The sequence below is a fragment of the Mycobacterium sp. D16Q13 genome (genome assembly GCF_002013375.1).
Taxonomy (GTDB): domain Bacteria; phylum Actinomycetota; class Actinomycetes; order Mycobacteriales; family Mycobacteriaceae; genus Mycobacterium.
The window spans coordinates 1-55,495 of record NZ_MAEW01000026.1 but is presented as its reverse complement, the minus strand read 5'-3'; the positions used below and the strand labels follow the sequence as shown (position 1 = coordinate 55,495).

Annotated in this window: 64 protein-coding genes and 2 pseudogenes (1 of these 66 cut by a window edge); 26 read left to right on the top strand and 40 right to left on the bottom strand. The window is 63.2% G+C overall.

What is annotated here, in order from left to right; all coding sequences use genetic code 11:
- The 4 genes from katG to B4400_RS23195 all read right to left on the bottom strand — a co-directional run.
- Window positions 1-401, bottom strand: partial view of a catalase/peroxidase HPI gene (gene katG / locus B4400_RS23210; protein WP_078312993.1) — the beginning only. 1,816 nt of this gene lie to the left of the window's left edge; only the first 401 of its 2,217 coding nucleotides appear in the window; it begins with the start codon at window positions 399-401; its stop codon lies off the left edge, out of view.
- A 36-nt stretch (window positions 402-437) separates the two neighbouring features.
- A complete protein-coding gene (locus tag B4400_RS23205; protein ID WP_078313003.1) occupies window positions 438-896 on the bottom strand; it encodes a Fur family transcriptional regulator in 459 nt (152 codons plus the stop codon).
- Between the two features lie 152 nt (window positions 897-1,048).
- Entirely contained in the window at window positions 1,049-1,456 is a 408-nt protein-coding gene (locus tag B4400_RS23200) for a MarR family winged helix-turn-helix transcriptional regulator (RefSeq protein ID WP_078313002.1), read from the bottom strand.
- Between the two features lie 174 nt (window positions 1,457-1,630).
- Entirely contained in the window at window positions 1,631-2,296 is a 666-nt protein-coding gene (locus B4400_RS23195) for a GNAT family N-acetyltransferase (protein ID WP_078312992.1), read from the bottom strand.
- 243 nt (window positions 2,297-2,539) lie between these two features.
- On the opposite strand from B4400_RS23195, the gene ripD reads away from it, so the two are divergent.
- On the top strand, window positions 2,540-3,100 hold the full coding sequence (ripD, locus tag B4400_RS23185; RefSeq protein WP_057967767.1) for an NlpC/P60 family peptidoglycan-binding protein RipD: 561 nt from the start codon (window positions 2,540-2,542) through the stop codon (window positions 3,098-3,100).
- Window positions 3,101-3,124: 24 nt separating this feature from the next.
- Here the strand turns inward: ripD and B4400_RS23180 are convergent, their stop codons facing one another.
- Window positions 3,125-3,571 carry an SRPBCC family protein gene (locus tag B4400_RS23180; protein WP_078312991.1) on the bottom strand — a complete coding sequence of 149 codons (447 nt, stop codon included), beginning with the start codon at window positions 3,569-3,571 and terminating at the stop codon, window positions 3,125-3,127.
- A 109-nt stretch (window positions 3,572-3,680) separates the two neighbouring features.
- Between B4400_RS23180 and B4400_RS23175 the strand changes: the two genes are divergently transcribed.
- Window positions 3,681-4,355, top strand: a complete 675-nt coding sequence (locus tag B4400_RS23175) for a (2Fe-2S)-binding protein (protein WP_078312990.1) — start codon at window positions 3,681-3,683, stop codon at window positions 4,353-4,355.
- Between the two features lie 17 nt (window positions 4,356-4,372).
- On the opposite strand, the gene B4400_RS23170 is transcribed toward B4400_RS23175, so the two are convergent.
- Complete coding sequence (locus B4400_RS23170; protein ID WP_078312989.1) at window positions 4,373-5,854, bottom strand: flavin-containing monooxygenase; 1,482 nt, start codon at window positions 5,852-5,854, stop codon at window positions 4,373-4,375.
- Between the two features lie 131 nt (window positions 5,855-5,985).
- Here B4400_RS23170 and B4400_RS23165 point away from each other — a divergent pair, with 131 nt between their 5' ends.
- Genes B4400_RS23165 through B4400_RS23155 form a run of 3 tightly spaced genes read left to right on the top strand, consistent with a single transcriptional unit; the run spans window position 5,986 to window position 6,897 of the window.
- Window positions 5,986-6,342 carry a hypothetical protein gene (locus tag B4400_RS23165; protein WP_139361797.1) on the top strand — a complete coding sequence of 119 codons (357 nt, stop codon included), beginning with the start codon at window positions 5,986-5,988 and terminating at the stop codon, window positions 6,340-6,342.
- 44 nt (window positions 6,343-6,386) lie between these two features.
- Window positions 6,387-6,620, top strand: coding sequence for a hypothetical protein (locus B4400_RS23160; RefSeq protein WP_078312987.1), 234 nt, complete (start codon window positions 6,387-6,389; stop codon window positions 6,618-6,620).
- 25 nt (window positions 6,621-6,645) lie between these two features.
- Window positions 6,646-6,897 (top strand): hypothetical protein, encoded by a 252-nt coding sequence (locus tag B4400_RS23155; protein WP_078312986.1) that lies wholly within the window; start codon window positions 6,646-6,648, stop codon window positions 6,895-6,897.
- A 4-nt stretch (window positions 6,898-6,901) separates the two neighbouring features.
- Here the strand turns inward: B4400_RS23155 and B4400_RS23150 are convergent, their stop codons facing one another.
- Complete coding sequence (locus tag B4400_RS23150) at window positions 6,902-7,558, bottom strand: maleylpyruvate isomerase N-terminal domain-containing protein (protein WP_078312985.1); 657 nt, start codon at window positions 7,556-7,558, stop codon at window positions 6,902-6,904.
- Between the two features lie 99 nt (window positions 7,559-7,657).
- Between B4400_RS23150 and B4400_RS23145 the strand changes: the two genes are divergently transcribed.
- The 3 genes from B4400_RS23145 (at window position 7,658) to B4400_RS23135 (ending at window position 10,902) form a co-directional block, all read left to right on the top strand.
- Window positions 7,658-8,140, top strand: coding sequence for a hypothetical protein (locus tag B4400_RS23145; protein WP_078312984.1), 483 nt, complete (start codon window positions 7,658-7,660; stop codon window positions 8,138-8,140).
- 147 nt (window positions 8,141-8,287) lie between these two features.
- Window positions 8,288-9,535, top strand: coding sequence for an MFS transporter (locus B4400_RS23140; protein WP_078313001.1), 1,248 nt, complete (start codon window positions 8,288-8,290; stop codon window positions 9,533-9,535).
- On the top strand, window positions 9,532-10,902 hold the full coding sequence (locus tag B4400_RS23135) for an LLM class flavin-dependent oxidoreductase (RefSeq protein WP_078312983.1): 1,371 nt from the start codon (window positions 9,532-9,534) through the stop codon (window positions 10,900-10,902). Before B4400_RS23140 ends, B4400_RS23135 begins: the two co-directional genes overlap by 4 nt.
- Here B4400_RS23135 and B4400_RS23130 read toward each other — a convergent pair.
- The 5 genes from B4400_RS23130 to B4400_RS23105 all read right to left on the bottom strand — a co-directional run bounded on the left by B4400_RS23130 (window position 10,891) and on the right by B4400_RS23105 (window position 19,962).
- Window positions 10,891-11,181 carry a hypothetical protein gene (locus B4400_RS23130; RefSeq protein WP_078312982.1) on the bottom strand — a complete coding sequence of 97 codons (291 nt, stop codon included), beginning with the start codon at window positions 11,179-11,181 and terminating at the stop codon, window positions 10,891-10,893. The genes B4400_RS23135 and B4400_RS23130 overlap by 12 nt on opposite strands.
- Window positions 11,182-11,347: 166 nt before the next feature.
- Window positions 11,348-12,184, bottom strand: coding sequence for a ChuX/HutX family heme-like substrate-binding protein (locus B4400_RS23125; RefSeq protein WP_078312981.1), 837 nt, complete (start codon window positions 12,182-12,184; stop codon window positions 11,348-11,350).
- Entirely contained in the window at window positions 12,174-13,916 is a 1,743-nt protein-coding gene (locus B4400_RS23120) for a diflavin oxidoreductase (RefSeq protein ID WP_078312980.1), read from the bottom strand. Before B4400_RS23120 ends, B4400_RS23125 begins: the two co-directional genes overlap by 11 nt.
- Before the next feature lie 7 nt (window positions 13,917-13,923).
- Complete coding sequence (locus B4400_RS23115; protein ID WP_078312979.1) at window positions 13,924-19,341, bottom strand: glutamate synthase-related protein; 5,418 nt, start codon at window positions 19,339-19,341, stop codon at window positions 13,924-13,926.
- A 288-nt stretch (window positions 19,342-19,629) separates the two neighbouring features.
- Entirely contained in the window at window positions 19,630-19,962 is a 333-nt protein-coding gene (locus B4400_RS23105) for a hemophore-related protein (protein ID WP_078292398.1), read from the bottom strand.
- Window positions 19,963-20,249: 287 nt separating this feature from the next.
- On the opposite strand from B4400_RS23105, the gene B4400_RS23100 reads away from it, so the two are divergent.
- Together B4400_RS23100 and B4400_RS23095 are read left to right on the top strand one after the other, a co-directional pair.
- Complete coding sequence (locus B4400_RS23100; RefSeq protein ID WP_078312978.1) at window positions 20,250-21,131, top strand: universal stress protein; 882 nt, start codon at window positions 20,250-20,252, stop codon at window positions 21,129-21,131.
- Window positions 21,132-21,197: 66 nt separating this feature from the next.
- Window positions 21,198-21,704 carry a DUF1802 family protein gene (locus B4400_RS23095; RefSeq protein WP_286151415.1) on the top strand — a complete coding sequence of 169 codons (507 nt, stop codon included), beginning with the start codon at window positions 21,198-21,200 and terminating at the stop codon, window positions 21,702-21,704.
- Here the strand turns inward: B4400_RS23095 and B4400_RS23090 are convergent.
- Window positions 21,674-22,459, bottom strand: a complete 786-nt coding sequence (locus B4400_RS23090; RefSeq protein ID WP_078312976.1) for a hypothetical protein — start codon at window positions 22,457-22,459, stop codon at window positions 21,674-21,676. The two genes, B4400_RS23095 and B4400_RS23090, sit on opposite strands and share 31 nt — an antisense overlap.
- A gap of 125 nt (window positions 22,460-22,584) precedes the next feature.
- Here B4400_RS23090 and B4400_RS23085 point away from each other — a divergent pair, with 125 nt between their 5' ends.
- Entirely contained in the window at window positions 22,585-24,201 is a 1,617-nt protein-coding gene (locus B4400_RS23085; RefSeq protein ID WP_078312975.1) for a diflavin oxidoreductase, read from the top strand.
- 4 nt (window positions 24,202-24,205) lie between these two features.
- Here the strand turns inward: B4400_RS23085 and B4400_RS23080 are convergent, their stop codons facing one another.
- The gene (locus B4400_RS23080; RefSeq protein ID WP_078312999.1) at window positions 24,206-24,571 is read right to left on the bottom strand and encodes an RNA-binding S4 domain-containing protein; all 366 of its coding nucleotides are present in this window, start codon (window positions 24,569-24,571) and stop codon (window positions 24,206-24,208) included.
- 91 nt (window positions 24,572-24,662) lie between these two features.
- Between B4400_RS23080 and B4400_RS23075 the strand changes: the two genes are divergently transcribed.
- Window positions 24,663-25,280 carry a hypothetical protein gene (locus tag B4400_RS23075; protein ID WP_139360371.1) on the top strand — a complete coding sequence of 206 codons (618 nt, stop codon included), beginning with the start codon at window positions 24,663-24,665 and terminating at the stop codon, window positions 25,278-25,280.
- Window positions 25,281-25,288: 8 nt separating this feature from the next.
- Here the strand turns inward: B4400_RS23075 and B4400_RS23070 are convergent, their stop codons facing one another.
- The 3 genes from B4400_RS23070 to B4400_RS23055 form a co-directional block, all read right to left on the bottom strand.
- Window positions 25,289-26,095 (bottom strand): aminoglycoside 6-adenylyltransferase, encoded by an 807-nt coding sequence (locus tag B4400_RS23070; protein WP_139361540.1) that lies wholly within the window; start codon window positions 26,093-26,095, stop codon window positions 25,289-25,291.
- A gap of 85 nt (window positions 26,096-26,180) precedes the next feature.
- A complete protein-coding gene (locus B4400_RS23065; protein ID WP_078312998.1) occupies window positions 26,181-26,450 on the bottom strand; it encodes a hypothetical protein in 270 nt (89 codons plus the stop codon).
- A 212-nt stretch (window positions 26,451-26,662) separates the two neighbouring features.
- Window positions 26,663-27,289, bottom strand: coding sequence for a TetR/AcrR family transcriptional regulator (locus tag B4400_RS23055; protein WP_139360373.1), 627 nt, complete (start codon window positions 27,287-27,289; stop codon window positions 26,663-26,665).
- Between the two features lie 125 nt (window positions 27,290-27,414).
- Here B4400_RS23055 and B4400_RS23050 point away from each other — a divergent pair, with 125 nt between their 5' ends.
- Both B4400_RS23050 and B4400_RS23045 read left to right on the top strand, forming a co-directional pair.
- Window positions 27,415-28,644 (top strand): acyl-CoA dehydrogenase family protein, encoded by a 1,230-nt coding sequence (locus B4400_RS23050; protein WP_078312971.1) that lies wholly within the window; start codon window positions 27,415-27,417, stop codon window positions 28,642-28,644.
- A 21-nt stretch (window positions 28,645-28,665) separates the two neighbouring features.
- Complete coding sequence (locus B4400_RS23045; protein WP_078312970.1) at window positions 28,666-29,808, top strand: acyl-CoA dehydrogenase family protein; 1,143 nt, start codon at window positions 28,666-28,668, stop codon at window positions 29,806-29,808.
- 2 nt (window positions 29,809-29,810) lie between these two features.
- On the opposite strand, the gene B4400_RS23040 is transcribed toward B4400_RS23045, so the two are convergent.
- The 3 genes from B4400_RS23040 to B4400_RS23030 all read right to left on the bottom strand — a co-directional run bounded on the left by B4400_RS23040 (window position 29,811) and on the right by B4400_RS23030 (window position 33,102).
- Entirely contained in the window at window positions 29,811-30,428 is a 618-nt protein-coding gene (locus B4400_RS23040) for a DUF1345 domain-containing protein (RefSeq protein WP_078312969.1), read from the bottom strand.
- A gap of 203 nt (window positions 30,429-30,631) precedes the next feature.
- Window positions 30,632-32,044, bottom strand: a complete 1,413-nt coding sequence (locus B4400_RS23035; protein WP_078312968.1) for an Hsp70 family protein — start codon at window positions 32,042-32,044, stop codon at window positions 30,632-30,634.
- Between the two features lie 56 nt (window positions 32,045-32,100).
- On the bottom strand, window positions 32,101-33,102 hold the full coding sequence (locus tag B4400_RS23030; RefSeq protein WP_078312967.1) for an alpha/beta fold hydrolase: 1,002 nt from the start codon (window positions 33,100-33,102) through the stop codon (window positions 32,101-32,103).
- A gap of 157 nt (window positions 33,103-33,259) precedes the next feature.
- Between B4400_RS23030 and B4400_RS23025 the strand changes: the two genes are divergently transcribed.
- From B4400_RS23025 to B4400_RS23000, 6 genes are all read left to right on the top strand, one after another.
- Window positions 33,260-33,787 carry a hypothetical protein gene (locus tag B4400_RS23025; RefSeq protein ID WP_078312966.1) on the top strand — a complete coding sequence of 176 codons (528 nt, stop codon included), beginning with the start codon at window positions 33,260-33,262 and terminating at the stop codon, window positions 33,785-33,787.
- A gap of 35 nt (window positions 33,788-33,822) precedes the next feature.
- Entirely contained in the window at window positions 33,823-34,050 is a 228-nt protein-coding gene (locus B4400_RS23020; protein WP_170915083.1) for a YdeI/OmpD-associated family protein, read from the top strand.
- Window positions 34,051-34,308: 258 nt separating this feature from the next.
- The gene (locus B4400_RS23015; protein ID WP_078312964.1) at window positions 34,309-34,749 is read left to right on the top strand and encodes a hypothetical protein; all 441 of its coding nucleotides are present in this window, start codon (window positions 34,309-34,311) and stop codon (window positions 34,747-34,749) included.
- Entirely contained in the window at window positions 34,743-35,261 is a 519-nt protein-coding gene (locus B4400_RS23010; RefSeq protein ID WP_286151414.1) for a flavin reductase family protein, read from the top strand. Before B4400_RS23015 ends, B4400_RS23010 begins: the two co-directional genes overlap by 7 nt.
- Window positions 35,262-35,684: 423 nt before the next feature.
- Window positions 35,685-36,503, top strand: a complete 819-nt coding sequence (locus B4400_RS23005; protein WP_078312962.1) for a SigB/SigF/SigG family RNA polymerase sigma factor — start codon at window positions 35,685-35,687, stop codon at window positions 36,501-36,503.
- Between the two features lie 292 nt (window positions 36,504-36,795).
- A complete protein-coding gene (locus tag B4400_RS23000; protein WP_078312961.1) occupies window positions 36,796-37,218 on the top strand; it encodes an STAS domain-containing protein in 423 nt (140 codons plus the stop codon).
- 26 nt (window positions 37,219-37,244) lie between these two features.
- On the opposite strand, the gene B4400_RS22995 is transcribed toward B4400_RS23000, so the two are convergent.
- From B4400_RS22995 to B4400_RS22975, 5 genes and pseudogenes are all read right to left on the bottom strand, one after another.
- Window positions 37,245-37,700: an ATP-binding protein gene (locus B4400_RS22995; RefSeq protein WP_078312960.1), complete on the bottom strand. Its 456-nt coding sequence runs from the start codon at window positions 37,698-37,700 to the stop codon at window positions 37,245-37,247.
- Between the two features lie 520 nt (window positions 37,701-38,220).
- Window positions 38,221-38,373, bottom strand: a pseudogene (locus tag B4400_RS22990) (low affinity iron permease family protein); the annotation flags it as partial.
- Between the two features lie 169 nt (window positions 38,374-38,542).
- Window positions 38,543-38,842, bottom strand: a complete 300-nt coding sequence (locus tag B4400_RS22985; protein ID WP_078312958.1) for a hypothetical protein — start codon at window positions 38,840-38,842, stop codon at window positions 38,543-38,545.
- Between the two features lie 81 nt (window positions 38,843-38,923).
- Window positions 38,924-39,292, bottom strand: coding sequence for a hypothetical protein (locus B4400_RS22980; protein WP_078312957.1), 369 nt, complete (start codon window positions 39,290-39,292; stop codon window positions 38,924-38,926).
- Between the two features lie 164 nt (window positions 39,293-39,456).
- Window positions 39,457-40,137 (bottom strand): PAS and ANTAR domain-containing protein, encoded by a 681-nt coding sequence (locus B4400_RS22975; RefSeq protein WP_078312956.1) that lies wholly within the window; start codon window positions 40,135-40,137, stop codon window positions 39,457-39,459.
- 418 nt (window positions 40,138-40,555) lie between these two features.
- Between B4400_RS22975 and B4400_RS22970 the strand changes: the two genes are divergently transcribed.
- Both B4400_RS22970 and B4400_RS22965 read left to right on the top strand, forming a co-directional pair.
- Complete coding sequence (locus B4400_RS22970; RefSeq protein ID WP_078312955.1) at window positions 40,556-41,926, top strand: amino acid permease; 1,371 nt, start codon at window positions 40,556-40,558, stop codon at window positions 41,924-41,926.
- Window positions 41,927-42,010: 84 nt separating this feature from the next.
- The gene (locus B4400_RS22965) at window positions 42,011-42,463 is read left to right on the top strand and encodes a TIGR03618 family F420-dependent PPOX class oxidoreductase (RefSeq protein WP_078312954.1); all 453 of its coding nucleotides are present in this window, start codon (window positions 42,011-42,013) and stop codon (window positions 42,461-42,463) included.
- A gap of 13 nt (window positions 42,464-42,476) precedes the next feature.
- Here B4400_RS22965 and B4400_RS22960 read toward each other — a convergent pair whose 3' ends face one another.
- From B4400_RS22960 to B4400_RS22950, 3 genes are all read right to left on the bottom strand, one after another.
- Window positions 42,477-43,085 carry a TetR/AcrR family transcriptional regulator gene (locus B4400_RS22960; protein ID WP_078312953.1) on the bottom strand — a complete coding sequence of 203 codons (609 nt, stop codon included), beginning with the start codon at window positions 43,083-43,085 and terminating at the stop codon, window positions 42,477-42,479.
- Between the two features lie 72 nt (window positions 43,086-43,157).
- Window positions 43,158-44,180: an agmatine deiminase family protein gene (locus tag B4400_RS22955; RefSeq protein WP_078312952.1), complete on the bottom strand. Its 1,023-nt coding sequence runs from the start codon at window positions 44,178-44,180 to the stop codon at window positions 43,158-43,160.
- Window positions 44,177-45,160 (bottom strand): nitrilase-related carbon-nitrogen hydrolase, encoded by a 984-nt coding sequence (locus B4400_RS22950; protein ID WP_078312951.1) that lies wholly within the window; start codon window positions 45,158-45,160, stop codon window positions 44,177-44,179. The genes B4400_RS22955 and B4400_RS22950 overlap by 4 nt, the downstream gene beginning before the upstream one ends.
- A gap of 77 nt (window positions 45,161-45,237) precedes the next feature.
- Between B4400_RS22950 and B4400_RS22945 the strand changes: the two are divergent.
- A pseudogene (locus B4400_RS22945) lies at window positions 45,238-45,504 on the top strand (amidohydrolase); the annotation flags it as partial.
- 24 nt (window positions 45,505-45,528) lie between these two features.
- Here the strand turns inward: B4400_RS22945 and B4400_RS22940 are convergent.
- From B4400_RS22940 to B4400_RS22925, 4 genes are read right to left on the bottom strand one after another with little or no spacing between them, the layout of a single operon-like run.
- Window positions 45,529-45,942, bottom strand: a complete 414-nt coding sequence (locus tag B4400_RS22940) for a cupin domain-containing protein (RefSeq protein ID WP_078312949.1) — start codon at window positions 45,940-45,942, stop codon at window positions 45,529-45,531.
- 4 nt (window positions 45,943-45,946) lie between these two features.
- Window positions 45,947-47,107: an FAD-dependent oxidoreductase gene (locus B4400_RS22935; RefSeq protein ID WP_078312948.1), complete on the bottom strand. Its 1,161-nt coding sequence runs from the start codon at window positions 47,105-47,107 to the stop codon at window positions 45,947-45,949.
- Window positions 47,104-47,982, bottom strand: a complete 879-nt coding sequence (locus B4400_RS22930; RefSeq protein ID WP_078312996.1) for a DUF1295 domain-containing protein — start codon at window positions 47,980-47,982, stop codon at window positions 47,104-47,106. The genes B4400_RS22935 and B4400_RS22930 overlap by 4 nt, the downstream gene beginning before the upstream one ends.
- Before the next feature lie 10 nt (window positions 47,983-47,992).
- On the bottom strand, window positions 47,993-48,616 hold the full coding sequence (locus tag B4400_RS22925; RefSeq protein WP_078312947.1) for a class I SAM-dependent methyltransferase: 624 nt from the start codon (window positions 48,614-48,616) through the stop codon (window positions 47,993-47,995).
- Window positions 48,617-48,759: 143 nt separating this feature from the next.
- Between B4400_RS22925 and B4400_RS22920 the strand changes: the two genes are divergently transcribed.
- Window positions 48,760-48,972, top strand: coding sequence for a hypothetical protein (locus tag B4400_RS22920; RefSeq protein WP_078312946.1), 213 nt, complete (start codon window positions 48,760-48,762; stop codon window positions 48,970-48,972).
- Between the two features lie 14 nt (window positions 48,973-48,986).
- Here B4400_RS22920 and B4400_RS22915 read toward each other — a convergent pair whose 3' ends face one another.
- The 8 genes from B4400_RS22915 to B4400_RS24995 all read right to left on the bottom strand — a co-directional run bounded on the left by B4400_RS22915 (window position 48,987) and on the right by B4400_RS24995 (window position 54,615).
- Window positions 48,987-49,532: a chromate transporter gene (locus tag B4400_RS22915; protein WP_078312945.1), complete on the bottom strand. Its 546-nt coding sequence runs from the start codon at window positions 49,530-49,532 to the stop codon at window positions 48,987-48,989.
- Window positions 49,529-50,098: a chromate transporter gene (locus tag B4400_RS22910; protein WP_078312944.1), complete on the bottom strand. Its 570-nt coding sequence runs from the start codon at window positions 50,096-50,098 to the stop codon at window positions 49,529-49,531. The genes B4400_RS22915 and B4400_RS22910 overlap by 4 nt, the downstream gene beginning before the upstream one ends.
- Window positions 50,091-51,122, bottom strand: a complete 1,032-nt coding sequence (locus tag B4400_RS22905) for a phospholipase D-like domain-containing protein (protein WP_170915082.1) — start codon at window positions 51,120-51,122, stop codon at window positions 50,091-50,093. The genes B4400_RS22910 and B4400_RS22905 overlap by 8 nt, the downstream gene beginning before the upstream one ends.
- 62 nt (window positions 51,123-51,184) lie before the next feature.
- Window positions 51,185-52,237 (bottom strand): acyltransferase family protein, encoded by a 1,053-nt coding sequence (locus tag B4400_RS22900; protein ID WP_078312942.1) that lies wholly within the window; start codon window positions 52,235-52,237, stop codon window positions 51,185-51,187.
- Window positions 52,238-52,698: 461 nt separating this feature from the next.
- The gene (locus B4400_RS22895; protein ID WP_078312941.1) at window positions 52,699-53,610 is read right to left on the bottom strand and encodes a LysR family transcriptional regulator; all 912 of its coding nucleotides are present in this window, start codon (window positions 53,608-53,610) and stop codon (window positions 52,699-52,701) included.
- 56 nt (window positions 53,611-53,666) lie between these two features.
- Complete coding sequence (locus tag B4400_RS22890) at window positions 53,667-54,065, bottom strand: PPOX class F420-dependent oxidoreductase (RefSeq protein WP_078312940.1); 399 nt, start codon at window positions 54,063-54,065, stop codon at window positions 53,667-53,669.
- Window positions 54,062-54,412 (bottom strand): hypothetical protein, encoded by a 351-nt coding sequence (locus tag B4400_RS22885; protein WP_078312939.1) that lies wholly within the window; start codon window positions 54,410-54,412, stop codon window positions 54,062-54,064. The genes B4400_RS22890 and B4400_RS22885 overlap by 4 nt, the downstream gene beginning before the upstream one ends.
- A gap of 80 nt (window positions 54,413-54,492) precedes the next feature.
- A complete protein-coding gene (locus tag B4400_RS24995; RefSeq protein ID WP_286142288.1) occupies window positions 54,493-54,615 on the bottom strand; it encodes a hypothetical protein in 123 nt (40 codons plus the stop codon).
- Between the two features lie 41 nt (window positions 54,616-54,656).
- On the opposite strand from B4400_RS24995, the gene B4400_RS22880 reads away from it, so the two are divergent.
- A complete protein-coding gene (locus tag B4400_RS22880; RefSeq protein ID WP_078312938.1) occupies window positions 54,657-55,136 on the top strand; it encodes an amidohydrolase family protein in 480 nt (159 codons plus the stop codon).
- Between the two features lie 16 nt (window positions 55,137-55,152).
- Window positions 55,153-55,443 carry a hypothetical protein gene (locus B4400_RS22875; RefSeq protein WP_078312937.1) on the top strand — a complete coding sequence of 97 codons (291 nt, stop codon included), beginning with the start codon at window positions 55,153-55,155 and terminating at the stop codon, window positions 55,441-55,443.
- Window positions 55,444-55,495 lie beyond the last annotated feature (52 nt).

Below are 55,495 nucleotides of genomic sequence, written 5' to 3'. Positions count from 1 at the left end.
TTCAGTGGGGCGAATCGCTGCATACCGGCGCCCGCGCCGCCTCGGCCATCGGCGACGCGATAGGTGCCCGCGGCATGCCACGACATACGAATGAACATCGGGCCGTAGTTACCGAAGTCGGCGGGCCACCAGTCTTGAGAATCGGTCAGCACCCTCTCGACATCGGCCTTGAGCGCGTCGACGTCGATCGTCTGGACGGCCTTGGCGTAGTCGAAGTGCTCACCGAGAGGGTTGGCGGCAGGAGGATTCTTCTTAAGGATTTGCAGGTTGAGCTGGGTGGGCCACCATTCGCGATTGGCGTTACCACCCTCGACCGGATAGTTGAGACGACCGCCCGCAACGGGGCAACCGTTCGATGGCTGGTTGTTCGCCTCTGCGATGGGCGGGTGTTCTTCAGGCACAGCGATCCTTTCGGGAGGGGGTGATGTGGGCTGTGATCACGTGTGTGATCCCGAAATTCGTGTGGGCGCTTGCGGGGAAGCGCAGTCGGGGCATAGGCCCCAATAGATGACCTCGGCCTCCTCGAGGACGAAACCGTTGTAGTCGGATGGGGTGAGACACGGTGCGGCACCGACGGCACAGTCGACGTCTGCGATGACGCCGCACGAGCGGCATACGACATGGTGATGGTTGTCGCCGACCCGCGATTCGTATCGTGCGACGGAGCCGGAGGGCTGGATCTTGCGCACCAGGCCCGCCGATGTCAGCGCCGCCAAGACGTCGTACACGGCCTGACGGGAGACCTCGGGCAGGCCGGTCCTGACGACACCAAAAACAGTCTCGGTGTCGGCATGCGGATGTGCTTCCACGGCTTCGAGAACGGCGACCCGGGGCCGGGTCACGCGCAGATCGGCAGTCCGCAACAGCGCCGCGTACTCATCCGATGTGAGGGCCACCACGTCAGTATGCCTCAATTATCTGGAATGAATCCAGGAAAACTGCAAAAGAGTTGGAAAGAGTTCACGACCCGCCTGACCAGCGCAAAGAAGCCGACACGGATCGTCAATAATGTTGACAGCGAGCGCTTTTGCACCCAGTAACGGGTGGATTACCTGGCCGACATAGTTTCGATCACGCCACCGAGCAGCCTGCGCAGCTGGGCGCGATCTTTATCTGTCATGTTGGCGAGTATCTCGTCGTCATCCTCGCGCAGAGTGGCGTCGGCACGCTCGAAGAGCTTCCGCCCTTTGGCGGTCAACTCAGTGGTCAGCACCCTGGCATCGGCCTGCCGGCGCGATCGGAGTACCAGGCCCGCCTCTTCGAGTGAGCGCTGGACCAGGCTTACCGCCTGGGGCGTGATGCGAAGCTCTGCAGCGATCTCAACGTTGGATATCCCCGGCTGCGCGGACAGCACGGCCAAGCACTCCATCTGCGGCACCGTCACACCGAAGTCGCGCACGATCGCCGAGGCTCGTGACCACAGCACTCGATAGATCTGAGACACCAGAATGCCCATCGGAGATTCCTCGTATGTGCTCATACCGCGCTAACAGTAGCGGACTTCGTCGGTGATCCACCGCCCGAACAGGTGCGGCCGGACGGCGTGTCGTCCAGAAAATTCACACCAATTCGTCAGTGTATCAAGCACATTGATCAACACTCTTGATGAGCGCCCGGCCTGCCTCGATACTCAGGAAGGGGCGGCCCCGGGCGCCCGCACCACCATGGGCACGGCGGGGAAGTAGGCCGCCATCACCGACCGGGATTTCCGCAAAGCCGCTGTGCCGTACCCCTTCTTTCGATGATCGGGATGAACCCAGATCCGCACGTTCACCTCGCCGTCCACCAGCTCCCCAAAGACTATGCCCACCTTGCTGGGCCCTTCGAATGCGACGAACCATGCCGCTTCCTCGTCGTCGATACGTGCGAGCGCCGCTCTCAACTCATCATCGAGACCGCCCGCCGGGGCGCCGGAACCGTCGCCCGCCTGGCCCACCTCTTCGGTGCGCGCCGCGAAGATATCGGCATCGGAGTCTCCGGAGAACGGTCGCAGTTCGAGGCTGTCGCCCGAGCTCGCGGGGCGCTCCAGAAGGGTGAAGGTGAGCTGACTGTTGAGATCCTCAAGTTCGGCGGCATTCTTGCGGCGCTCGTCCTTGGTCAGCTGGTCGAAGGACATGCCCATCACCGCTTCGCCACCCAGGTGCGAAGTTCCCAGCAATGTAGCGATCGCATCGATGGCGCTCTTTCGGTCATCGGCCTCCACAATCAGATCAAGCACTTCATGGCGCCGTTCGAACGCACTCGTGAGTGCGTCGGCAATCTCGCGGCGGGCGGCAAGGCGGTCGTGATCGGTCATGGCGTCAGCCTACGACCGGCGGGCCGACCGCGCTCAAGAAACGTTGAGCGCAACGGTTGACTTATCGCCGCACAGCGTCCCAGTGTCACCGTTCGGTCACAGTACGACAACTCATTGGCTATGTCGCAGAACCTAATTGGGATCTACACGGCGTCAACGGTAGAAAGGATCTTGGTGGTCATCGCCGGCCGGAAGGAACCACCCGGGAGCCAGAGTTCACGGCCGGAGAGAAGCGACAATCGAATGAAACGCACCTACGCAGTCCTGCTCGGCATCGCCCTGTTGTTCGCCACGCCGGGGCTGGCCGCCGCTGACGTCCACAGAAGCCCCGCCGACGCGCAGAAGGCCATTAACGCGGTGATCGCGAGGGGTCTGGCTCAGCGCGGCGTGCCGTTCACGTATGGGGGCGGTAACGCTGACGGACCGACCACGAGCACCGACACCGCGCCGGCCGCACCCGAGGCGGCGACGAGCCTGTTGGGATTGATCCCGGCCCCGGTGGCTACGCCCGCCCCGAAGGTTCCGGGATTCGACGCCTCCGGGCTCATGGTCTACTCCTACGCCGCCGCCGGCATCAAACTGCCCCGCCGGTCCGGCGACCAGTACGACTACAAAGGTGGCCGGAAAGTTCTTCCAGCACAGGCACTCCCGGGAGATCTCATCTTTTATGGCCCCAACGGGAGCCAGAGCGTGACGATGTTCTTGGGGAACAACCTCATGCTCGAGGCGTCCGAACCCGCGGTGCAGGTATCGCCGGTGCGCTTCAATGACATGGCCCCCTACCTTGTTCGCGTGATCGAGTAGTCACCAGCGCGACTTTCTGCGCGATCAACGCTCCCGCAGGAAGTCGTCAATCCGCTCCAGAACGGCGGGCCAGCCCACGAGACACAGCTGCCGGAACCGCATCTGGTCGTGGTCCTTCGGATTGAATCCGGTCGCTTCGACAGACAGTCGCGTGCCCTCCGAGTCCGGCTTCAGGATCCAGCGCGAGTCGATGACGATCGAACCGTCGCGGGTGGCCATTCGGTAGGCCAACACCTCATCGTCGACCACCTCAGTGAACCGGCCGTCGATCTCGCCGACGAATCCGCTTCCCACGAACGGGAAGACGTTAAACGAAAAGTCAAGTCCTGTCTCGTATTTCGTTGGCCCGAAGTCTCTGACCCACTGCCCGAATAGCTGTGGCGAGTTGAGTATCGACCAGACGCTATGGGCAGGATGCGAGTAGTGGTATTCAAAGTTGACAGTAGTGAGGTCCCCGACCTGCTCAGCCACCAAACACCCCTTTCGTGCACACCGCCTATCGATGCGGTGGACGCAAACAACTTAATCCGAATACCTCGCCCGCGCGTGATCTTGATCGTGCTGGTGGCATCATCGGCGTGTGAGCGCGGTTGAGCTGTCGGCCTTCGGGCCCTTCTTCACCGTCGAGGCCCATGACGCCGGGGAGGTACCGGTGCATCCGTGGCGTCCGATGGCGGAGCTGGCCGACGGATCGAGCGCACTCGCGGACCGGATCGACAGCGTGCGAGTCAGTCTCGCCGCACGCATGGCGATAAGCCCCGCCGACATCGATCCGCGGGTAGCGGCCTCCGTGGCTCACCTTGGCCTTGTCGCCCGCATCCTCGCGCCCACCGTTGCCGCCGCGACATGCGGTGAGCTGCGCATCTCGCAGGACTTGCGCGAGTTGTGGTGGCAGGACGCACTGGGCGGCCCGTTTCCGCTGTCAGTGGTCCTACGGGCGGGGGAGCACAACACCTCTGCCGGATCGGCCGTCGAATTGATAACTCGGGGCGTGATGGACCAATCCGGCGTAAGTCACCGCGTTCTGTGGGGAAACATCGGATCGGCCGTCAATAGCGCCGCGCGTCTGATTGCCTCATCGCGATCGGAGCTGACCGAGGCCGCCCGCGAAGTCGCCAACGCATACCTTCGCGACCAGCGCATCGACGACGGCACCCTGCGCGCGGGACCGGATTTCCGGAGGCGCAGCTGCTGCCTTATCTACCAGCTCACCGACGACCGTTCCGCGGTCTGCGGTGACTGTGTCCTCACCTAAATCTGCGACGAGCCGGGCTAGGCCAGCTGGTACGCCTCCAGCGGGAAGGACTCCTGCTCCTTGTACGCGCTGGCCGTCGAGGTCGGGCGCAGCAGCGCGGCCTCCCCGTGCTGATTGAAGTAGTAGCTTCGTGCCGTCTGGCAGCTGCCGAGGTAGAACACCGAATTGTCCAGGTTGCCAACCATGCGATTCAGGAATTCGGTGTTGGCCTCGTCGGTGACCTCGAAGGTCTCGGTGCCGGTGCGCGCCATCTCGCCGAAGAGCCGCTTGATATGCCGCATCTGGGACTCGATGGTGTCGAAGTAGGACAACCCGCTGTAGGAGTAGGGCCCGTTGAGCGTCAGCAGATTGGGGAACTTGGGGACCGCAATCCCCTCGAATGCCTGGAAACGATTGTCCCGCCAGAACTTTCCGAGGTTGTAGTCCTCACGACCGACCACCTCGAACGCGGGGAAGGCTGATTCCCACAGATTGAAACCGGTGGCCAGCACCAGGGTGTCGATGACCGTCTTGCGACCGTCCGCGGTGACAATGCCGTCGGGCTCGATGCGCTCGATCGATGCCGTCTCGAGACTCACGTTCTTCTTGCTGAACGCTCGGAAGTACGTGTTCGAGAAGGTTGGCCGCTTGCAGCCGAAGTCATAGTCGGGCGTCAGCTTGCGGCGCAGGTCGCGATCACGCACCTGCGCGAACAAATGCGCCTTGGCCAGCATCGCGGCCCCGTTGTTGGCCTGCCGGAACTGGCGGAAATGCAGCACTCCGCCCACCATGATCACCTCAAGGATCGCCGAACCCACTGTGCGAGCGATCTTTTGGGTACGTGGCACCTTGGCGAATAGCTTCTTGATCACGCCGGGGACCCTCGCGTCGGCCTTGGGTACGACCCAGATCGGGGTGCGCTGGTACACGGTGAGGTGTTGCGCATCCTTGGCCAGCTCAGGGATGAGCTGAACAGCGGTGGCGCCAGTGCCGATCAAACCAATCTTGTGGCCCGCGGCACGATAGCTGTTGTCCCACTTGGTGGTGTGGATGATCTTGCCGGCGAAGGATTCAATACCCTCGATATCGGGCATTTTCGGTTGCGACAGGTAGCCGGTGGCCGTGAGCAGGTACTTGCCGGTGACGGTATCGCCGGCTTCGGTGGCCACCACCCAGTGCTGGCCTTCCTCGTCCCAGCGCGCACCCGATACCGGGGTGTTGAAACGCATGTACTTGCGCAGATCGTGCTTCTCGGCGACGTGAGCGGCGTACTGCTTGAGCTCCGCGCCCGGCGCGAACAATCGGGACCAGTACGGGTTCGGCTCAAATGAGTACGAATAGGTAGCCGACGGGATGTCGACAGCCAGGCCGGGGTAGTGATTGACGTGCCAGGTACCGCCGAGATCATCCTCGCGATCCAGGATCGCCAGATTGGTCAGGCCCAGCTCCTTGAGCTGAATCGCTGCGCCCATCCCACCGAAACCGGCCCCGACGATCACGGCGTCAAACTGCGTTGTCATGTCCCAATGCTAGCCGCGAGCGCCGATAAATAGTTCGTCCGTCTAGATGTGCTCCACGCCACATGACACGATGTTTACTTGATAACACATAGTGTCATATGGTGGACCTCGTAACGAGAGGAGTCACACCAATGATCACCCAATGCGCAGGTCAACGCAGCAGAATGCCCGTCCTGGCGGTGTCCGCGACGGGATTCGCCGCGGCAGCGGTGATCGCGGCCGACGCCCTTTTCGGATCAGTGGTTGCCGTAGCGGGCCCGGCCGCGGTGGGCGGTGCCCAAGGCGTCATCGACATGCTCACCTCTGAGGGGTACCGCGTGATTGTCACCAAGGTCGGTGGCCGAGACATCGAGGACTGCACGGTGCGATCCATCCTGACCCAGTCTCCGGTGCACCACCTGCACACGAGCGATATCAGGCCGGCGCCGGCTCGCGGACAAGAACCCCCGGACTTCAAGATGGCCTACGTCACCCTCAACTGCGCCTAGACGAAGCAGTGCATACCCAGCGCGCGACAGAAGGGAAGCAATCGATGCTCGCCACCAATCTGGGCATATCGCTGGCCGCCGCATGTGCGGTCGTGGCTGTGCTCTTGCCTGCCGATGGCGCGCGCGTCCTGAATCCCGACCCACTTCAAACACCCTGCGACACAGATGAATTCGGGTACTGCGTGCCGGGCGGTACGAGTCCCCGCGTCCCGGAAGGCACCAACCCCGACGTCCCATGGGGAGTCAGCATTCAGAACTTCCCGTACGGACAGCACTGACCAGAACGATAGAAGGGTCCCGATCATGCAGATCAGACACATCGGAGGGCGCCGCGCCGCGCAGGCGCTGGTATCTATCGCCGTCGCCGTGGCGCTACCGATGCCCACACCGGCCCGGCGGGCACCCCTCGCCGGCGGCGAGACTCCCTGCCATGGACAGATCTTCTGCCCGGCAGGCGGCACCAATCCATGGCTTCCTTACGGGACCAACCCCTTAGTGCCCTGGGGTACCAACCCTCCTGCCATCGCCTACGACCCGAACTCGGCGTCGCGCTGACGACTCACCCGAGGAACACCGGAAACCTGCCCCCATCAGCCTCCAGCTGGCGGACCTGTGCTGGGGTCGGGGAGCGCCGCCCCGTCGCGATCAACAGAGCGTCGGTATCCGATAGCGCGAACGGAAACTCCTGCTCGGCTATCTGCTCCACCATCTGACGAGCCCGCGAGAGTCCCGCAGCGGGAGGACCGGCCACATCGGTCAGATGTGCGACAAGGTCGAGATGATGCAGCGTCCACTCCAGGACGTAGGCGTCGAGGTAATCACCCGCGGTGAGAATCTGTCCCTTCGTGGCCAGCGGCTGGTCCGGGTCGGCGAGCGACGCCGCACGCCCTGCGGCCGCGCCGAGATCGTCGAGATGGAAGGTGAGCAGACCGGGCTCCCGGTAGGCGGCGGCAAGCCGCACAATCAGCGCGTCCAGCGGATCTTGACCGCTCGGCGGTGCGTCCAGCACGTCCCAGTAGGTCAGGGCGTTGTGGGTTGGTGACGCGCCACTGGGGGTCGCGAGCGTGATCAGCACATCCTGGGCGTCGATGATCAGGTGACACACCAGATCGCGGACGAGCCACCCGGTGCAGCCGGAGGGCTGCGCAAACGCCTGGTCTTGCAGACCTGCGACCGCGGCACGCAGGGCAGCCCAGCTGTGGGTGAAGAGGTCCACGGCCGGAACCTAGCAGGACGGGCGACAAGTGGCACGGAACTGCCGGGGCCCCGCATCCGACCTCTACTCTCAGAGATGTTCGAAATTGGGAGGCATTGAGTGAAGACGCAGCGCCAGGACGTTGGGCTTGAGGACACGCTTCGCGCGATCGAGCGCGGCGTGCTTGAGGACGTCTGGATGAGCAGGCCACGCCGCTGGACCGCGCTAGTGGCGGCCATCGTCCTGGGACTGGCCGCGACGAGCCGCTGGTCAAACCTCGGTGCCCACGTCAGCCCGTCGCTGCATGTCGACGCGGTCGTGCCGGGGACATCGATCATGTTCCTGGCGGCATGCGTTGTCTCGCTCATCGCTCTGCGGCGGAGACACTTCCGGTGGTGCTGCGCGGCGGCGTACACCGCGGCGCTTGGCACGGTGACCAGTCTCGCCGCACTGTGGTGGCATCAGACCGCCGACGGGTCCGATCCGTTGGTATGGACGCTGCTCACCGCACTTTCCTCGGCGACTCTGACCGTGACGTGGCTCGCGACAATCCTTACCCCACTGGAGGATTCACAGCCCGATATGCGGGCTGGCGGCTTCTAGCCCTGCCGCTGAAATCCCGCCGAGCGCAAAGGTTCCCACCAGCCGCCGGGCAGTACACCATGGCGTCACGTGACCACCACCAGCGCGGCGCCTGCCGCCGACGCGAGCACGGGCAGTCCCGGTGCCCGCACCGTGGCGCTGAGTTGCATGGTCGGCACCACGATCGAGTGGTACGACTTCTACCTCTATGCGACGGCTGCAGCGCTTGTCCTCAAGCCGTTGTTCTTCCCGACCGTCTCACCGACCGCGGGCACGCTTGCCTCATTCGCCACCTACGCGGCAGGTTTCGGTGCGCGACCAATCGGAGCGGTGATCGCCGGGCATGTGGGAGACCGCTTGGGGCGTAAGGCTGTTCTCGTCGGCGCTCTGCTACTCATGGGCATCGCCACCGCGATCATCGGCGCCCTGCCGACCTATGCCGAGGTGGGTGTTCTCGCACCGGCGGCGCTGGCAGTGCTACGGGTACTGCAGGGCCTTGCTGCGGGAGCGGAATGGGGCGGGGCCGCCCTGCTATCGGTTGAACACGCCCCTGCCGGTCGCCGGGGCCTGTTCGGTAGCTTCACCCAGCTGGGCTCGCCCGCGGGAATGCTCTTGGCCACCGGGGTATTCGGTCTGACCCGCCTGCTCACCGGGCCGGAGGCGTTTCTCGCGTATGGCTGGCGGATCCCATTCCTCAGCAGTGTTGTCCTGGTCGTCATCGGACTGGCGATCAGGCTGCGGCTGAGCGAATCGGCGGTCTTCCGGCAGGTGCGCGAGCGCGGCGAGGTCGCGCGCCTGCCGGTGGTGGAGGTGATGCGCACACAGCCCCGTAATGTGCTGCTCACCACCGGCTTACGACTATCCCAGATCGCGTTGTTCGTGCTGTTGACGACCTACTCGCTGACGTACCTGCAGGACCTGTTCGGGAAGGACAGTCAGGTTGGGTTGACCGCCGTCCTGATCTCTTCGGCGATCGGCATCCTGAGCACCCCTGCGTGGGCGGCGCTCTCGGACAAGGTGGGCCGCCGCGCGCTCTATCTGTTCGGCGCCGCCGCCGGGCCGGTGGCCCTGACGCTGTTCTTCCTGGCCGCCGCGAGCGGGTCGAAAGTCCTCGTCGTGCTCTCCATTGTGTTCGGCATCAACATCGTTCACGACGCCATGTATGGGCCGCAGGCGGCGTGGTTCGCCGAGCTTTTCGACACCCGCGTCCGCTACAGCGGGGCATCCCTCGGCTACCAGATCGGTGCCGTGCTGTCTGGCGGGTTTGCCCCGTTGATCGCCGCGGCACTCCTGGCCGCCAATCACGGCAGCCCCTGGCTCATCGTCATCTACTACCTGGTGCTGGCGGCACTCACCTTCGCCTCGGCACGCGCCGCGCGCGAGACCTACCGCGATCGGATCGGAGATTCGCTATGAGCCGGATCTATCTCAACGCCTTCGACATGGCATGTGTCGGTCACCAGTCACCCGGCCTGTGGCGCCATCCCGAGGACCAGGGACACCGCTACCGCACGCTGAGCTATTGGACGGGGCTCGCCCGGTCCCTTGAGGCCGGGGGTTTCGATCTGCTGTTCCTCGCCGATGTGCTGGGCGCCTACGACGTCTTCGGCGGTTCACGGGATGCCGCCGTGGCCGATGCCGCGCAGTTCCCGGTCAATGATCCGACGTTGGCCGTCTCGGCGATGGCGGCAGTCACCGAAACACTCGGGTTCGGCATCACGCTGTCACTCACATACGAACAGCCGTATGCATTGGCCCGTCGTCTCTCAACGCTCGATCACCTCACCGAGGGGCGGGTCGCCTGGAACATCGTGACTTCTTATCTCGACAGTGCGGCAAGGAATTTGGGGCTGGACGCGCAGATACCGCACGATCAGCGCTACGACATCGCCGACGAGTACCTGCAGGTCTGTTACAAGCTCTGGGAGGGCTCCTGGGAGGCCGGCGCGGTGGTGCGTGACCGCGCACGCGGTATCTTCACCGACCCCGCCAAGGTCCACGACATCGAGCACCGCGGCCGGTACTTCACCGTTCCCGGACCATTCCTGTGCGAACCGTCCGCACAGCGCACGCCGGTGCTGTTCCAGGCCGGTACCTCACCGCGCGGAGTCCGATTCGCGGCCGCGCACGCTGAAGCGGTGTTCGTGTCGGGCCCGACGCCCGAGATGGTGCGGGGGCCGGTGCGGGCACTTCGCGACGAAGCCGCCCGGCTGGGCCGCGACCCCCGGTCCATCAAGGTATTCACGATGGTGACGCCGATCGTCGCCGAGACCCACGACCTGGCAGTCGCCAAATTGCGCCAGTACCGCCAATTCGTCAGCACCGCTGGCGCATTGGCACTGTTCGGCGGCTGGACCGGCGTCGACCTCGCCGAACTGGACCCCGACGAGCCACTGCGTCATGTCGAGACCGATGCCAACCGTTCGGCATTGGCCTCGTTCACCAAGGACCCGAGCCGAACCTGGACAACGCGGGAACTGGCGCAGGAAATCGGGATAGGCGGGCGCGGACCGGTTCTCGTCGGCTCGGCCTCCGGTATCGCCGACGAACTGGAACGCTGGGTCGACGAGGCGGACGTCGACGGGTTCAACGTCGCGTACGTGACCACACCCGGGACCTTCGTCGATTTCGCCCGTTTCGTCGTGCCCGAGCTGCGCCGCCGCGGGCGGGTGCCGCATCATCGCGAAAGGCACACGCTGCGTGAGCATCTCGGCGGTCACGGCCCACACCTGGCCGACGGCCACCCAGGCACTTCGTACCGACGGGCGGGACTACCCGGCTGAGAGGGTCGAGTGGTCACCGAATCGATCGCTGAGCGCCACGAGCAGCTGGTCGAGGGCGGCCAGTTCCGCACGCTTGGCGCCGACGAGCCGGTGCAGGCGCGAGAGGCTGGATGGCTTGCCGCTCTGTCTTCTTCGCTCCAGAGAGGCGAGATGGTCGTCCAATTCCCGCCGTGCCACCGAACGCAGCTCTCCGATGACATCCTGGTAGTACTGCGCCTGTCGCAGGTCCGCGTTCCGACCGGGCAGAATCGGATCGCCGATCTTGGCCAGGCTGCTCACGGTTCACGGCCCATGTTGCACACTCCTGGTGTCGCTCTCATGCGGACACGCTAGGGCCGCACAATTTCCCGGACGCTGCCCCCAATTCACCGGGACATCTCAATCTGTTCACACGCCAGCGACCGGCCGCTGTGAGCAAAGCGCCGAAACATCCGCCCTGCGTCGGTCAAACACCGGCCGGCAGCGAGGCAACCATGTGCTCCCATGCCTGGTGCAGTCGGGCCGTGATCGGCCCGGTCTGTGTAATAGCGGTGACACAACGGTGGCTGTGGTCGTACAGCTCCACCGAGGAGGTCAGCCCCTGGGTGCCGTACGCATGCGTTACCCAGCTCTCGGCGACGAACACCGGGTCCATGGCGTACCGCGAGGCACCGAAGATGACGGCGATATGCGCGCCTGCCTGTTCGACCATCGCGGCGTGGCCGCGGTGCAACTGGACACAGCCACCGCCGGGGACCGCGACGGTAAACGGCATGTCCACATCGACGAGGTGGGCCAGGAGATGAGGCACAACCGCGGAATCGATCGTGCGGGCACCGGTAAAGGGGAGCACCCGGTAACGCCCAGGGGTGAGGGCGTCGAGATGGGTGAGCTGGTCGGTGTCTCGCCAGCTGACGTCCGACCAGTCCGTGACGGGGAACGCCTCCGGATCGGGCGCTGGCGCCAGTTCGAGCGCGCTGACCGTCAGGCGGTCCGAGAGCGGCGTGAGATAGGCACGGTGGGTGCCCGTGTCACCGACTATCGTCAGCCCCCGTGGAGCGAGGAACGCCTCGCGCACGAGGGCCGGATTCAGCCGCAGCGCAACATATTCGTCATCGCAGCTGAGCGCATCGCCCGGAAATGAGGGTTCGAGGTACTCGCCGGTGTGGCTCAGCAGGGCGGCGTCGTTCGCGGTGACCGCGACGACCGTGCCGAGCGCGGGTAGTGCTTCGGCGATGGCCCTGGGCCCCGCCACGATCCGTCGGGCGGGGCAGTGTTCGCAACGCCGGCCGTCAGTACACATCGCGGACGTACCGCTTTTCCCGCTTGAGGGTGTTGACGTACTCAGAGGCTTCGTCGGGGCTCAATGCGCCGTGCTCACCGACGATCTCGTGCAATGCCTTGTCCACATCCTTGGCCATGCGCGTGGCATCGCCACACACATAGAAGTGCCCACCGTCCTGGAGCCATGTGAACAGATCCCGGCCGTGCTCGCGCATCCGCGTCTGTACATAGACCTTCTGCGCTTGGTCGCGAGAGAACGCCAGGTCCAGGCGGCTGAGGAGTCCGGAGGCATGCCAGCCGTCCAGCTCGTTCTCGTAGATGTAGTCATGCTCCCGGTGCTGGTCACCGAAGAACAGCCAGTTACGGCCACTGGCACCACGTTGCTCCCGTTCCTGCAGGAACGCCCGGAATGGTGCTACGCCGGTGCCGGGGCCCACCATGATCATCGGAGCGTCATCGTCGGTGGGCACCCGGAATGACTTGTTGGGCTGCAGGAAGATTCGGGCACTGCTGCTGCGGTCAGCCAGGAAGGTGGAACATACGCCGCCGCGCTCGCGGCCCAAGCTCTGGTAGCGGACGCTGGCCACCGTCAAATGGATGCGGTCGGGATGGGCCAGCGCGCTGGACGAGATCGAGTAGGCGCGGTGCGGAAGCGGTTTGAGGAGTCCGACGAACTCTTCAAGGCTGAGCGCATCCCCGCCGATACGCAGGATGTCCAGGATGTCCTTGCCGTACAGCCAGGCGTCCAGCACCTCCTTGACCCCGCCGCGCAAGGCGTGTGAGAACTCCTCGCTCTCCGCGCGGCTCTCCACCTCGCTCAACAGATCCCGTGACGGCGTACTGATCTCGTAGCGTGCGCCCAGCAGCTCGCCCAACGGCTCGCCGTCGACAAGCGTGCCGACAGAGACACGGAAGTGATCGGCGATCGCCTCCACAAGTGCCGGGTCGTTCTCCGGGATGACCGCAAGGGCATCGCCGGCCTCGTACACGATTCCGCTGTCTGCGAGCGCGAACTCGAAATGCCTAATTTCCTTGTCTGAACCGGCCCGTGAGAGCAGCCTGTTGACCCGTACCTCCGCGGAGAATGGGTTCTTCCGGGTCCACCCGGATCGTGCCGCGATACTCGGCGGGGGAGTGCCGGGACCGCCGCTGGCCCCGGCCAGGGTCGCCAGGCTCCCTACCGCCCCCAGCACCCATTCCGCGGCCTGCGCCTCGTAGTCGATATCGCAGTCGGTGCGCCCCACCACCCGGCTCGCGCCGAGTTGTTCGAGCCGGGTGTCGATGAGCTTGCCCGCCTGGCAGAAGCCGTCATAACTGGTGTCGCCGAGCGCGAGCACTCCGTAGGACACCCCTTCGAGCCGCGGCGCCAGTGCCGAAGACAGTGCTTCCCAGAACAATTCGGCATTGTCGGGCATCTCGCCCTCGCCATAGGTGGACGTGACGATGAGGACGTATTTCAGCCCGGCGAATTCGTCGAGTGCTATCTCGTCGAGTCCGCTGACCGTGGCGTCGAATCCTTGCGCCTTGGCGGCCGCGGCGATGTCACCGGCCACGCCTTCGGCGTTGCCGGTCTGCGTGCCGTAGAGAACCCGCAGCGGCGGCCGCGGAGCTGCCAGGTCTGCGGTGGCAGCCGGAGGCGGAGCCGCCAGGTTCATGGCAAGGCGGGAATGCAGCCCCGCCAGGAAGCCCGAGAGCCAGGCGCGCTGGTCCTCGTTGAATGGGGCGTCTTCGGGAATGTAGGCGATCTTCATGGCTTCTTCACGTGGTCTGGAGGGACGGTCCGGAGAGGGCGACGACAGGCAACGCCTGATGTGCGAATAGCTCTTCGAAGGAAGGCAGACGGCCGATCTTGTCCAGGTTCTTGGCGCTCTGGAAGAGGATCCAGCCATAGGTGCCGGGGCTGTCCATTGACAGGACATTGCGCTGGTTCAGCGCGTCCTTGTAGTCGGTAAGGCGCTTGTCCGCGATGAGCACGGCCAGGTCCTCGTCGCTGTATCCGTCGATTGCCTCCCTCGCATACTTCTGCAGCTTCTGGATCAGGAAAAAGTCTTCGGTCAGCACGAGATTGCGCACCGCCTTGTCGATCCGCGGATCCGTCACCTCCGTGACGTTCGCCATCCTCGATAGTGCGAGCTGCTGTGCCATGTTCAGGACCGTGTAGGTGTTGAGCAGCGCGTACATGCCCTCGGTATCGGTGTCGCCATAGGCGGGCACAGATCCACCGAGGACATCGCGCTGGTCGCGATACGACCGCTTCAACTTATGCACCTGGTAGCCGGCCAGGGCAGCGGTGAGCTCGTCCAACAGCTCCTTGCGTGTCTTGCCGTGCAGAATGGCGTCGGAATCCTGGTATTGCAGCAGAGCCCGCGACATCGTATAGACCAGGTGCTCTCGAGTGGACTGCCAATCATCAAGTAAAGCCTGACCTTTGGCCGATCCGGTAGCCGATACATGCCATTCGAGCAGGATGCGTGCGGCCGCCTCGTGGAACGGCGCATCGGTGACGGGCAGTACCAGTACCGAGTCGGTGCTTACCTTCGACGGCAGTTCGCCCAGTGGGTCGTACTGATACAGGAAGCCGCCGCTCATCCCATTCGCGACGCCCTTACCAAAGCCACCGATGTTGAGAACAGCTCCGTTTGTCATGTATTCGCACAGGAATTCGCCGACTCCTTCGACCACCGCTGTGGCACCCGAGTTTCGAACGGCGAAGCGGTCGCCGGCCTGACCCTCGACAAAGAGTCGGCCGCCGGAGGCGCCGAACAGTGCGAAGTTACCGATGAGAACGTTGCCTCCGGCGGCATCCGAACCGCCGCCCGGCGAGCGCACCGTGATCGTGCCGCCGCAGGCGCTCTTGCCGACGCCGTCGTTACAGGTGCCCGTGTGCGTCAGCACCATGCCGTCGTTACAGAAGACGCCGTAGCTCTGGCCCGCCGAACCGGTGGTGGTGATGGTGACGCTCTCCGGCAGCAGATAACGGCGGCCGCGCTCGTCGGCGGCAACCGCGGATCCGTCCGCCCCCTGGTAGTTGAGCATCCGCTCGATGTCGATCGCGAGCTGCCCGCCCACGCTCTTGTTCTGATTGGTCAATCCCATGGGCGGCAGTACCGCGCCGTCAAGATCGAGCTGGGCGGCGAACGCGTCGTCCACCGAGTAGTCCTTCTCCATGTACACGGGGTTCTCGACGACGAATTCCTCTGCCACCGCGAGCATTCGGCGCAGATCGAGGGTGCCGATGCTCGAGGGATGGTCCAACAGGTGCAGCAGGTCGCTGCGCCCGCGCGCTTCGCGCAGTGTCCGCAGGCCGAGGGCCGCCAGGATCTCCCGCACCTCATGCGCGATGTTCAGCAGATACTGGGCGAGCGCGCGTGGGTCACCCTCGAACACCTCGGCGTTGGTCGTCAACCCGGCGGGGCACTTGATGTTGCAGTTCTTGGCCATGACGCACTTGAGCATCATCAGCGCGGTGGTTCCGAACTCGAAGCTGTCCGCGCCCAGCAGCGCCGACTTGATGACGTCACTGGCGGTCTGGTGCGCACCCGAGCAGCGCAGCACCACCTTCTGCCGAATTCCGTTGGCGCAAAGCGCCTGATGTACTTCCGCGACGCCGATCTCGGCGGACCGGCCCGCGTACTTGAGGCTTGTCACGGCAGCCGCGCCGGTGCCGCCGGTGTTCCCGGCGACGTTGATGACGTCCGCACCGGCCTTCGCGACACCCACCGCGATCGTGCCGATGCCCTCCGAAGACACCAGCTTCACGATCACCCGGACGCGCGCGGCCTTGCAATCGTGGATGAGCTGGGCAAGATCCTCGATCGAGTACGTGTCGTGATGGGGTGGGGGAGAGACGAGTTCAACGCCAGGGGTGCCGCCGCGTGCCGCCGCGATCTGCACGGTCACCTTGGGCGCAGGAAGCTGCCCGCCCTCACCGGGTTTGGCGCCCTGACCGATCTTGATCTCCAACTCCTGAAGCATCGGGTCGGCGAGGTAACCCGCCCACACCCCGAAGCGGCCCGACGCGAACTGCTTGATACGAGAGCCGCGGATGGTTCCGTAACGGCTGATGTGCTCGCCGCCCTCACCACAGTTCGACAGGCCGCCAACCAGGTTGGTTCCATGCGCCACCGCCTCATGCGCCGGGGCAACCAACGCGCCGTGGCTCATGGCTCCCGATGTCAGCGTCGGCGTGATCTCGCTGGCCGGCTGCACCGAGGACAACGGAACCGACTCGGGGGCCGTCCTGATCTTCGCCAGGTAGATCGCCGCCTGACCTGTCGCACGCACCCGCAGCTCGTCGCCGACGATCTCCTGGCCGGTGATGTCGCTGCCGAACCGCACGCGCAGCGAGGCCGCAAGAGCCGCCAGCCGTTCGTGGGTGTGCGCGAGCCGCAGGACGAACTCGTCGTCAGTCTGCTGGCAGGACAGGCCACGCACCTGAAAGTCGTTGTTCCCAAACCGGGCGAATTGCCCCATTTCCCTGCGGAACTCATTGGCCGTACGCACGAAGTTGACGTCGGCGGGCAGGGCCAGCACGTCGCGAAGAGCGGCTGGGCGCCGGGTACGTTCCGTGTTCATTGCCCGGACGAAGCTGCGGTAACCGGGCGTAATGTCGAAACTGTCGACGGCACGTGCGGGCAGCTCGTCAAAGCTGTTGTTGCGGTAGGCACCATCGTCCAGGCCGAACGCACCCTCGAGCTGGTGCAATGGCAGCAGCCGCAGGTAGGTTGGGTCGGCCATGTCGGGGTTATCCGGGCGCGCGTCGTCCCCGAACGAGATTTCTTCCTCGGTCATGTCCACGAACCCACGCACGGCTGTCGTCCCGTACGAGTGGCCGGCGCCTTCGGCCCGCTCCTTGAACAGCCCGAGTAATGGAACGTCCTTCTCACCTGTTACCGCCAGTGCCCGCGCATGCCAATCGGCGACCGCCGCCGCCAGCGTGGAGAATCCGACACCGGCGACCGGTGACGTCACATTGGGGAAGTACCTGTGCAACACCGGATCCGACGTGTCCAGATAGTTGGGCTCGAAGAACTCTCCACCGATGTAACTCTCGACGGTACAGAGACCGACCCGGCCCATCGTCTTCATCAGGGATTTCTCGGCTGCCTTGGCGAAATGCTTGAACGCCTTGTCAGCATCGGCGCCGTACTTTTCCTCTGCCCGCATCTGCACCGCGAGCGGATACACCGCCGAAGCTCCGAAGCCCAGCACAGCGGCCACGTGATGGGAGGAGCACAGTTGCCCACTCTCGGCGATCAGCGAAACGCGCAGCCGCAGGCCCTCTTCGATCAGCCGCTGGTTGATGGCGGAAATCACGATGATGAGGGGCATCGCGGCGCGATCACTGGAGACATGGCGATCGGAGATGACGGCAATACCGCCAGTTTCCCGGGCGAATTCCTCTACCGCATCGCATAATTCATCGATAGCCAGCACGATCCGCTCGGCGTTCGACTCAGGGTTGGACAGCTCGACTCGGTAGCGCATCCCGAAACGCCGCACCGGGGTGCCTTGCTGCTCGCGGATCTTGAGCATGTCGAGATGAGTGAGGACGGGGGAGGGCACCACGATCTGCGGTGCGGGCTGTGCCCCGCTGTTGGGTTTCGCGCCAAGCGCGACACGCAAGGTCATTCCATCCGCCTCGCGGATGGAGTCCAGCGGCGGGTTGGTCACCTGAGCGAATCGCTGCGAGAAGTATTTCGCAACGCCGCCTTCCTGATTGGAGAGCGCGTTGATGGCCGCGCCGTATCCCATCGCGGAGATCTTTTCCTGGCCGGTGGCCAGCATCGGATCCATCAGGAACTTGAAGCTCTCCTGGTTGAGCGAATAGGCCACGTACCGCTGGTGCCGGTCGAGGTCACCGTCATACCGTGCCGGCGAACCCTGGCCCAAGGGGGGCACATGGGGCAGATCGGCGATGTTCACGCGGGCCTGCGCCAGCATGGTGGGGTAATCATGGCGCGCGGCAAGCTTTTCCAGCGCTTCAACAGTGCCGTAGGACCGACGCTCGGCGTGGTCGTAGTAGCGCATGCCGCCGGCTTCGATGCGGCCACGCTCGAGCACCGTGTCGGGGTCAAAGTAGATCTGGCCGGCCTCGGACATCACCCCCAGGTACTCGGCCGTCTCGACGGTGCGCAGCGGCCGAAGGCCCAGCCGGTCCAGGCGTGCGCCGATGATGGTGCCGTCTCCGAAGATCAACGCGGCCGGGCCGTCGTTCTTCTCCTCGTAGAGGCTGAAGTACTCCAGCATGGCCGTCACTTCGGGCGAGAGTGTCGTGTCGTTCTCCCACGCGGGCGGCATCATCGCGACAACGGCGGTGACAAGATCGAGGTCATCCTCGAGCACACGGCTCTGGAGGGTCTGGTCCAGCCGGCAGCTGTCCGATTGCCCTACCGGGCGAATGATCGCTCGATTACGGGCGCGTGCCATAGCGTTTTCGGATAGGCGATTTTTCTTGTCGGTGTTGAGCTCACCGTTGTGCGCCATCAACCGGAACGGCTGGGCCATGGTGGCATTCGGCGCGGTGTTCGTCGAGAACCGCGTGTGGAAGAACATCGAGTGCACTTCCATGCGCGGGTCGGATAGGTCACTGAAGTAGGGCACCACTTCATTCGAGTTAAGGCGCCCCTTGAGAACCTGAGTCTGCGTGCTGAGCGAGAGTGGGTACAGCCCTAGCAATTCCGGGCGTGTGTAGCCGACAGCTTCGATCGCCATCAGCGCCTCATGCGTCTTGCGGTCGGAGTCGGAGAGGAACACCCACTGCCGTATCGGCAGCTGATATCTGATGGCTGCCGGGCGGATCGCCGCATTGTTCACCGGCACATCGCGTTTGAGCAGAATCGTGAATCCCTGGGCGAGCAGTGCCTGCTCGATGACCGCCTCGGCCTCGGGGTGGAACGCCGGGTCATTGGGCAGGAAGAAGTTGCCCACGCCGAACTGGCCCGGTCGCAAGCCGGGATCACCCGTCAATTCGGAGAAGAAGCGCAAGGACAGGTCCATGTTGACACCGGCTCCGTCACCGACACCTTCGGAAGACATCCCACCGCGGTGCGGAACGGCGCAGAGCGCCTCGTGGAGCATCCGCACTACGTCGTGTGTCTGCACGCCGTCCTTGCGGGTCAGGAAGCCGACGCCGCAGCTACTTTTCTCCTGGCTCTGGTCATACAGCCCGTTCAGCCGATTCTCCTTACCCAGCGCCGCGCACGGCGTATCCAGCGTGTGACGTTGGGTCTCTCGTTCGTTGAGCGAACCCGCCCTGACCAGTGCTCGGCATGGTCACGACCCGATAGAAGCCGGCAATCCGGCCCTTTGGGGTCAATTAAACCAAGCCTAGCCTAAGTCAATAAGGTCTGATAGCCAGCGGGATATACCTCACACTGACTACCAGGCTTAGCAAGCGTGCCGACGCATCAATGGACCGGCCGCCCCATCACCATTATGAGGTAGCGGCCGGGAAATCGCCGATCAGTAGTTATTGCAGGAGTTGGCGACCTGGTTGATCAGGACGGTGTACTCCTGAACGGCGGGCATACCGCGCACCTCGTTGACCATCTGCTGCCGCTTCGCTCGCGGAGAGGCCACGAACTGCTGCAGCCACGCACCGGCGATCGGATTCGCGTTCACCTGCTGTGCCGCCGCGGGCGACTGCTCGTTCAGTGCCGCCATAATCTGCGGGTAGGTGCACGTGGTGTTGACGATAGCCGTCACATCCGGGTCGGCGGAAGCGATTCCACCGCCCGCAACCAGCGACAATGCCACCGCGCCAGAACCAACAATCAACTTCGCCGTCAAGGGCATTCTCGTCTACCTTCCACCAGTTCCCCCGACGTCCATATCGACTGCCGGCGAGATTCCGTTACGCACAACGCTAGCAGGATCCTCAGAGTCCTTAGTCATGCTATCTACCGGCCCATGAGCCCCAAATGAGATCTCCGCCAACACGAATGACACTCATATTGAGTGATGCAGCACACCTTTGTATGGGCGAAAGTCACAGAGAATGGGGATTTTGGCCCATGGGAGCCACGGCGGCCTGTCCATAGTGTCGGTGGTGGGAGCAACCGTCCTACCGCATCGGAGGAGCCATGACCACCACGACCCACCCGCACATTCTCGTGGGCATCGACGGATCGACATCGGCTCTACACGCTCTGACATGGGCGGGTGCCGAGGCCCAGCGGCGGAACCTGCCGCTGACGCTGGTCCACGCCATCGACCACAGCAGCTTCGGCCAGGGCTACAACCTGGGAGCATCGGCGAGCTTCTTTGATCACCTGGACACCGGCGGGGCCGAGTTCCTCAGCCAGGCCAAGGACCACGTCTACGCACTGCATCCGAACATTGAGGTGTCCACGGTCAAGGCGACCGGTAAACCGGTGGCGATCCTCGTCGAACTGTCGAGAAACGCCGCCATGACGGTGCTTGGTTCCAGCGGACTCGGCGGATTCACCGGGATGATGGCCGGTTCGGTGTCGGTGTCGCTGACCGCGAAGGGACACAGCCCGGTCGTCGTCGTCAGGGAAGCACCGGGACCGGCGGGGCCGATTGTCGTGGGCGTCGCCGACTCTGAATCCAGTGACGGCGCGATCGCCTGGGCCTTCGAGGAGGCCGCGATGCGAGACGCCGAGCTGGTGGCAGTGCATGTCTGGAACAACATTCCTCCGGGCTACGTGTACGCCTACACGGCGTGGAGCACGATGGATTCGGCCCGAGAGGCACAGCGCCAGGAACAGATCCTTGCCGAGCGGCTGGATGGCTGGCAGGAGAAATACCCGGATGTGCCGGTACGGCGCACTGTCGCGGTCGGGCATCCCGCCGACGTCTTGCTTCGCGAGGCCGAGGGTGCACAGTTGCTCGTCACGGGAAGCCGCGGCCGCGGTGACGTCGCGGGCTTCTTTCTCGGGTCCACCAGCCACGCATTGATACACAAGGCCACCTGTCCGGTGCTGGTGACGCCCCGGCCGTAGTCTCGCGATGTGACCGAGATTCCAAGCCGGCTCGCCCTGAAGGAGTGGAGCGCCGCGATTCACGGCATGCTCGATGGCCGACAGACGATTCTGCTGCGCAAGGGCGGAATCCACGAGAAGCGCTTCACCCTTGCTGATTCTCGGTTCCTGCTCTTCCCGACGGCGGTGCACGGCCATGCCGAGCGGGTGCGGCCAGAACATCAGGACCTGCTGGCACGCGCGGTCGCCGACAGCACCGAAACGCACGTCGTGGTGCGGGCCGGGGCCGAGGTTGTGGCCGCGGTCGAGGTCAATCGACCCGAGGCACTCGAAGAGCTTGCCGCACTGCATATCTGGACAATCGAATCGATTCGCGCGGACCGCTTGGATTTTCGGCCCAAGCACCGCCTCACGGCGTTGGTGGTGCGGGCGTACCCAATGGTCGCGCCGGTGCGAATTCTTCGCACAGAAGCACACGGCGGCTGCGCCAGCTGGGTTCCGCTGACAATCGCCCCGCAGTGGGGGGCGCCGGTTCATGAGGAATCAACACTCGCCGAGATCGCTCAGCGAGTCCGCGATTCTGTAGGTGCGTGAGGCAGCTCGGGGGTTGGAGTGCCACCGATCGCGTCGAGCCATCGCCGACGCACGGGACCCCACCGACGGTCAAATACCAAGGCACGCTCGCGTGCTCGCGCGAGCTTCTCCTCCGAATAGCGCCACCGCGCCCATGGGGATGTCGGGCGGGCGAGACGCGCCGCGGACCACCAGGCGACGGGAGCGATGAAGATCCCGATCATCGCGGTGGGGTACTTGCCCTTGAGTGCGGTAACCGCCACCAGCGCAAGGTGTATCAGCAACAGCAGCATCGCGACCCCGCGAGCGATCGCGATCACACCGGTTAGGCCGTCCACGTTGAGCGGTGACACACCGACAGCGGCCAGGCCAATACACGCGGACGCGAGCGTGACCATGTCGACCGATAACTGCCCCTCGTTGGACCAGTAGACATCCTCCAAGTGGAAGATCATCGCGAACTCGTCGAGCACCAACGACGCGCCGACCCCCACCAACAGGCCCGCCACGTACGTCCATACCGACAGCGGCGGAGACCCGAGCGCGGTGAAACCACCGACGATCAGCAACACCACCCCTGGGACCGAATGGTGGATGTGCACACCGCCGCCGGAAATGTTGTGAAAGGGCCCCTTTCCGTCGCGGATAAGCCGCGTGATCGTGCGTGTCACGACGAAGGTCACCACGAACGCGACGAACCCGAACAGCAGGGGACCTTTGTAGCCGTCCACCACGTCGTAGTGCCACCAAGAATTAAAGCCAGGCCACCCACGGATGCTATCGGGTTAGGGGGTCCACGCAGGGAAAAGAGGGGGGAGATCCCCATGGCTTCGCTCGCCAAAGTAAGGTCGCCCTTACCCAGCGCTGGGACCAGCCCCGCGCGCGCGAGCGAGGGAGTGTTGTGACCGCCCAGCCGGACTTCTCGTTGATCGTCGGCTACGGCACCGATATGGGCAATGCCGAGGACGCTGCCATGTCGTTCTCCGAGGCCCTGGAAGAGGCCACCGGCATCAAGTCCGAGGCGATCGAACTCAACCAGGTCGATGTCGCAGATCTGCAATCCGCATCGCATTTCGTGGCTGTGGTGTCGACATTCGGCGACGGTGAATTTCCCGATAACGCGCTGCTGTTCTGGGAGGCGATCAGCGCCGAGGCGGCCGATCGGCTGGAACATCTGACTTTCTCGGTGCTCGCGCTCGGTGACAGCAGCTACGAATTCTTCTGCAACGCGGGTCTACTCCTGGACCAACGCCTGGAGGCTCTGGGCGCGGCCCGGCTGACCGAACGCGTCGATATCGACGGGCCCTATCTCCAGCAGTCGAAGGAGTGGACCACCGATCTCGTCAAGCGTCTGGCGGCCGGCCACATCAGTACCACTGCAACGCCCGTGGTGACGGAGGCGCCCGTACCACCCAAGCGCGACCGCAACGAGCCCGTCGAGGCGCGACTGCTTGTCAACCGGCTGCTCACCAGCAGCGAATCCGATAAGGAGGTACGTCACTACGAAGTGGACCTCACCGACTCCGGAATCTCCTATGAGGCAGGCGATTCGATTGCCGTGCACGCCACCAACGATCCCTCGCTCGTCGCGGCGATACTCGCCGAGTTGGGTGTCGGTGCCGATCATCGGGTCGCCGGCCACGATGAGCCGCTCGCCGAACTACTGTCCGATCATCTCGAAATCCGCACCCCCTCACGGACTCTTCGCGCCTTGGTCGCCACCCGAACGGACAACATGGACGCGGTCGCCGCACTCGGTGGCGACGTCACTCCGGCGCCGGGTTCCTGGCTGTACGGAAAAGATGTTCTGGATCTGATCAGGTTGGGGGAGTTGACCGTTGACGAGCTGGTCGACAATCTGCGCCCGCTTCAGTTCCGTGACTACTCGATCGCATCGAGCCCAGCCCTGCACCCCGACACCGTGCACCTGACCGTGGCGACCATTCGATACGCCGATGCCGATCGCATCTATGGCGGTGTGGCGTCGACATTTCTGGCCGACCGTGGGCAGACAATACGGGTGCATCTGCGACCCAATCACACCTTCCGGCTGCCGGCCGCCGACGTGCCGATCATCATGATCGGGCCGGGGACCGGGATCGCGCCGTTCCGCGGCTTCCTCCAGGAGCGCCAGGCCGCGGGCGCGCACGGGCGTTCGTGGCTGTTCTTCGGAGACCGGCGCCGTGCTACCAGTTTCCTCTACGGCGAGGAGCTTCAGGGTTTCGTGGATTCGGGCGTATTGACCCGACTCGACCTCGCCTTTTCGCGAGATGGCGCCGACGGTGAACCGAAACAGTATGTCCAGCACCGCATGCTGGAGAGCGAGGCGGAGCTGTTCGCCTGGCTACAGGACGGTGCGTACCTGTATGTGTGCGGCGATGCCGAGAACATGGCCAAGGACGTCGACGCGGCGTTGCACGAGATCGTCGCCCGCTGCGGCGGCATGGACACCGCAGCGGCGCACGCGTACGTCAATGACCTCATCAGGAGCCATCGGTACGTGCGCGACGTCTACTGACGGCTCATTCCCGGCCAGTACGCCACTTATCCAGCATCCGCCGGTCCCGTTTAGTCGGCCGGCCCGCGCCGCGGTCGCGCGCCGCCACCTGAACCTGTGGAACCTCAGGCCGGGCAGGTGTTCGGTCGAGGTAGCAAGTCACGGCGTCGGCGGCACCAACCCGCTTCTGGATCACCCTCACCACCTTGACGATTCGGGTCGTGTCGCCCACCAATACGCGTACTTCGTCACCGGGGGCTACCGCCGTCGACGGCTTCACCGGTCGATCGTTGATGCGCACATGTCCACCGCGACATGCCGCCGCGGCGTCCGGCCGGGTCTTCGTCAGTCGGACCGCCCACAGCCACCGATCGACGCGGGACGACTCCATGACGTCCATCATGCAGGGCGTAGGCTCCGAGCTTCGAGCGCGTCATCCGTCGTCGAGGGGGAGGGGTGTGTTCCGGTGGACAATGTCAGGCATGAGTGAGAGACAGCCGGGCGCTCTCCGGCGGCGCGTCGTGATCGCTGGCGTTGCACTCCTAGTGTTCACGGCCGCTGGCGTGGCAGCCGTCGCACCAGTGGACTGGGGCAGATTGCCACTGGTCGGGGCACTGATTGATGAGAGAGACCCGCTGTACGGCGCGCCGCGGCTGGACGGGGAGTTGTCCGCCATGCAGCGCGAGCTGCCCGGGCGGAGATTGTTCCGGGTGATGATCTATCCGGCGCACATTTCGATAGAGGCTCAAGTCGGGGACACCCAACAGCTCGATCAGCTCGATCAGCGGCGCGGAGAATTCCGAAACTTCGGTCGTCAAACCGGGTATGCCTGGGCGCGGACGCCATTTCGGGTAGAAGAGATTTCTGCATACCGCATCCGGCAGGCAGTGACCGATGCGCTGGCGCTCGGCAAGCCCGGTGGTGTCGAGTTCGTATCGTACGAAACGGCCCGCGCACAAAGACCTTTGACGCTGACGGTGTGGTTGCGCCATGACCCCCTCAGCACGCTCGTAGATTTCGATCCGCGCACGGGAGCCATCATCGGACAGCAGTTCATAGAGACCGATGCCAACACCGTGCTCGGCGGGTGCTGGTGTTAGGAGCCTTTCTAGGCGCGCAGCGACAGGATCTGCTCGATCTCGCGTCGCAGCCGTTCGTGCCGGAACGGTTCGAAACCGAGGGCGGTGCCCGTACGGGCCGACAACCGCGCGAATAGGTCGACCGTGCGCCGCAGTGCGTTGACGGTGTCGTCGGCATCGAAATGTGCCCAACAGCCCTCGACTTCGACGCGGACCTCAGCGTCCATCCAGCTGTTCATGCGGGTACCCAGATAGCGCGTGTCATGCCCGGTTCCATACCGAACACGGTGGTCCCACTCAATGATGCGCAGCAGCTCTTCCTTGAGATCCTGGTCGCGTAGTTTCGCCGACCAGAGCTCCTCGCGTACCACGGCTTTCGCGCACATCAGCGCTGCGGCGTAGCCCCAGTGCACGCTCTCCTCAAACTCCTCTTCGGCGGGCAGCTCACCGTCGGGCGTGCCCACCGCGTCCGGGTCAGGTGCCTGACCGTCTTTGTCGACCAATACCTGGAAGGGCCGATCGTGCTCCATCTCGGCGAGATCCTCGGCGGGAATCAGGGTGAAGTCAAGCTTGCCTCCGGCGTAGTAGATCAGCCGGGTCTGATACCCGGAGTCCTCGTCCTCCAGACGCTCGACCACAAGAACTTCGCCCAGCGATGCCCACCACGAATCCTCGTCTGCCAGGTCATCCGGGTCGGATGCGTAGAGCTCGATGTCCCGGTCCGACAGGGGGTGAACGTCCCCGTCGGCCGCGGACCCAGTGACAATGACCGCCCGGACAGCGTCCACCTCGGTCGCCCACGCGACCAACTTCTCAAGCACCTCACCGTAATTCACACCCATATCCTTGGCTGCCCGGCATGGTGTTCTCAAGAGCTTTTCCGCGTGTCGGTCAGGTGTTTCGCGCGCGTCGCGGCGGGCGCTAGCCAGCGTTGTTCTTGTTCGTGCCGTCCGGCACGAATGGGTTGACCCCGGTTGGTGTCAACGGGTTGGCGCCCTCGTAGGTCGGCTGATGCGCGCCCTGCTGGTACTCAATGTCGCCCGGGGCAAGACACGGATCGAAGTCGGTCGAGCCGACGCTCGGCTGGTTCGCGTAACACACCGGCGGCGGCTCGGGCGCCGCCGCTGCCACCGGGGACCCGATCAGGGTGATCGCCCCGACGACCATTGCCGAACTCACTGCCGTAAGCATCTTCATGCCCACACCTCTCCACTCTGTCAAAGATCAGCTAATCGAACTCGCCGCCAGAGCGGCCCTTCAATACATTGCGATATATGCATATATTAATTTCAGAAGGTTTGTCTACATCGTGGTCAAGGAAATCAGGAAGCTCACATGGAGATATCAGCTAATCCTCAGGATACCGGGCCGGGGTAGGGGTAAGTGGCAGCGACGGTAGGCCTTCAGCGTTGCGTGGAACGTGCGGGCCCATGGGCCAGCAGCATGTCGACCAACTGATCGATGAGGGTCTCTTCGGTGCCCGCGATGTCCTGATTCAGCCATGCCGCGACGGCCTGCCCAACGCCCCCCACGACGAAATGGGCCAGCACCGGAAGGCTGCCGTCATCATCACGGCGAAACCAGTCGCGCAGATGCTGAGCGAACAGCGATACAAACATCGCCGTGGCCTCGAACCTCTTGCGCACCAGAACCGGATTGACCTGCCTAGGGCTATAGAGCAGCTGCCCGATGCGACGGTCCGCGTTGATGACACGCACTACGCTGCTGATACCGGCCCTCACCTGCTGGCGCGGCGGCGCCGCCGCCACCTCGGCCTCGATGGTCGACGTAAGGCCCTCGACGGCCCAATCAAAGATCGCGGTGGCGAATTCGTCCTTGTCGGCGAAGCTTTCGTAGAAATAGCGTTGCGCCAAACCCGAGCGCTGGCAGACGGTGCGCAGCGTGAGGTCGCCGGGTCCGTCCGGGGCACCGAGAATGTCGAGCCCCGCCTCCAGCAGCTGTTGCCGACGCCGCGCGAGGCGTTCGTCGGCGGGAAGACCGCTGTATGAGCGGCCGGCTGGGGATGACACCCACCCAGTCTTACAGGAGCCGATATTTGCCTGGGGGCAGAACGGGCATTAATCTGAATGCACTTGCATCCAGATTAATGAGATCTATCGCTTCCCCAACGCAGCCTCGACACAACGGAGTGCACATGGACCTGGCCTTCTCGGCAGAGGAAGAACAATTCCGCACGGAGGTCCGGGAGTTCCTGGATAAGAACCTCACCGAGGTTCTGCGCGCGGCCGGACGCCTACAAACGAGTGTGTACAGCGATCACGAGGCAAGTCTGCAATGGCAGGCCATCCTTCACGAGAAGGGATGGGCGGCACCGGCCTGGCCGGTGAAGCACGGTGGCCAGCCGTGGACCGTGGCGCAGCATTACATCTTCGCGGTCGAATCGACCCTTGCCGGGGCGCCCGCGTTGTCGCCCATGGGCATTCGGATGGTTGCGCACGCAATCGTCAAGTTCGGCACACAGGAGCAAAAGGACTTTTTCCTGCCCCGGATTCTGACGGGGGAGGTCTTCTTTTGTCAGGGTTACAGCGAGCCCGAGTCCGGCTCGGACCTGGCGTCGTTGCAGATGTCGGCGCTCTCCGACGGTGACGACTTGATCCTCAACGGCTCCAAGATCTGGACAACCCATGCCCGCGAGGCGAATTGGATGTTCGCACTGGTCCGCACCACCAAGGGCCCGAAGAAACAGCTCGGTATCACTTTCATCCTGATCGATTTCACCTCACCCGGGATCGAGGTCAAGCCCCTGGTGATGAGCTCGGGCGAGGAGGTGCAGAACGTTGTGTTTTTCGACAACGTACGAGTCCCCAAGACGAATGTCCTCGGTGAGATCGATGAGGGATGGACTGTGGCCAAGTACCTCCTTGAGTTCGAGCGCGGCGGTGGGGCAGCGGCTCCCATGCTGCAGGTGGGCCTGGACCAGCTGAGCGCGGCCGCCCAGTCGGTACCCGCCGAGAATGGCACCCTGGCAGACGATCCGGTGTTCAGCGCCAAGCTCGCCGATCTCGCGATACGTATCGACGTGATGGAGGTTCTCGAGCACCGGGTACTGGCGGTCGTCGCCGGTGGCGGCAATCCGGGCACGGCCTCCTCGATGCTCAAGATTCTTGGAACAGAACTGTCCCAGGCGTTGACCACCCTGACGCTGGAGGCCGCGGGCCCGCGTGGCCGCGTGTATCAGCCCCATGTCACGAAGCCGGGCGGTCCGGTGGTCGAGTACACCCCGCCCGCCGACGGGTACCACAGCGGTGAGCTGTGGCAGGCGGTGGCGCCACTGCACTATTTCAACGACCGCGCGGGATCAATCTATGCGGGTTCCAACGAGATTCAACGCAACATCCTCGCCAAGGCCCAACTGGGCCTCTGACAGACAAGAGCGAACATCACCATGGACTTCAGCCTCACCGACGAACAACAGCTCCTGAAGAATTCCGTCTCGGATTTCCTGTCCAACCGTTACGCCTTGGACACCAGCCGCCGTGCGGCGCGCTCGGACGTCGGCTGGCAGCCGCAGGTGTGGAAGTCCTTCGCTGAGGAACTTGGCATTCTCGCCGCGCCGCTGCCGGAGGACCGTGGCGGTCTGGGTGGCGGCGCGGAGGAGGTACTGGTCATCGCCGAAGTGCTCGGACAGCATCTCGTCGTAGAGCCCTTCATCGGCACGGTGGTGCTCGGCGGCGGCCTGCTCCGGCGCTCGAACAGCGACCTGGCCAAGGACCTGATCGGTGGGATTGCGGCCGGCGATGTGGTGACGGGATTCGCCGCTCTGGAGCCAACTTCGGGGCAATCGTTTCACTCCGTGCGGACAACTGCCCGTCGCGAGGGACACGACTGGGTGCTCGACGGTGAAAAGATCGTGGTGAGCGACGCACCGATCGCCAGCCATCTGTTGATCACCGCCCGTACCGCTGGCGATGTCACAGACACCGCGGGTCTGACGCTGTTCGCGGTTCCGTTCGACCCTGCGAGTCCGCCCCAGGGAATCACCGCACATCACTACCGCACAATCGACGATCATCACGCCAGCGACTTGGTGATCGCCGGCCTACGCATACCGGATTCGGCACGAATCTCGGAGGTGGACGAGGCCTGGCCGCTGATCGATGCGGCCCTCGACGAAGCCACGGCCGCCACGGTGGCCGAGGCGGTAGGAATGCTGCGGAAGGTCCTGGCTGATACGGTCGCATACGCCAAGCAACGCCAGCAATTCGGCGTGGCAATCTCCAATTTTCAAGCGTTGCAACACCGCATGGTGAACATGCACATAGAGGTCGAGCAAGCGGTGGCCGCCTCTTACTTGGCTTCGCTCAATCTCGAGGGTCCGCGCCGTACCCGTGCGGTGTCGGCCGCCAAGGCGACCATCGCGCGGGCCGCCCGCCTGGTGGGGCAGGAGGCAGTTCAGCTGCATGGTGGCATGGGCATGACCGAGGAGCTGGCGATCGGACATTACTTCAAGCGACTCACCGCAATTGAGTCAGAATTCGGCAATCGCGATTTTCACACCGCACGGTATCAGCGCGTACGCGGCGCCTAGGCCTAGCCGACGAGATTGATGACCAGGTTGATCGTGCACGCGATGATCACCGTGCCGTAGATATAACTGAAAAGACAATGCTTCAACACCACGTCGCGGATGTGAGACGCGGTGACAGCGGTGTCGGAGACTTGGTAGGTCATGCCGAGATTGAAGGAGAAGTAGTAGAAGTCGACGTAGCGAGGCGGGACGTCGGAGTTGAAGTCGATACCGCCGGCGATGCCCTGGTAATAGATCCGCGCGTATCGAGCGGCGTAGATCGTGTGCAGCATCGCCCACACCGTCAGGATGGCTCCGATGCACAGTCCCGCGTAGGTGCCCTTGTCCTCCTCGTTGGCTGAGATCAGGAGTATCCCGATTGCGGACAAGCTCGCCACCAGGATCAGCAGCATTGCCAAGTCGCCGAGCTCGTCGTCCATGTCCTCGCTGCTCGCGCGGGCACGTGTTTGGTCGGGATCCATGGGCCACAACACCGTGAGTGCCCACACGACATTGACGGCAGCGGTCATGATGACCACCGCGAGCAGCGCAACCTGCCAGCGCTGCAACAACACCCCGGTCAGGGCGCCGACCGTCAGTCCAATCATGAGCGCGACCCAGAATCGCTTCGCGCCGGTCATGCCCGCTCCTCGAGGAACACCATCCCGACATCCAACAGTGCCGACAGGAGAAAGGGAAGGCAGGCCGCGCCGTCCCGCTCTTACTTTCTAGATCACACCGGGGCGTGCGGCAAGACTCCGGGTTTGGCTCAGAATGGCTGGCTTAAAACGTGATTCACGAGGATTGGCGGGTCTTGATGCGTAGTGGCCGCGGAGCCGGTGAACTAGGGGTGCGGCGTGGTTGTCACTGTCGTCGTGGTCGATGTCCGGTTGCTTGGTGACGGAGCGTCGTCGCGGTCCTGCCAGGCGATGAACAGCGCGGTGAATACGGCCCCGGAGAACACCGCCGCGGCAAGGAACCAGAGGAACGGTCGCTGGAACCAACGCATCCGGTCGGTGCCGCGATAGTCGCCAGGTCCAGGGCTGAACGTCACCTCCGGCCGGGCGTCGGTGGCCGGCGTCGAGTAGTCCTGGTACTCCTGCAATTCCGGGGAGGTATCGCCCTCTGACCATGCCAACCTGTCGGATTCGACGGTATCTATGGGTTTGGACGCGGGGCTCTTGGCGGTCTCCTCACCCACGGGCACAGGGCGCATCATCGTTGCATCGAGCGACGGCGTTTCCTCTGGTTGCCCTGCCATGACCGCAGCCCCGAACGCGGCGGCGAGCTGAGGCTGCGGCGCCGCGACGATCGGGCATCGCAGTCGCTCGGAAAGCTGTTGGGTGACAAGAGGGATGGCCGAGCCACCGCCGACGGTGAGGGCGGCAGTGACGCTGGCGGGAGGAATGTTGTTGCGTTCCAAGGTTTCTTGAACCCTGGTGATCAGCTCGGCAAGTGGCTCCCGGATCCGGTCTTCCAACTCACTGCGTGTGAGCCGTACATCGGCGGTGAGGCCGGGCAGCTCTACCGGGACCGTGGTCGTGGTGTCGGCTGAAAGATGTTCCTTGGCCGCACGGCAGCGATCACGGAGGCGTGTCAGCGCGCCCAAGGATGCCGTTCCATCGGGATCTTGGCTGAGGCCGGCAAGAACCTGCGTCAAGAGCTCCTGGTCGATGCGTTGCCCGGAGAAGTCGCGATGACGAACGGTCTCGCCGATGGGCCCGAAATTGCCTGCGGCGTCGGCGAGCGTGATGCTGGTGCCGGTTCCGCCGAAATCGCAGACAATGACGACACCATGCGCGGGGAGCCGATCACGCGCGCTCTCCAGTGCGGCGCGTGCGTCGGGCACCAGCTTCATCGGGGTGCCGCCGGGCGCCAGGGCTGGCACCTTGTCAAGGGCGGCGCGCAATGCGGCAATGGAGTGTGCGCCCCAATGGGCCGGCACGGCGGCCGCGAGTGCCGGCGGAGCGTCGACGTTCGCGACCACCGCCGCGTCGGCGATCATGACCCGGATGGCTTCGGCCATGACCCAATCGGCACTGTGCACGGACCCGTCGGCTCCGACGATTCCGACGGGGTCACCGATTCGATCGACGAATCCGGTGAGGCCCAGGCCGGGTTCCTTCGGGATACCGACCTCCGAGGGCCGGTCCTCATGGAGCGTGAGCATCGAGGTCCGCACGACGGGGACACCGTCAGGGTTGCCGTCGGTGGCGACCAGCTGTGTAGCCCCGATCGACATTCCGAGTGAGTTCATTCCCTACCTGTTCGCCTGTTCCTCTGCGATTCTAGGCGGGCACTCGAGGCGCCGACCTAAAGGGCGTTCGCGTCCATGATCGCCGTGGCGAAATCCTTGGGAGCTTCTTGCGGGACGTTGTGCCCGATTCCGTCGAGTGTCCGGTGGGCGTACTTACCGGTGAACATCTTCCGATAGCCGGACCCGTCCTTGGCCGGCCCGTCGAAATCGCTGCCGATCGTGATGGCTGGTACACCGATGGCCGGCTTGGCCGCCAGTCTGGCTTCAATAGCGTCATAGCGCGGCTCGCCCTTGGCCAGCCCAAGCCGCCACCGGTAGTTGTGAATCACGATGTCGACATGGTCGGGGTTGTCGAAGGCCCTGGCCGAGCGGTCATAGGTGGTGTCGTCGAAGTGCCACGCCGGAGAGGCGTTGTGCCAGATGAGCTCGTTGAAATCGCGGGTGTTCTGCCGGTAGCCCCGCACGCCGCGATCGGTGGAGAAGTAGTACTGATACCACCAGCCCAGTTCCGCCTGCGGAGACAACGGTTGCTGGTTGGCTTCCAGATTGACGATGATGTAACCGCTGACCGCCACCAGCGCTTTCACCCGCTCCGGCCAGATCGCAGCCACAATATCGGCGTTACGTGCGCCCCAGTCGAATCCCCCGAGGATGGCCGATGGAATCTTCAGCGCGTCCATGAAGTCGATGACGTCGGTGGCGAGCGCTGCTTGTTGACCGTTGCGGAAAGTATCGGTGGACCTGAACCGGGTGCTGCCATACCCCCGCAGATACGGCACCAGAACCCGAAATCCCGTGGCGGTCAGCAGCGGCACCACATCGAGATAGCTGTGAATGTCATAGGGCCAGCCGTGCAGCAGGATGACAGGCTGTCCGTCGGCCGGCCCTTCATCGACGTATCCGACGTTGAGCAGTCCCGCGTCGATCTGTTTGAGTGGCGGGAACTGTGTGCGTGGCCGAGTCGTGTCGATACTGGCCCCGTTCGAGCATGCCCCGAGGGTCGTTGCGCCGACCGCCGCGGCCAGCGCCACCTTGGATAATCCACGTCTGCTGATCATGTCAGGGAACCGATTCCGTGAGAGGTCTGTTGGCGTCGACCCAGGTGACGACGACGTGGGACTTTACCGTGGTGAGATGTCTATCCGGGGCAGCTTCGTCACCGCGTTACACCGACAGTGACCTGCGACTGCCCATCGTCTATGCGACGATGGCTCGATGGACGCAGCCAAGCTGTTCGTCGCTGGCGTGATCATCGCTGGTGCCGCGCTATCCCTGTCGATTCCCGCCGGAGCGGATCCTGTGACCCCGGGGCCCCTGCCCGGGCCGGCGGCTCCAGATGCGGCAGCCGCGGCCACCGCACCTGTCGGTCCACCGCCCCCGCCGCCCGCGCAGCCGTCGGTTCCTGAGGTCGCAAATCCCTCGTACGGCTCGGGGTCCGGAGGTCCGCTGGGCACCATCCGCGACCTCTACCATCAGGCCAAAGACGGACCGCTGGACACTCCTGAAGGTGTGGCAGGGCGCCCGGCAGGGGCGGGACCCGCGCCGCAGCTGCCGCCGGGTTACATCTCGACGAATGCCCCTGAATCCTCCAACCCGGGGCGGATACGCGACCCCTATGCACCGGCGCCGTCGGGACCGCCACTACCACCGGGGTACACGTCGTTGACGGGCCCTCCGCCGCCCGGCTATGAACCGACCGGTCCTGCGCCAGACGGTCCTGCGCCGAGCAGTCCGACGCCGTGACTAGCGTCAAGGTCGCCGGGGGAGTAGTGCATACGGTGCCTGCCGATCTGCGCACGGCACTGATCGAGAACCCCACGGCCCTAGCCCTGTGGCAGGACATCACGCCATTGGGGCGCAACGAGTTCATCTGCTGGGTAGAAGATGCGAAGCAGGAGGCCACTCGGGAACGCCGTATTCGGCGGACCCAAGAGGAGCTCGAGGAGGGCAAGCGCCGGCCCTGCTGCTGGCCCGGGTGTAAGCACCGCGAGCGCACCGGCAAGTAGCCGCTGCAAGGTCACGTCGACGCGACGTTATCAACCGGCCAGTATCAACCGGACGCTTCTTCTGACCATGACGGGACAGAGCAGGGAGAGCGGGCGCGCCCAGCACTTCGCCGAAACCATGCAGTGGGCACTCAGCACCATTGCCGATAACGGCATGTCGAAGCACTACCCGAATGGAAGGCCGAGGATTGGGGACACCGGTCAACCAAACCGATATGGCGGCAACCATTCTCGGTGTCGGGGAACAAATGCCTACCCGTGAGTTTCCGCGATGCGATGAAGCGGCTGTACCACTACCTGATGTCGTTGCATCGCCCCGATGAGACCAGCCGAGCGATGGCGGTGCCGATGGCCAATGATCCGTTGCATTGGCGTTACTCGAACTTCGAAGCCATCCGCCGCCGAATCGCATGGGCACAACATATTTCGATCACCACGACGTACATCGGGCGTGCGCAGATGCGCAGACTCGGGCTGCCCGCCTATATGCCTCCGTGGTACCCAATACTGCGAATCCCGGTGAACCTGCTGCGCACCGGCGTGAATTTCACACTGCCCGGCGGCCGCCTCAGGCAGGCGCGCAGCGGCTCGCGTCGGCAGTACGAGTTCATGCATGCCCTCAACGCGGACGGGCATGCGAACAATCGGGCATTCCGCCAGCTGGGTCGGACATGCCGCCTAGCGTATGAGGAATGGTAAGCGCAGCAGCTTCGTCGAAGTCGGACGTGCCAGCAGATTTCGCCGGCCTCATGAGCCAGCTGGACCAACCGATGTATGTGGTGACGGTGCAGGGAGCCGACGGCCTCTCCGGATGTCTCGTCGGTTTTGCCAGTCAGTTCAGCATCGACCCACCGTTGTTTCTCGTAGGGCTATCCGAACAGAATCACACCTGGCGTGTCTCACATGGGGCAAGCCATCTGGCAGTGCATGTGATCCCCCGGGCGAAAGGCGAGTTAGTGCGCCTCTTTGGGGAGGAGACCGGCGACTGTGTCGACAAATTCGCAGAGTGTTCCTGGCGCACTGGTCCGCATGGTGCCCCGATACTGCAGGATGCCTCGGCCTGGTTTGTCGGTGAGATCGCCACGCGCATCAAGCTTGGCGACCACATAGGGCACGTATTGGTGCCGGTCGCGGTGTCTCAGACATCGGAAATTTCCGGATACGTGTCGTCCCGCGATGCCACCCATCTCCATCCGGGCCACGAAGCGTGAAAACCTGACGCGACGACATTCCGTGCCGCCCGCCGAACAGGTGCTTGCCGCCGGCAGTGTCGAATCACATTGCGGTGCATAAGTACCCGGATAAGACGCGACTCGCAGCGCCGAGGGCGAAGTCGAGCATTGTCGGCGATCGCTTTCGCGAGTCAGTGGATAGCCATTCGAGTGTGTATTACCCGCAGGCCTAAAGATCAAACCTCTACTTTCTCGCGGACATCGGGTGGTGCCCATCGCAATATCCGCTTAGTGTGGAAGAAGTAGATGTGGCGCGCACATGGTTGGCATAGGAGGACAGGGTCCCGCCGGCACAGGAACGGCAAGTGATCCGCCATCGAATGCAGGCACGGCTCGCCGGCGCGGATGCGGTCGGACAAGTCGAACGAGCTGTTTCGTCGACAGCGTTGAGAGGGTTCATAAATGGAATGCCCTGTGGATGCTCCGGAGACAGGGCACACGGAGGCTAGATCCAAACAAAGCGGCACGGCCGACGACTACTCGGACGTTCCTGACATGTTTCTGGCCCTCCGCGGTCTGCCGCCTGACAGCACCGCATACCACCGCGGCCGCGAGCAGATCGTGACCAGGTGCCTCCATTTGGCCGACAACGTCGCGCGCCATTTCGATCGCCGTGGTGAGGATCTGGAAGATCTTGTCCAGGTGGCGCGCGTTGGACTGCTCAATGCAGTTAACCGCTTCGATCCTCAGAAGGGTTCGAGCTTTTTAGGTTTCGCTGTTCCCACCATGATGGGGGAGGTGCGTCGGCATTTCCGGGACCACGGGTGGTCAATGCACGTGCCGCGCTCGATAAAGGATAGACACGCCCAGATAGTCAGGGCCACTGCGGAATTGACGCAGACCTTACAGCGGGCACCCACGGCTACTGAGTTGGCAACCGAATTGGGCATCAGCCGTGAAGAAGTCGTGGAGAGCCTGGTTGCGGCGGACGCTTATCGGCCCCAGTCAATCGAGGCACCCGTGGGGCACGGAGACGACGAATCCAAGCACCTGGCCGACTTGCTCGGTGACGACGACCCGGCGCTGGAACACATCACAAATCGTGAGGCAGTACGACCGTTGTTGGCTGGGTTGCCCTCTCGCGAGCGCATCGTCCTGGAACTTCGGTTCTTCAAGGGTATGACGCAGAGTCAAATAGCTGAGCAGATCGGCGTGTCCCAGATGCATGTGTCACGGATTCTCGGCGACACACTGCGATACCTCAGGGACCAACTGCAGTAGTCGCCACTTGACTGGTACTTCGCCGGGGCGCTAACTCTGTCAGCGTCACGATCATCAAAATTAGCTTGATAGCGCGAGTACCTGACAGCGCCGCTCGCCGATGTTTGCGTTGAACGACCCTGCTCGTTAGAAACATTGTGCACGAAAGCGAGTCGGCGTAACGTCTTCAACAGGTTGAGTCCACAGCCGCGCAGGATCTGTAGATACCAGTGCAGTGTTGGGCCCCTATATCGGGCGAGCTGGCCTGGTGTCTCCAATCCGAAAGAATGCACGCTTCGATCGATGGAGTCATATGTCTGTCATTGACCAGAATGCATCACGTTTCTCGACTCGAACCAAAACCGGTGTCGTTTCACTGTTTTCGTCAACGGACGACACGGCACGGTTCACGGCTCATTGGCACCGTCCATCTGCAGTCCTCGTGAGTGTTACCGGCGAGATTGACGCGGTCAACGCCGGCCATCTCACGGAGTATGCAACACGCTACCTAGATGGGCACCGGACGTTGGTGCTCGATCTAGAAGGACTGCGCTTCTTCGGAACCGACGGCTTGGTGGCCCTGGACGAAATACGTCGCCATTGTGCGATGCAGGGGATCGAATGGTCCGTGATTCCAGGTCGCGCCGTGCGGAAGCTACTCGACATCAGTGGCGACAGCAGCACTTTTCCGGTGAGCGATTCGATACCCGAGGTATGGAGGAAGTTGGCGCTGTAGCCGAGAGCGGTAGGTAAGGCGCGGCACTATCCATGCGCCACATGGACCGCAGCAGTGGCGTCCCGCCCCGTGGTCATGGTGACGCCGACGATCCGGCCCGCACCGGCCGCCGGGTCGGCCTCTTCGAAAGTTTCGACGTGGTCTACCAATGAGTTGAGGACGTGCCAGCTGAAGCTGTCAGGCGGAAAGACCTCCCCAGGCAGACAGTTCGTGAACACCACGATGCCGAGGCGGTTCGAATGAAAATCCAATCGGATAGTGAGTGTGGCTTCGGGCACCGATGCTCTGATGAGTCGAGTGCACGCCTCATCCGTGGCGAGTTTGAGGTCGGCCACGGTATCCATATCCGCGTCGTCAAGTGCTGCGGCCGCCGCTACGACCGTACGTAGCATCGCCAGATTGTCCAGCCGCGCGGCTGTTTGGAGCGTGAGTGATCGGTCGTCCGGATGACTGCCGGATTGTGCGGTGTGAGTCTCGGTCATGTCTCTCCCAAGATTTCTGCGTTCGTGATTACCCGGATCATCGATGCACAACCAATTCTTGCCTGCGGCCGATAGGCATCCACGCCGAGCTCTGCGTGTCGCCGTTGAAAACTGGGTAACGCGAGTATACGTCTGCCGCCGTCATCGTATGCCGGGCCAAGGGAATTCATTGCTGATCGCCGTTCACCATGGTTCGCCTCAATCGCTCTGCGCAAGGGCCGGTACTGCTCGACCGCATGGAGTAAGCAGCCAGTGCAACAACCTAATTCGTAGGTCCGCGTCACAATCACCCGAGAATTGCGCAAGCCGACGTACATTCCGGGGTCCTCTCCGACATGCATGTCGCCGATGGATGCGACGCGGGTTACGAGCAGAGCCTGTTCGTTCATGATCGATGTGGTCTACCCGGTGCACCGTGGACTCAATCATCGATTGCGCGAGTGGACGATAACGAATGAGTATTTTCGCGCGGCGACGCCGACGTACGAGCCCGCCCCTCCATGGGATCGGAGACTCGAGGTCATCCGGATTCCGTGCTCTCATGCGCTTCGAGCCCTACCGCATCGAGCAGATCCACACGGTCCCGGCCTAGGTTGGACGCCAACTCCGGGTTCAGGCGCGCCAATGCATCGGCGATATCAGCGAACCCGTCGGCAATCCCGTTGAGCTTCCTGGCACTGTTACGCATCGCCGTGCTCGTCTTGCTCATCGATCGCCGCGTTACCCTGCATCGCGGCCCTTAACCAGGAGCGTGGGGCAGCGCAGGGGGAATGCTGAGGTCGACAAGGCCAGGGCAGAGGCCAAATCCGACGAGATGTGTCAGAAGCGTACGAGTAGCTAGCTCAATCGTGGTGAGGTTCCGAATATTCCTGGTGCCAACGGCTTTCCATCCCGCGAATTCGCTTGCGTTCGATGTGGAGCCAGAGCCACCCGACGAAGAAGAACACCAATGCCGATGCGCCTGCTACCGATGTCCATCCGTACAACCGGTAGCCGGCAGCGGTGAGGCCCAGCACCACCGCGGTGATGCCAAGTGCCATGAACGCCAATCCCGGCCACGACGCCCTGTCCGTCAAGGTCTCACCAGCATGGGGGCGAAAGGTGCGGGCGTGGTCCACAGGGTCGTCAGCTGCTTCTTGCACGGGATCTCCTATTGACAAGAGGGGTAACGGTACTCATTTCAGCTTTACCCGCGATCCCGTCGATCAAACCGGCAAGCAGAGTCAGGTCGTCATCATCCGTCCAGTCAGCATGAGGTTCACCACCATGAGCACCAGCAGAAACCAACCGGCGCCCTGCCAGACCCACCAGCTCTCCCGGCGCCTCCAGACGCGGTAAGTCTGAATGAAGGCAACAATCCCACCTATCAAGAGGACAGTCGGCGAGGCCAGCGCGATCAGGGGTGTTCCTTCTCGGCTGCTCAGCGCCGTGTTCACATCCAGACTGATCGAGCACCGTCCGATCCACATCACGGTAGCGACGAGGGTGATGGCGGCAAGTATCACGACCGTGAGGCTGAACCTCACCGCTTTCTGGACGGTCCGTCTATCCCGGAATCTTCGTGCCGGGTCGCTGTACATCGGGGCGTTCATATCCGTGGCAACTAGCTATCGCAGGCTCCCGTAATACCTGTCTGGCACACCGAGTGAGCGCGCTCGGATACCAGCGTTTCGCGGGTCGCGTACGCAGCCACGGCGTTGTCCTTCCTTCAGATCCCTTGCGGAAAGGTTTCCCGGAATGACTTGGTGTCAAACCCTTACCGAGGAATTCGTTGGTGAGTGGTCAGAAGCAGTCGATCGTACTCCGAACGCGAGGGCAAGCTTCTTCCGAAATCCAAATTTTGGAAGTCTGCGACGATCTGTTGGGCAAGCGCGCGCAGTTTCACGTTGCTCTCTTGTGACCGCCATTTCAGCAACTCAAATGCTGTGTCGGCGTTGAGCCGGTAGATCAGCATCAGCATGCCTTTTGCCTGCTCGATGATCCCGCGGCTCTCCGCAATCTCCACGACGGCGGCGGTCAGCGAATCCTCACGGTCCTGTTGGGCCGACGGGGTGACGTCTACATAGAACCCGTGGGTTCCGACCACGGTGCCGTCGCCGTCATAGAGCCGGTCGCCAATCACTACGACGTGGTGAACTTGCTGCTGCAAATCGATGATGCGATGACGAGTGCTGAAGGGCTGTGCCGTACGGCGGATCTCATCGAGCGTTGCGGCGACCTGACGAAAGTCGTCAGGGTGTTTATGGGAAAGAACGATTTCCGTGGTCGGGGTGACTTCTTCGGGTCCATAACCATGCATCTGCGCAACCTCGACGGACCACTCCCATCGCTCGTCGGCAAAATAGAAGCGAAACCAGCCGACGTGTTGCGGTGCCCCGCCCGCCAACGCCTGCTCCAAGCTGGCGTCGGCCGCCGTCTCCATAAGTTCATCAGACATGCCGTGACCACAACCTCACCGTCCGACACCCCTCGGAGGCACCGGCCATGCGGGCCGTACCTGTGGTGTTTAGCCAATTGCCCACAGGATATTCGCCTCATCATGCGCCGCACAAGACAGGCTCAGCTCCATGGCGGTCATCGCTTCGCTAGTTGGCTGCGGTAGCGATGCGCCTGCTTCTAGCGGCGGCACCAGGTCTGCCATCTTCTCGCTGAACGCGCCTGGCACGTGATCCTCACCTAACGCCGGGCATCGTGCCGGTTAGCGATCAGCCAAGCTAAATTCTGGTCAACGGGGGATTCACGTGATCGCGTCTGGCAGCTCCGACGGGCATGTTCACCGGCAGAGCACCTAAACTCAGCTAACTTCCCGGTTATCTCATAACCCTGAATGTGGCCACGCGATAGGAGTTCGCCCTGTGAACAGCACGTCGGAGACGCTCAAGCGAGGGCTCTCCGCTCGCCATATCCGCTTCATCGCATTGGGTTCGGCCATCGGTACAGGGCTGTTCTATGGGTCAGCCGAAGCGATCAGGCAAGCGGGCCCGTCGGTTCTGCTGGCTTATCTGCTGGGCGGGGCCGTCATCTATATCGTGTTGCGGTCCCTGGGGGAGATGGCCGTGCGCAGCCCGGTCGCGGGATCGTTCGGCGAGTACGCAACTCAATATATGGGCCCGCTGGCAGGCTTTCTCACCGGCTGGACGTACGCCCTGGAGATGATCGTCGTCTGTCTGGCCGACGTCACCGCGTTCGGCGTGTACATGGGCTTCTGGTTCCCGGACGTGCCGCGCTGGATCTGGGTTCTGTCGATCATCTTCTTCATCGGCGCGGTAAATCTGCTCAGCGTCAAGGTGTTCGGGGAAGTCGAATTCTGGCTCAGCCTGGTGAAGGTCCTGGCTATCGTGGCGATGATCGGCGGTGGTATCGCGATCCTGCTGTGGGGGACATCTTCCGATCACGGCGCTCAGCACAGTGTCGCCAATCTATGGAATGACGGGGGGTTCTTTCCCAACGGGCTGGCTGGTTTCGTAGGCAGCTTCATGATCGTGATGTTCGCGTTCGGCGGCACCGAGATCATCGGAATCACCGCAGGCGAGGCAAAAGACCCTGCGCGCACGATTCCCCGGGCCATCAATACAGTCCCGGTGCGCATCATGCTTTTCTACGTCCTGACGCTCGCCGTCATCATGTCGTTGAATCCCTGGCGATCCATTGATGCGAACAGCAGCCCCTTCGTCCAGATCTTTGAACGTCTGGGGCTCACATCGGCCGCGACCGTGTTGAACATCGTGGTGGTGACGGCCGCACTGTCTGCCATCAACAGCGATATCTTCGCCGCCGGGCGAATGATCTACGGGATGGCCCAGCGGGGACAGGCCCCGGCGATCATGAGGCGGGTGTCGCGAAATGGTGTCCCCTGGATGACCGTCGTCGTCATGACGGCGGCCTTGCTCGTCGGCGTGGTGTTGAACTATGCGATAGAGGAGCGCGTTTTCGTCATGATCGCATCCGTCGCCACCTTCGCGACGATCTTTGTCTGGCTGATGATCCTCTTGTCCCACTTCAGATTCCGGGCACAGCCAAGCGTCAGTGATCCATCGGCCCCGGCCTTTCCGGTGCCGGGCTGGCCGTACCTACAGGTGTTCGCAACCGGGTTTTTGGTGTTCGTCATGGTCCTGCTGGCCTTTAGCGCCGACACTCGCGTTGCGCTCGTCGTCGGGGCGGTGTGGCTGTTGCTACTCACCGCCGGGTACCGAATGTCGCGCACACCGTCACGTACAACGATGTGAGAGTGGCCAGCTCACTCCCGTGAGCGAACCCGCCGCCTACAGTGAGATAGATCGCTCGTGGCAGCTCACGGAAGGGACTCAGTCGTGACAGACATTTCCGCATTCGCCGAGCTCGTTCAGCTCGATCACGGGCTGTGTGTGCTCAGCACGGTTCGGGGCGACGGCAGCGTCCAGTCTTCGGTGATTAATGCCGGCGTCATGCGGCATCCCCAAACCGGCGAGCCGATCGTCGCGCTGGTGGCGGCAGGGGGTACCCGCAAGCTTGACCATCTGCGGGCCGATCCGCGGGCCACCATCGTCGTGCGGGCCGGGTGGCAATGGGTCACAGTCGAGGGAACCGCGCAGATCATCGGTCCCGACGACTCGGATCCCGGCGTCGACAGCGAGGCGTTACGCCTGTTGTTACGCAACATCTTTCAGGCGGCGGGCGGCACTCACGACGACTGGGAAATCTACGACCGCGTGATGGCGGAGGAACGTCGTGCCGCCGTCCTCATCACGCCCCGCCGCGTCTACTCCAATCCGACGGCCAGATAGCGGTGCTGTCGCGTCATCCGCGCATTGGCTGAACACCCTTGGGGCCACGGCGATGTGCGGGGAGCATCAACTCGGCAGTGGCGCGCAGATGAGCACGCGCCTCGGCGGCGGTCAGTTCGTGGGAAAGCCAACGGGACGCCAAACCCTCGGTGAGCGCATTGAGAACCAGGGCAATGTTGTCCGCGTCCACGGTTTCGGAGACCTCACCGATGTCCTGAGCGGCCCGGATGGCGGCAGCGGTTTCACGTGTCCACTCTTCGGAAGTTCGCGCAAGGGGTTCGCGCAGTGGTTCCTCGTAGACCGCAGACGCACGTAACTCGTTCCACACCAACGAGTTCTCCACTACTGCGGCGGAATCCTGAATCTCCCCGAGAATATGCTCAATAAGCTGGCCCCGTGATACCCCGGAACCGCTGGCGGCCTGCCGGTACGCGCGTGCCTGATCGTTGATGTAGGTGAGGGCCGCCGCGAGCAGTCCATCACGGTCCCTGAAGTGGTAGTAGAGCAGACCCGACGAAACCCCGGCCACCCGTGCTACATCGCTGACACGCAGGCCCCGGACACCGTTCTCGGCGATGGCGGCGGCACTGGCCTGCAGAATCGCTTCCTGTCGGCTGGTCACCCGACACCTCCCTTCCGTCTCGACAGCTCGCTACATGCTAGGGAATGGCCGCGATCCCGCATCGTGTTGCCATCAGGACAGGGCTGGCTCTTGCTGGGTGATGCAGTGGATACCGCCGCCCCGCGCGAAGATCTCACGTGCGTCGACGGTCACCACGGCGCGCCCCGGATACTCCTCGGCGAGAATGGCTTTGGCGGTGTCGTCGGCCGGGTCACCGAACCGGCAAGCGATCACGGCGTCATTGACCACGAGATGGTTGATGTAGCTGTAGTCCACCCAGCCCTCGCTGTCGCGCAGCACGCCCGGCGCCGGGACTTGCGTTATCTCCCAAGGTTTTCCCCGGGCATCGTGACTCTGCGCCAGTAGCTCGATGATCTCCTTGGTGAGCTCATGGTCCGGGTGTGTGGCGTTGTTCTGTGTGTGAATCAGCAGCCGTCCCGGCGACGGGATGGCGACCACAATGTCGACGTGGCCATTCGTGCCGAACCGCTGCGCGTCACGAGTCAGGCCGCGCGGCAGCCAGATCACATGCCGCGCGCCGATCGTGCGTGCCAGCTCCGCTTCCACTGCGGGCTTGTCCAGCCCCGGGTTACGGGCGGGATCAAGCTGCACCGTCTCGGTGACCAGTACCGTGCCCTCACCATCAACCTGGATACCTCCGCCCTCATTGACCAAGGGAGAGGAGACAATCTCCGCCCCGGCGAGCCGACCTACAAGCCCACCGATGTGTGCGTCTTTGTCCCAGCGCGCCCAGTCACGGGCACCCCATCCGTTGAACACCCAGTCCACCGCACCCAGGCCACCGTCTGCCCCGCGCACGAAGGTGGGTCCAATGTCTCTCATCCAGGCATCATCGAGCGGCGCCTCGAATACCTCGATCTCCCGTGATAGATATGTGCGCGCCGCCGGGCGATCGGCCGGGTCGACGATCATCGAGACAGGCTCGAAGTCGAGGATGGCGTGCGCGACCGCGGCCCATGCGGTACGCGCCTCGTGCGTGGATTCCGCGTTCTCGAAGACGGTCGCCCCCTGCGACGGAAATGCCATCCAGATACGTTCCTGCCGGGCAGTTTCCGGCGGCATGAGCCAGGTCATGACGCGTGCGACCCGTACGGATTAGCCGTATCGACAGGTGCGGTAAGCCGGGCGTAGGTGTCGGGCCGGCGGGTCATGTTGAACGGGAACAGATCCAGCCAATCTTGGCGCTGCTCCAGATCCAGATCTGCCACCAATACCGCCGCGGCATCGCGCGGCGCCTGCGCGAGAACCCGGCCGTACGGATCGGAGATGAACGAGGAACCATAGAAGTTCACATTTCCCTCATCGCCAAAACGGTTGGGCACGATCATGAATGTCCCCGCGGTAATCCCGTTTCCCACGATCACGTGCTGCCAGAGCGGCTGTGTGTCAAAGGCCGGAAAGGCCGGTTCGGAACCGATCGCTGTCGGATAGACCAGGATCTCCGCGCCCGCCAGCGAGTACATCCGCGAGACCTCAGGAAACCACTCGTCCCAACAGGTGGGCATCCCGACCGCGGCATCATCAAGCTCGGCCACGCGATACAGCGGATAGGGGTTATCCGCGGGTCCGGCGCGAAAGTACGTGTCCTCGTAATAGCCCGCGGTCACAGGAATGTGCAGTTTCCGGGTGCGCCCGACGAGCTCACCGCTGGGGGATACCAGGATGGCGGTGTTGTAGCCGAGCCCATCAGCGTCATCCGCACGCTCGTATAGGGACGCATGTACCAGCACGCCGTTCTCCTTCGCGGCCTGTGCGGCGAAGGAGAACGTGGGCCCCGACAGCAGGTCCTCGGCACGGGCACCCGGGTTCGCACCTGCCCGTACATCGGCGGGGTAGCGGGAAAGCGTCAGCTCCGGCAGGAACACGGCCTTTGCACCCTCGTCGGCGGCCAATCGGATGCCTTCGGAGAGTTGGTCGCGCAGGTGCTGCGGATCGGCGAGCCAGCAGTGCTGCACCAGACCCACACGGAGCGCCGCTCGCCGTGGCTCGCGTACGCGAGCTGGCGAGCTCGGTGGTGTGAACGCGGTTTCGACGACAAATCCCGACTCGGGCATTGCTTACCTCCTGGGGGGTGATAACTGCGACGGTAGAACAAACTGAAAATTCAGTCAAGATTGGGTATTGTGCGGATATGTGCACCGCGTCCGAGTGGGCCCCGCATTTCTCGTCGTTGAGTGCCAAGACCACCCGCCGGACGGCGCTGCGCGTAGCCACGGTCGCTCTCGGGGCGGGCGCCGTCGCGGCATGCTCGACCGGGACCGATTCGTCGTCCACAGCGAGCAGCGACAATTCGGACAGCACCGAGGCGGACTTCGTCTTTCGCAACGGACGCGTCTACACGGTGTCCGAGCGGCAGGAATGGGCCAAAGCGGTTGCCGTGAAAGGTAACACCATCACGGGCTGACCCCAGAAATATCGTGCCCTACTTCGCCAACACCACGAGGGGTTTGTCCTTGTCGACGACGTAGGTCGCGAGCTCCGAACCCTCGTCGGTGCCGACGTTGCGGACCGAATGGAAGGTCCCGGCGGGAACGAACAGTACATCGCCGGCAGTGACCGTCTTGGAACCCTGACCATCGATGTCGTAGACCAACGTGCCCTTGAGTACGTAGATGATCTCCTCGCCTGGATGCTTGTGCCTGGCGGCTTCGGCTCCCGGCTGAAAATCGACACGCGTCTGCAGCGCCTCACGGTCCGGGATGCTCAGATCATGACGCTGTAAGTCGGTGCGGCTTACCGGCTCCCGGCCAGATTGCACCGTCGACGACCCGCACGACACAGTGAGGGTGACAAGGCCCGCGCACGCAGCGAGGAAAATGGTGCTGTCGATACCCAAGTGATCAGTCCTTCCGGCGAGGTTCGAGCGCGTCGACGGTGGAGGCAAGCGGCCGGTTGTCGCGGATGCCCCGGTAGATCCCGCGTCTAATGATCCAGGGTTGCAGTACGCGCTCGATCGACCATGCCGGGAATCGGAACGCATGGCCGGAGGGCGCGAAGACTTCCAGCCCGTTGGGCTGCACACCGAGCACGGAGCCCCACCGGTACCTGGGTGGGCGGTAGGTACGCAACGGCCGCCCAGAGGCCCCGGCTCGAATATTGTGCGCCACAATCCGATCGGCACGATTGCGGGCAGAGGTGCGGAGCGAATCGGTTGCCGCGACGTCTCCGACAGCGAAGACATCCCGGTGGTGCGGAACGTGCAGCTCCGGTGTCACCCGCACGAATCCGTGCTCGTCGAGCAGCTCCGCCGGCAGCCAGCCGGTGTTGGGCCGGACGCGACCGATGGCCCACACCACCGCATCGGCGGACGCCGGTGACTGGCCGGTACTCCAGTGAACCGGCTCGCCGGTAATCCGGTTGCATGCGAATCCTTCGGGGATGAGTGCACGATGCCCGGGATGCAATCCTACGCGAAGTTCCTTCAGCCGCTGGCGGATCCGGTCCCAGACCTTCGGCGAGTGCTGTGTCAGCGCGTGTTCACCGGGGAAGTACAGATCGACGCGCAGGTTCGGCCATGTCATCGCCAGATTGGCAGCGCTGCTCACGGCGGCGGCTCCGCCACCGATGACGATCACCGTATGCGCGGAGGCCAGCCGATGATGGGCCGTACGCAGGTCCGCGGCCACTTCGGCGCTCGACTGCAGAGTCGGCTGCCGCCAGAACCCGTTACTGACACCGGTAGAGATGATCAACGTGTCATACGGTTCGGTCAGCGGTGAACCGTCACCGTCCTGGCCGAAAACCGTTCGGGCATTGAGGTCGACGCCGGTAAGGTCGGCGTGCACCGTGCGCACGCGGTCCAAGCCGCGGAATCGGTCGAAGGGGACCCAGTAGTTCTGCGTCCACTCTGCTGGGCGTGACAGGCGTAGGCCCAGCTCTTGTCCGCTGACCAACCCGGGTTTGGCGGAGATTCCGACGACATCGCAGTGGCGCGCGAGCCGGATCGCGGTGAGCAGGCCGCTGTCGCCGAGCCCGGCGACCAGGACCCGTCGACGTCTCACGTCGATTTCCGTGGTGGACGCGGCACGAATCGTGGCACCCGCGCGATCACGTCCTGGTACTCGGGGCGGCGCTGCAGACTGCGCTGCTCCATCATCGGGATGCTCGAGCCCAGGAACATCCCCAACATGCCCGCGGCGCCGAGACACAGCCACCACGCATCCGCAGGGGAGACCGCTATGCCGAAGAGCGCCAGAGAAAGCCAGAAACTGAACTCTCCAAAGTAGTTTGGATGCCGCGACCACGACCACAGACCACGGTCCATCACCTCGCCGGGGCGACGGGTGCGGGTAAACCGGTGCATTTGTGTATCGGCGACCAGCTCCAGGGCGACCGCCGCGAGGCCAACGGCACATGCGATCGCTGTCAGCCAGCCCAGGTCGCCTCCGGGTCGAGTCACCGCGACATATGCCGGCAGCATCCCGACGAAAACCAGCAGCGTGGGAGTGAGATGGATCGCCACCAGATCGGCCAGGAAACTCCATCGCCCAGCGCTGGCGCGCAGCATGGGGTAACGCCAATCCTCGTGGTGCAGAACGGGGAACGCATATATCCAGTTGGCCGTGAGACGCACTGCCCACACCAGGACGACGAGTGCGACGAGCCAACAACGCAACTCGTAGACCCCGGACTGAGACCACCAATAGATCAGCAGCAGCGGGGGTATCACGCTCCAATAGGCGTCGTAGAAGCTCGAATTGCGGTACAGCCTGCTGAACACGAATATCACCACGGTGGCCAGCACATCGGCGATCAAGGTGTCCAGCCACATGCGTCCCGTACCTGGCCCCCAGGCAAGCCACGCGGCGCCCACGCACACGGCGATGACGTAAGCGATGCCGACCAAGGCCAATGATTGCCGCTTGCTCCGCGTGATGGTCTCGCCCTCAGAGTTCACGCTGGGTATCTCCTGCCCGTAGCAACGCGACGAGAAAATCGGAGTCGTCGGTGAAGGGCCGCAAGTCCCAGGTGGACAGCAGAAGATCTGGGATGAGGCCGGCCTCGCCCACATCGTCGAAGAACTGGGTGAACTCGTAGTCACGGCCGGCCCCAAAACCGATCACCGCGCGGCCGTCGCTCGCCAAGTGCGCACGTAGTCGAGTCAACACCTGAATGCGGGTGCTCGGGGCAAGAAATGCCATCACGTTGCCCGCTGACACGATGACGTCGAATGGCTCGGCGATACCGCACGCGGGCAGGTCCAGATCGGCGAGATCGCCAACAATCCAACGCGATCCGGGATGGTCTTGTGTGGCCGCCTCGATGAGCACGGGGTCGACGTCGACACCGACGACATTGTGACCGGCCGCGGCGAGAAATCCGCCCACCCGACCGGAGCCGCACCCGGCATCGAGGACGCGGGCACCACGCGGCACCATCGCATCCACGAGGCGGGCCTCGCCCGCCAAATCCGCGCCCTCACGCGCCAGCGCGCGAAAGCGCTCGATGTACCAATGCGAATGGTGTGGATCGGCCGCGACTTTTTGCATCCAGAGGCTCTGCTCAACCATGCAGCCATTGTCGCAAGTGAATGTCGCGCCGCAGATCAGACCACGAGAATGCCTGGTTCAACCCTCGGCGGATCACCGATTCCGGTGCTAATCTCAATTCCAGCCCCGCACGTTGTTGTCACGAAAAAAAAAGGGGGTGCGGAATGCCTTACAGCGCATGTGTCACAGCGGTATTGGTGGCAGCGGTGACCTTGGCCGCGCCGGCTAGGGCCGAACCTCCGTGCCAGTTCTCGGGTGGCCTGGGCCCCGATGCCGCGTGCACACAAAGTACCGATGATGACCTTTCGCCATGGATGTGGGCAGGCGACGACGGATTTGGGTACGGGTTTGGCGCACCCGGCTATGGGTGGCGCTGATCCGGATAGCGGTACTACACCAGGCCGAAGTAGCCGAACACTCCCGCCGCGGCGACCACGATCAAGGGATTCATCTTTGTGACAACGAAGATTAGTGTGCAGACACCAGTCAGCGTGTACGCACGCCAATCGTGATCCGCCGCGCGACTCATCACCAGTGACGTCGCCAGGATCAGACCGACGGTCAGCGGCGCCAGGCCTCGCTCCATCGCGATGCGCCATTTCGATTTCTGCGCCCGCTGCCAGAATCGCGTCACCGCGTACACCAATGATGCGGCGGGAAACACCATGGCGACGGTCGCGACGACTCCACCGAGAATGCCCCCCGCGACGCCGCCGACCGGAAGCCCTGCGGCGTACCCGACCATCGCCACGATCAGAATGCTCGGGCCCGGCGTGGTCTGGGAAATCGAAAAGATGTCGGCGAATTGCGAATTGGTCAACCAGTGTTCGCCGCTCACTGAGCGCAGGTGCATCTCTGGCAGCACCGCATTGCCGCCGCCGATGGACATCAGCGAGAGCGACCCGAACAACACCACCAACTGCCAGTAGGTATTCACGCGGACGCCCTCCTGGGCCACGCCCAGAAGAGAGCCAACGGTGCGAGCAGTGCCAGTGTTGCCAGCAAGGGCCAGCGCATTAATCCGTTGAGCGCGAAGCTGGCGGTGAACAAGAGAACCGGTATCAGCCCGGTCAGGCACTTCTGGCCCGTCTTGATCACCATTGCCAGGGTGAGCGCCACGGCGGCTGCCGAGGCGCCATGTAGCACGCCTTTGACGGCGGGCACCTCCTTGAAGCGAAAGTAGAAGTAGCACACCGTCAACACGAGGACCAGCGGTACCAGGCATAGGCCTATGACGGCCGCGGCGGCACCCGGGGCACCACGCATCTTGGTGCCGACAAAGACGGCCATGTTGATCTGGTTGGCCCCCGGAAGAATTCGGCACATCGTCATCGCGGACAAGAACTCTTCTTCGCCCAGCCACTTTCTTTCGACGACGAGCACCTCCCGCGACCATGCCGAGAGGCCGCCCCCGAACGAGGCCAGCGCGATGTGGTTGAACGTCCAGGCCAACCGAAACAGGGATACCTGTGGCAGTGGGGGATCGACATCCTCGCTACTCATGCATCAATTCCGGATCGTGCGGGAAGTCATCCTCCTGGTGTTGGTATGAATCGAGCGGATCCGGCGGGTCATATTGATGCGACAGGTCCCAGTCGGTGTTGAACACATCCTGCAACCGGGCGACCACAAGTTCATCGGTGATCGTGATCCCAAGCTCGCGGCGCAGATCGAAGGCGCTGCGATCGATGTTCATCGAGCCCACCAGGGCGTGGGCGTTGTCGACGACAAGCAGCTTGGCGTGCACCCTCAGGTTCTTCTGCTTGTGGACCTTCACCCCGATGCGGCGCAGTGTCCGCAGCGATGCGAACGTGTCGAGAATGTCCCATTCGCTGATGCCGTGTCTGCCTCCGCACAGCACACGGACTCTGACACCTCGGTCCACCGCTGCGGCGACGCGGTCCAGGATGACCGCATCGACGTACTTCGGATGTTGGATGTCGAGCCGCTGTTCGGCCGCGTCGATGAACTCCGCCATGTGGTAGCGAGAGTTCGCATTGCTCCACAACAGCCCCTCGAAGACTGACGGCACCCAATCCCGGTGCTCCCAATCGGCCTCGAACACCTCGACGATCTGTCTGACATGGCTGGGCACTGCCGTGATGACGCCGTAGTCGCGAGTCCGTGTGAAGTACTTCTCACAAAGGTTGAAGGTGGCCACCAGCGCCGCCTTGTTGTCGGCGACTATCGACTTCTCATGTGTGACATAGAATTTCGGACTAGACCAGGCGACCTTCACCCCGGCCGTGGAGAGCGTCTCGAACGTATCATCGTTGGCTCGGTCACCGCCCGACCGCTGCGGGTTGAGCATCACGCGGACATCTACACCCGCCTGGCACCGACCGATCACCGCCCCGATCAAGCTTTCCTCGGTGAAGGTGAATTGTTTGATGAGAAGCGATGTCTCCGCGCTCTCGATGAAATCGCGAACCGGTTCCAGGCCGTCATCCGGCTCGACGATCAGGCGAGGCGTGAAGGGGAGCACAAGAGCAGAAGCTAGCACCAAGATCGCGCATTGTTCTGCCATTCACATGAACACTTCCATCCCGTCCGCAACGACATTGAACGCCAACGCAACTGGCGCTGCTGTCAGGGCATCGCCACCCTGTGCGCGGTGGGTTGCTCGACGGGCTTCCGGTGGATACGAGATTTGAGGGCCACGGCACGCTTCTCCACCACAAACCAGCTCAGCGCGGCAACCGGGAGGGTGACTGTGGCGGCAAGAAGAAAGAACAAGAACGGATTCAACCGGGCAAGCCCACAGCAAGCCAGCAACTGCTGGACGGGGAATGCGTAGATATACACGCCGTACGAAAGATCGTTGCGCAGCCGCGTTTTGCGGATGAGGGCGCCAGAAACAACGATCGCGTAGGCCAGTGGTAGGGCGCCGATTACCCGGTAGTTTTGCGTGAATCCCGACGCTAGAACGATGGCGACGCTCACCGCGACCAACGACCAGCGAGCCGGCACGTGGTCTTGGTACTGGTAGAGCATCGCGCCCGCAAGGAACACGACGAAGAATCGGGCCAGCACCTGCGGCCAGCTGTACAGCGGTGGAGTGTACGAAACGTAGGCCGCCCACATTGTCGCCAAGACGAACAGAGTCGGAATGACCCAGCGGTGCTTCAGTAGGCCGATAATGCCAAGCACCGAAACCACGACATCGCAGAGCAGAACGAAAAAGAGTGTCCAGATGGATCCGTTCCAGACTCCCGGATATGGCACATCCGCAGGGGTGCCGTCGATATCGAAATAGGCCACATTGAGCAGGGCGTTGTTGACGACATACGCGAGCTCTGAAGACAGGGTGACAGTGGAGTGCTGGACCCTGGCGGCGATCGGAGCGATGACGAAGGCGACCACGAGCAGACATACCCACAAGCCCGGGAAGATTCGCAATACACGGGATGCCCAGTACTCCTTGAGGTACGGACGACGCATCCACGCCGCGGTGATGAGGAATCCGGAGATCACAAAGAATCCATCGGCAAATATGTTGCTGAGCAGCCGCACCGCCGGTGCGTAGTCAATCTGGCGACCGGTCAGGGGCCAGGAATGGTAGAGGACCACTCCGATCGCCAGAACGAGACGCCACATGGTCAGAGCATTGTGACGTCTATCGAATACCTGCCCAAGCTTCATAACTCCTCGAGGCCCCGATGCTGTGCTTTTACCTTTGCGAATGAACATACTGCACAATCCCCACCAGCACCGGGTGTACCTCGGATGGTGAAATCGCCACACTCGTGATAGTCAAGGTGTTTGCGAATTACTACAGCTTTTCTGAGATCGAGCGAGCGAATTGGATGAGTTCCGCAATGCGCTTTACCACGTGACCCTCGGGGCGAGGCTCAAATAGTCTGTAGCACAAGGTAAGGCATGTTCGAAGGTATCGAAAATGTAAATTCCAGGTCTACTCATGTTGGCCAAGGCAAACGATAGGAAAGGTGCCGCACCAATCGATTCATTTGCCGTAGCAGCTCCCCGGAACAGCCGCTGGGGCAGGAGTCAGGCGCTGGGCGCCCGAGGCGACGGTTCGGACGCCATTGACACCGAGGACAGTATGAGGTGGTCCGCCGCGAGGCGGGCCCCCTCCCACGCGGCTATTCGCGGAACAGCAGAATTACCGTGTTAAGAATCTCTTGCAGCTCGCGATCACGTCCGGCCGTGTCGTCCCGGTACGCCAGACAGGTCAAGAGCCTGAAATTCAGATCCGATATCGGAACAAGTACGAACTCGTCGTATTCCAGCGCGTTCGGTTCGCCAGGTGCCGGGATCGGCGCCAGATTGAAAGCCTGCCCTGACGCGATTGCCTGCTTGACCCGTACGACGTCGCCGAGTGTGAATTCCGTCCGCGTGAGTGGCCCTTGCTTCTCCAGCTCTGTTTCCACATGGCGCCGGTACTCGGTATCGCTGTCACGCCGGTCGCCGATGTAATCAAGCACGAGGAGCTCGGCGACGGAGATCGAATCGCGAGTCTCGTACCGCTCGCGCGAGAGCACGGCGCCGATCCTTTCCTTCCACACGGTCGTGTAGGACAGCACGGTCGCATGCGAATTGGGCCTGACGAAGCCGAAATCCAACCTTTCGTTCAGTATCCCTTCGATGATGTCGGGGCTGGCGAGCGGCGCCTGTGTGAACTTGAATTTCTCGGTGTTACTTTCCCCCAAGGTGGTCAGCTTGGCCTGTAATGCCGGAGGCAACCAGGGAGGGATGCCGCACCGAATTTTCCGCACCGGGAGTGGACCCTTGGAGATTTCATGCGGCATCTTGTCGAACTTCTCAATGATCTCCTGCGCGAGCGGAAGCAGCCGCGCACCTTCGCCTGTCAGCACGACCGTACGTGTGTCGCGGAGAAAAAGATTCGCATTGAGAAGTCGTTCCGCATTGCTTATCCGCCTACTCAGGACGGATGGAGTCAGATGCAGCTCTCGTGCCGCCTGGGTAAAATTCAATCTGTTGGCAACCGCTACGAAGCACCGTAAATCGTCCAGATTTAGGCTTCGTACGCTCACACGTTGATCATATCGCCATGCGATCTTGATCTGAGTCTGCGCAAAGCCTGGCCCAGTTACGGCGAAACAGGGACACCGGGGGAGATCTCGATGGCAACCGACGCCTGTTGGCGGCGGGCAATCCAGACTCCGAATTCACTCAACGGGCCCAAAAGCCAATATTTGCGGTTGACGATCTTGCGGACCCGGGGAGTGTCGTCGAGGTCCAGCACCCGCGCGGTACCTGCCACGACTGGCGCACCGGGAGTCAGCTGCCCGCGAACACTGCACGGCTGCAACGTCACCGCGGGATTGCGCCGGATGCGTTTGACCTTGTACGCGCTGACCTCCGAGAAAAAGTAAAGCTTGCCGTCGGCCGGAGCAATCCAGACCGGTGTGGACACCGCCGTGCCGTCCTTGCGATAGCTCGTGAACGACACGTAGTTCGCCCGGCCGGCCACATCCCAATCGGTCATTGGTTGTCTCTCTTTCTCGTCACGGAGTACACCCTGATTCTGTCGCAGACTCGAACCAGCCGCCAGCATCGCGGCAGGCAGGGCGGTTCGGGATTCAGCGTTGTCGTGGTCCATACCGGGGAGACGTGGGCATTCCCCCAGGTCATGGCGCCCTTCACCAGATACTTGTGTGACGGCCAGGACCGACTCCACTCGGCGGGAAGGAGTGCACGCGCCGCAAGGAGCGCGCCGCGGCGTTGCCGGGTGTCGAGGTAATCGACACCGGAGCGGGGGCGCTTCTTCCCGGTTTCGTTGAACCACATGGCCATCCGTTCATGAGTGGCGTCATCACCGAAGCGCCAGTCCATTCGATCGCCCCCTGGAAGGCGTCAAGCTGGGCCGACGTCACCGCCGCGTTTCGGGATGCACTCGCGAACACACAGATCCCTCAGAACCGTTGATTTTCAGCGGATTCGACGCGCTCCTGCATGAACATGCTGCACCGGATGTCGATGAGCTGGATCAGATATTCGGTGATCGGGTCGCGGCCGTCACTGACAATTCCGGCCACGGGGTCTACTTCGGTGGGACAGCGCTCCGCCGGCGGACCCGGTGGGCGGGCATTATCAACGCAACCCCGATGGCACTCTCAAGGGGCGCGGGTTTGAAGTTCCCGCGCTGACGGAAGTGCTCGCTCCCCTGATCGCTGGGCTGGGCAATCCCTTGCACTCAGCCGCACAGTTCTTCGCCGTGATGTCCCGTGCCGGATACACATCAACTTCGGATATGACGTACGACCCTCAGCTCAAGCCCGCGTACGAGGCACTCGCCGCGTCCCCGTCACGTCCGCTGCGGGTGAGTCTGTGGGAGATGTCGACCACCGAAACCTACACCGAGCCAGAAACATTCACTGCCAGCGACGATTTGCTGTGCAAAACGGGTGTCAAGCTGTGGACCGATGGCGCGGTCTGGGTTGGGTCAGGCGCGACGTCCTTTGCGTACGTCGACTCGGCTGCCACCAGGCGTGCGGCTATCGACCCCGGCACGGTGGGCGGAACCCGCTCGTTGAATTACTGCTCGCGAGCAGCTTGATGCGTACGAGGCGGCATTGCAGGGTCATGGCCTGCTCGGCACCGATCACCGGTGGCGCCTCGAACATGCCGGAGGAGCCACCCGTGCACAGCTCGATCGCCCCGCACGGTTGGGCGTGCACGTATCCATGTCGCCGTTCCAGTACTACTACTGGGGTGATCTGCTGGACGGCCAGATCTTCTATCACGAGAACGGCAGCAGATGGCAACCGATCGGCGGGCGCAGGGTCGACCTGGACGCGTTCCTCGACGCCTCACGGACAGAAGGTGACGCCGCACCGGTGGCGCCCATCAAGCACTGCTGTTAGCGGCTAACCAAGACCTTGGCGGCATTGCGCTCGGCGCGCTTGGCCTGGCGTT

Coding starts and splice junctions, on each gene's coding strand:
- B4400_RS22890 (WP_078312940.1), bottom strand. CDS start 54,065: ATGACCGATTGGGATGTGGCCGGCCGGGCGAACTACGTGTCGTTCACG.
- B4400_RS23095 (WP_286151415.1), top strand. CDS start 21,198: ATGCTCGATGGCCGACAGACGATTCTGCTGCGCAAGGGCGGAATCCAC.
- B4400_RS23200 (WP_078313002.1), bottom strand. CDS start 1,456: ATGGGCATTCTGGTGTCTCAGATCTATCGAGTGCTGTGGTCACGAGCC.
- B4400_RS22980 (WP_078312957.1), bottom strand. CDS start 39,292: ATGAACGCCCCGATGTACAGCGACCCGGCACGAAGATTCCGGGATAGA.
- B4400_RS23050 (WP_078312971.1), top strand. CDS start 27,415: ATGGACCTGGCCTTCTCGGCAGAGGAAGAACAATTCCGCACGGAGGTC.
- B4400_RS22905 (WP_170915082.1), bottom strand. CDS start 51,122: ATGGCAGAACAATGCGCGATCTTGGTGCTAGCTTCTGCTCTTGTGCTC.
- B4400_RS23025 (WP_078312966.1), top strand. CDS start 33,260: ATGGACGCAGCCAAGCTGTTCGTCGCTGGCGTGATCATCGCTGGTGCC.
- B4400_RS23125 (WP_078312981.1), bottom strand. CDS start 12,184: ATGTGTACTGACGGCCGGCGTTGCGAACACTGCCCCGCCCGACGGATC.
- B4400_RS22925 (WP_078312947.1), bottom strand. CDS start 48,616: ATGGTTGAGCAGAGCCTCTGGATGCAAAAAGTCGCGGCCGATCCACAC.
- B4400_RS23045 (WP_078312970.1), top strand. CDS start 28,666: ATGGACTTCAGCCTCACCGACGAACAACAGCTCCTGAAGAATTCCGTC.
- B4400_RS23135 (WP_078312983.1), top strand. CDS start 9,532: ATGAGCCGGATCTATCTCAACGCCTTCGACATGGCATGTGTCGGTCAC.
- B4400_RS23170 (WP_078312989.1), bottom strand. CDS start 5,854: ATGACAACGCAGTTTGACGCCGTGATCGTCGGGGCCGGTTTCGGTGGG.
- B4400_RS23010 (WP_286151414.1), top strand. CDS start 34,743: ATGGTAAGCGCAGCAGCTTCGTCGAAGTCGGACGTGCCAGCAGATTTC.
- B4400_RS23120 (WP_078312980.1), bottom strand. CDS start 13,916: ATGAAGATCGCCTACATTCCCGAAGACGCCCCATTCAACGAGGACCAG.
- B4400_RS23155 (WP_078312986.1), top strand. CDS start 6,646: ATGCAGATCAGACACATCGGAGGGCGCCGCGCCGCGCAGGCGCTGGTA.
- B4400_RS22950 (WP_078312951.1), bottom strand. CDS start 45,160: ATGCCCGAGTCGGGATTTGTCGTCGAAACCGCGTTCACACCACCGAGC.
- B4400_RS23030 (WP_078312967.1), bottom strand. CDS start 33,102: ATGATCAGCAGACGTGGATTATCCAAGGTGGCGCTGGCCGCGGCGGTC.
- B4400_RS23005 (WP_078312962.1), top strand. CDS start 35,685: ATGGAATGCCCTGTGGATGCTCCGGAGACAGGGCACACGGAGGCTAGA.
- B4400_RS23160 (WP_078312987.1), top strand. CDS start 6,387: ATGCTCGCCACCAATCTGGGCATATCGCTGGCCGCCGCATGTGCGGTC.
- B4400_RS23035 (WP_078312968.1), bottom strand. CDS start 32,044: ATGAACTCACTCGGAATGTCGATCGGGGCTACACAGCTGGTCGCCACC.
- ripD (WP_057967767.1), top strand. CDS start 2,540: ATGAAACGCACCTACGCAGTCCTGCTCGGCATCGCCCTGTTGTTCGCC.
- B4400_RS23040 (WP_078312969.1), bottom strand. CDS start 30,428: ATGACCGGCGCGAAGCGATTCTGGGTCGCGCTCATGATTGGACTGACG.
- B4400_RS22975 (WP_078312956.1), bottom strand. CDS start 40,137: ATGTCTGATGAACTTATGGAGACGGCGGCCGACGCCAGCTTGGAGCAG.
- B4400_RS23065 (WP_078312998.1), bottom strand. CDS start 26,450: ATGCTTACGGCAGTGAGTTCGGCAATGGTCGTCGGGGCGATCACCCTG.
- B4400_RS23105 (WP_078292398.1), bottom strand. CDS start 19,962: ATGCCCTTGACGGCGAAGTTGATTGTTGGTTCTGGCGCGGTGGCATTG.
- B4400_RS23075 (WP_139360371.1), top strand. CDS start 24,663: ATGAGTGAGAGACAGCCGGGCGCTCTCCGGCGGCGCGTCGTGATCGCT.
- B4400_RS23140 (WP_078313001.1), top strand. CDS start 8,288: ATGGTCGGCACCACGATCGAGTGGTACGACTTCTACCTCTATGCGACG.
- B4400_RS22955 (WP_078312952.1), bottom strand. CDS start 44,180: ATGACCTGGCTCATGCCGCCGGAAACTGCCCGGCAGGAACGTATCTGG.
- B4400_RS22885 (WP_078312939.1), bottom strand. CDS start 54,412: ATGGACTGGCGCTTCGGTGATGACGCCACTCATGAACGGATGGCCATG.
- B4400_RS23080 (WP_078312999.1), bottom strand. CDS start 24,571: ATGGAGTCGTCCCGCGTCGATCGGTGGCTGTGGGCGGTCCGACTGACG.
- B4400_RS22920 (WP_078312946.1), top strand. CDS start 48,760: ATGCCTTACAGCGCATGTGTCACAGCGGTATTGGTGGCAGCGGTGACC.
- B4400_RS23165 (WP_139361797.1), top strand. CDS start 5,986: ATGATCACCCAATGCGCAGGTCAACGCAGCAGAATGCCCGTCCTGGCG.
- B4400_RS22900 (WP_078312942.1), bottom strand. CDS start 52,237: ATGAAGCTTGGGCAGGTATTCGATAGACGTCACAATGCTCTGACCATG.
- B4400_RS22910 (WP_078312944.1), bottom strand. CDS start 50,098: ATGAGTAGCGAGGATGTCGATCCCCCACTGCCACAGGTATCCCTGTTT.
- B4400_RS23000 (WP_078312961.1), top strand. CDS start 36,796: ATGTCTGTCATTGACCAGAATGCATCACGTTTCTCGACTCGAACCAAA.
- B4400_RS22995 (WP_078312960.1), bottom strand. CDS start 37,700: ATGACCGAGACTCACACCGCACAATCCGGCAGTCATCCGGACGACCGA.
- B4400_RS23100 (WP_078312978.1), top strand. CDS start 20,250: ATGACCACCACGACCCACCCGCACATTCTCGTGGGCATCGACGGATCG.
- B4400_RS23195 (WP_078312992.1), bottom strand. CDS start 2,296: ATGACCGATCACGACCGCCTTGCCGCCCGCCGCGAGATTGCCGACGCA.